This is a genomic window from Helicobacter sp. 13S00401-1 (assembly GCF_002272925.1).
Classification (GTDB): domain Bacteria; phylum Campylobacterota; class Campylobacteria; order Campylobacterales; family Helicobacteraceae; genus Helicobacter_I.
On the sequence record NZ_MLAR01000005.1, the window covers coordinates 57,672 to 115,342 of the forward strand.

46 protein-coding genes and 1 tRNA gene (2 of these 47 cut by a window edge) are annotated in these 57,671 nt (G+C 34.3%); 31 read left to right on the forward strand and 16 right to left on the reverse strand.

What is annotated here, in order from left to right; translation table 11 throughout:
- Positions 1-629: the 5' portion of a YebC/PmpR family DNA-binding transcriptional regulator gene (locus BKH43_RS04050; protein ID WP_095228838.1), read on the reverse strand. Its footprint begins 88 nt before the window's first position; the window shows 629 of its 717 coding nt (coding positions 1-629); its start codon is at positions 627-629; the stop codon falls past the left edge of the window.
- Positions 630-808: 179 nt separating this feature from the next.
- Between BKH43_RS04050 and BKH43_RS04055 the strand changes: the two genes are divergently transcribed.
- The 6 genes from BKH43_RS04055 to BKH43_RS04080 all read left to right on the forward strand — a co-directional run bounded on the left by BKH43_RS04055 (position 809) and on the right by BKH43_RS04080 (position 4,224).
- A complete protein-coding gene (locus BKH43_RS04055; protein WP_095228840.1) occupies positions 809-1,489 on the forward strand; it encodes a F0F1 ATP synthase subunit A in 681 nt (226 codons plus the stop codon).
- Positions 1,490-1,503: 14 nt separating this feature from the next.
- Positions 1,504-1,767, forward strand: a complete 264-nt coding sequence (locus BKH43_RS04060; RefSeq protein ID WP_095228842.1) for a hypothetical protein — start codon at positions 1,504-1,506, stop codon at positions 1,765-1,767.
- 7 nt (positions 1,768-1,774) lie between these two features.
- On the forward strand, positions 1,775-2,371 hold the full coding sequence (locus BKH43_RS04065; protein ID WP_172402306.1) for a thiamine phosphate synthase: 597 nt from the start codon (positions 1,775-1,777) through the stop codon (positions 2,369-2,371).
- A gap of 79 nt (positions 2,372-2,450) precedes the next feature.
- Positions 2,451-2,660: a hypothetical protein gene (locus BKH43_RS04070; RefSeq protein ID WP_095228846.1), complete on the forward strand. Its 210-nt coding sequence runs from the start codon at positions 2,451-2,453 to the stop codon at positions 2,658-2,660.
- 269 nt (positions 2,661-2,929) lie between these two features.
- A tRNA-Ala gene (locus tag BKH43_RS04075) sits at positions 2,930-3,005 on the forward strand.
- Positions 3,006-3,135: 130 nt separating this feature from the next.
- The gene (locus BKH43_RS04080) at positions 3,136-4,224 is read left to right on the forward strand and encodes a DNA methyltransferase (protein WP_253248041.1); all 1,089 of its coding nucleotides are present in this window, start codon (positions 3,136-3,138) and stop codon (positions 4,222-4,224) included.
- Positions 4,225-4,275: 51 nt separating this feature from the next.
- Here BKH43_RS04080 and BKH43_RS04085 read toward each other — a convergent pair whose 3' ends face one another.
- Positions 4,276-4,644: a RidA family protein gene (locus tag BKH43_RS04085; RefSeq protein ID WP_095228850.1), complete on the reverse strand. Its 369-nt coding sequence runs from the start codon at positions 4,642-4,644 to the stop codon at positions 4,276-4,278.
- A 225-nt stretch (positions 4,645-4,869) separates the two neighbouring features.
- Between BKH43_RS04085 and napA the strand changes: the two genes are divergently transcribed.
- Together napA and BKH43_RS04095 are read left to right on the forward strand one after the other, a co-directional pair.
- Positions 4,870-7,659 (forward strand): nitrate reductase catalytic subunit NapA, encoded by a 2,790-nt coding sequence (gene napA / locus BKH43_RS04090; RefSeq protein ID WP_095228852.1) that lies wholly within the window; start codon positions 4,870-4,872, stop codon positions 7,657-7,659.
- 10 nt (positions 7,660-7,669) lie between these two features.
- Positions 7,670-8,272: a nitrate reductase cytochrome c-type subunit gene (locus BKH43_RS04095; RefSeq protein WP_253248042.1), complete on the forward strand. Its 603-nt coding sequence runs from the start codon at positions 7,670-7,672 to the stop codon at positions 8,270-8,272.
- A 312-nt stretch (positions 8,273-8,584) separates the two neighbouring features.
- Here BKH43_RS04095 and BKH43_RS04100 read toward each other — a convergent pair whose 3' ends face one another.
- Complete coding sequence (locus BKH43_RS04100; RefSeq protein ID WP_095228854.1) at positions 8,585-9,001, reverse strand: universal stress protein; 417 nt, start codon at positions 8,999-9,001, stop codon at positions 8,585-8,587.
- Positions 9,002-9,011: 10 nt separating this feature from the next.
- Positions 9,012-10,250 (reverse strand): molybdopterin molybdotransferase MoeA, encoded by a 1,239-nt coding sequence (locus BKH43_RS04105; RefSeq protein ID WP_095228856.1) that lies wholly within the window; start codon positions 10,248-10,250, stop codon positions 9,012-9,014.
- A 134-nt stretch (positions 10,251-10,384) separates the two neighbouring features.
- Here BKH43_RS04105 and BKH43_RS04110 point away from each other — a divergent pair, with 134 nt between their 5' ends.
- Positions 10,385-11,449, forward strand: a complete 1,065-nt coding sequence (locus BKH43_RS04110; RefSeq protein WP_143429027.1) for a glycosyltransferase family 9 protein — start codon at positions 10,385-10,387, stop codon at positions 11,447-11,449.
- Positions 11,442-12,437, forward strand: a complete 996-nt coding sequence (locus BKH43_RS04115; protein ID WP_095228860.1) for a glycosyltransferase — start codon at positions 11,442-11,444, stop codon at positions 12,435-12,437. The genes BKH43_RS04110 and BKH43_RS04115 overlap by 8 nt, the downstream gene beginning before the upstream one ends.
- Here the strand turns inward: BKH43_RS04115 and BKH43_RS04120 are convergent.
- Together BKH43_RS04120 and BKH43_RS04125 are read right to left on the reverse strand one after the other, a co-directional pair.
- The gene (locus tag BKH43_RS04120; protein ID WP_095228862.1) at positions 12,434-14,098 is read right to left on the reverse strand and encodes a ShlB/FhaC/HecB family hemolysin secretion/activation protein; all 1,665 of its coding nucleotides are present in this window, start codon (positions 14,096-14,098) and stop codon (positions 12,434-12,436) included. The two genes, BKH43_RS04115 and BKH43_RS04120, sit on opposite strands and share 4 nt — an antisense overlap.
- Positions 14,099-14,114: 16 nt before the next feature.
- Positions 14,115-30,017: a hemagglutinin repeat-containing protein gene (locus tag BKH43_RS04125; protein ID WP_095228864.1), complete on the reverse strand. Its 15,903-nt coding sequence runs from the start codon at positions 30,015-30,017 to the stop codon at positions 14,115-14,117.
- Between the two features lie 519 nt (positions 30,018-30,536).
- Between BKH43_RS04125 and BKH43_RS04130 the strand changes: the two genes are divergently transcribed.
- From BKH43_RS04130 to BKH43_RS04140, 3 genes are read left to right on the forward strand one after another with little or no spacing between them, the layout of a single operon-like run.
- Entirely contained in the window at positions 30,537-30,908 is a 372-nt protein-coding gene (locus BKH43_RS04130; protein WP_095228866.1) for a rhodanese-like domain-containing protein, read from the forward strand.
- A gap of 24 nt (positions 30,909-30,932) precedes the next feature.
- Positions 30,933-33,272, forward strand: a complete 2,340-nt coding sequence (locus tag BKH43_RS04135) for a heavy metal translocating P-type ATPase (RefSeq protein WP_095228868.1) — start codon at positions 30,933-30,935, stop codon at positions 33,270-33,272.
- Between the two features lie 3 nt (positions 33,273-33,275).
- A complete protein-coding gene (locus tag BKH43_RS04140; RefSeq protein ID WP_095228870.1) occupies positions 33,276-33,479 on the forward strand; it encodes a copper ion binding protein in 204 nt (67 codons plus the stop codon).
- Between the two features lie 596 nt (positions 33,480-34,075).
- Here the strand turns inward: BKH43_RS04140 and BKH43_RS04145 are convergent.
- From BKH43_RS04145 to tig, 5 genes are all read right to left on the reverse strand, one after another.
- Positions 34,076-34,861 (reverse strand): energy transducer TonB, encoded by a 786-nt coding sequence (locus BKH43_RS04145; protein WP_095228872.1) that lies wholly within the window; start codon positions 34,859-34,861, stop codon positions 34,076-34,078.
- 3 nt (positions 34,862-34,864) lie between these two features.
- A complete protein-coding gene (gene exbD, locus BKH43_RS04150) occupies positions 34,865-35,254 on the reverse strand; it encodes a TonB system transport protein ExbD (protein WP_095228874.1) in 390 nt (129 codons plus the stop codon).
- On the reverse strand, positions 35,254-35,709 hold the full coding sequence (gene exbB, locus BKH43_RS04155) for a TonB-system energizer ExbB (protein WP_253248043.1): 456 nt from the start codon (positions 35,707-35,709) through the stop codon (positions 35,254-35,256). Before exbB ends, exbD begins: the two co-directional genes overlap by 1 nt.
- Positions 35,710-35,968: 259 nt before the next feature.
- On the reverse strand, positions 35,969-36,556 hold the full coding sequence (gene clpP / locus BKH43_RS04160; protein WP_095228876.1) for an ATP-dependent Clp endopeptidase proteolytic subunit ClpP: 588 nt from the start codon (positions 36,554-36,556) through the stop codon (positions 35,969-35,971).
- Between the two features lie 2 nt (positions 36,557-36,558).
- On the reverse strand, positions 36,559-37,845 hold the full coding sequence (tig, locus tag BKH43_RS04165) for a trigger factor (protein WP_095228878.1): 1,287 nt from the start codon (positions 37,843-37,845) through the stop codon (positions 36,559-36,561).
- Positions 37,846-37,926: 81 nt separating this feature from the next.
- On the opposite strand from tig, the gene fliI reads away from it, so the two are divergent.
- Positions 37,927-39,243 carry a flagellar protein export ATPase FliI gene (gene fliI, locus BKH43_RS04170; protein WP_095228880.1) on the forward strand — a complete coding sequence of 439 codons (1,317 nt, stop codon included), beginning with the start codon at positions 37,927-37,929 and terminating at the stop codon, positions 39,241-39,243.
- Positions 39,244-39,343: 100 nt separating this feature from the next.
- Here fliI and BKH43_RS04175 read toward each other — a convergent pair whose 3' ends face one another.
- From BKH43_RS04175 to BKH43_RS04185, 3 genes are all read right to left on the reverse strand, one after another.
- Positions 39,344-40,330 (reverse strand): hypothetical protein, encoded by a 987-nt coding sequence (locus BKH43_RS04175; protein ID WP_095228882.1) that lies wholly within the window; start codon positions 40,328-40,330, stop codon positions 39,344-39,346.
- Between the two features lie 173 nt (positions 40,331-40,503).
- Positions 40,504-40,905, reverse strand: coding sequence for a hypothetical protein (locus BKH43_RS04180; protein WP_095228884.1), 402 nt, complete (start codon positions 40,903-40,905; stop codon positions 40,504-40,506).
- 72 nt (positions 40,906-40,977) lie between these two features.
- Positions 40,978-44,403, reverse strand: coding sequence for an MFS transporter (locus tag BKH43_RS04185; protein WP_095228886.1), 3,426 nt, complete (start codon positions 44,401-44,403; stop codon positions 40,978-40,980).
- Positions 44,404-44,735: 332 nt separating this feature from the next.
- On the opposite strand from BKH43_RS04185, the gene ccoN reads away from it, so the two are divergent.
- The 11 genes from ccoN (at position 44,736) to BKH43_RS04240 (ending at position 51,908) form a co-directional block, all read left to right on the forward strand.
- The gene (gene ccoN, locus BKH43_RS04190; RefSeq protein WP_095228888.1) at positions 44,736-46,199 is read left to right on the forward strand and encodes a cytochrome-c oxidase, cbb3-type subunit I; all 1,464 of its coding nucleotides are present in this window, start codon (positions 44,736-44,738) and stop codon (positions 46,197-46,199) included.
- 12 nt (positions 46,200-46,211) lie between these two features.
- Entirely contained in the window at positions 46,212-46,895 is a 684-nt protein-coding gene (ccoO, locus tag BKH43_RS04195) for a cytochrome-c oxidase, cbb3-type subunit II (protein ID WP_095228890.1), read from the forward strand.
- A 19-nt stretch (positions 46,896-46,914) separates the two neighbouring features.
- Complete coding sequence (locus BKH43_RS04200; protein ID WP_095228962.1) at positions 46,915-47,139, forward strand: cytochrome c oxidase, cbb3-type, CcoQ subunit; 225 nt, start codon at positions 46,915-46,917, stop codon at positions 47,137-47,139.
- Positions 47,139-48,014 carry a cytochrome-c oxidase, cbb3-type subunit III gene (gene ccoP, locus BKH43_RS04205; RefSeq protein WP_095228892.1) on the forward strand — a complete coding sequence of 292 codons (876 nt, stop codon included), beginning with the start codon at positions 47,139-47,141 and terminating at the stop codon, positions 48,012-48,014. The genes BKH43_RS04200 and ccoP overlap by 1 nt, the downstream gene beginning before the upstream one ends.
- A gap of 10 nt (positions 48,015-48,024) precedes the next feature.
- Entirely contained in the window at positions 48,025-48,234 is a 210-nt protein-coding gene (locus BKH43_RS04210; RefSeq protein WP_172402307.1) for a DUF4006 family protein, read from the forward strand.
- A gap of 142 nt (positions 48,235-48,376) precedes the next feature.
- Positions 48,377-49,051 (forward strand): hypothetical protein, encoded by a 675-nt coding sequence (locus tag BKH43_RS04215; RefSeq protein WP_095228896.1) that lies wholly within the window; start codon positions 48,377-48,379, stop codon positions 49,049-49,051.
- A 15-nt stretch (positions 49,052-49,066) separates the two neighbouring features.
- On the forward strand, positions 49,067-49,681 hold the full coding sequence (locus BKH43_RS04220) for a hypothetical protein (RefSeq protein ID WP_095228898.1): 615 nt from the start codon (positions 49,067-49,069) through the stop codon (positions 49,679-49,681).
- 106 nt (positions 49,682-49,787) lie between these two features.
- Positions 49,788-50,057, forward strand: a complete 270-nt coding sequence (locus BKH43_RS04225) for a hypothetical protein (protein ID WP_143429029.1) — start codon at positions 49,788-49,790, stop codon at positions 50,055-50,057.
- A 10-nt stretch (positions 50,058-50,067) separates the two neighbouring features.
- Positions 50,068-50,622, forward strand: a complete 555-nt coding sequence (locus BKH43_RS04230) for a hypothetical protein (protein ID WP_095228902.1) — start codon at positions 50,068-50,070, stop codon at positions 50,620-50,622.
- Entirely contained in the window at positions 50,612-51,016 is a 405-nt protein-coding gene (locus BKH43_RS04235; protein WP_095228904.1) for a hypothetical protein, read from the forward strand. Before BKH43_RS04230 ends, BKH43_RS04235 begins: the two co-directional genes overlap by 11 nt.
- A complete protein-coding gene (locus tag BKH43_RS04240; protein ID WP_172402308.1) occupies positions 50,997-51,908 on the forward strand; it encodes an ATPase, T2SS/T4P/T4SS family in 912 nt (303 codons plus the stop codon). The genes BKH43_RS04235 and BKH43_RS04240 overlap by 20 nt, the downstream gene beginning before the upstream one ends.
- Positions 51,909-52,125: 217 nt before the next feature.
- Here the strand turns inward: BKH43_RS04240 and BKH43_RS08480 are convergent, their stop codons facing one another.
- Together BKH43_RS08480 and BKH43_RS04245 are read right to left on the reverse strand one after the other, a co-directional pair.
- Entirely contained in the window at positions 52,126-52,269 is a 144-nt protein-coding gene (locus BKH43_RS08480) for a hypothetical protein (RefSeq protein WP_172402309.1), read from the reverse strand.
- A 41-nt stretch (positions 52,270-52,310) separates the two neighbouring features.
- Positions 52,311-52,691: a group III truncated hemoglobin gene (locus BKH43_RS04245; RefSeq protein WP_095228908.1), complete on the reverse strand. Its 381-nt coding sequence runs from the start codon at positions 52,689-52,691 to the stop codon at positions 52,311-52,313.
- 92 nt (positions 52,692-52,783) lie between these two features.
- Between BKH43_RS04245 and BKH43_RS04250 the strand changes: the two genes are divergently transcribed.
- The 6 genes from BKH43_RS04250 to BKH43_RS04275 all read left to right on the forward strand — a co-directional run.
- On the forward strand, positions 52,784-53,287 hold the full coding sequence (locus BKH43_RS04250; RefSeq protein ID WP_095228910.1) for a methylated-DNA--[protein]-cysteine S-methyltransferase: 504 nt from the start codon (positions 52,784-52,786) through the stop codon (positions 53,285-53,287).
- Between the two features lie 273 nt (positions 53,288-53,560).
- Entirely contained in the window at positions 53,561-54,403 is an 843-nt protein-coding gene (locus BKH43_RS04255) for a hypothetical protein (RefSeq protein ID WP_095228912.1), read from the forward strand.
- A gap of 38 nt (positions 54,404-54,441) precedes the next feature.
- The gene (gene pyrC, locus BKH43_RS04260; protein WP_095228914.1) at positions 54,442-55,464 is read left to right on the forward strand and encodes a dihydroorotase; all 1,023 of its coding nucleotides are present in this window, start codon (positions 54,442-54,444) and stop codon (positions 55,462-55,464) included.
- On the forward strand, positions 55,461-56,744 hold the full coding sequence (locus BKH43_RS04265) for an exo-alpha-sialidase (RefSeq protein ID WP_095228916.1): 1,284 nt from the start codon (positions 55,461-55,463) through the stop codon (positions 56,742-56,744). The genes pyrC and BKH43_RS04265 overlap by 4 nt, the downstream gene beginning before the upstream one ends.
- Before the next feature lie 506 nt (positions 56,745-57,250).
- The gene (locus BKH43_RS04270) at positions 57,251-57,478 is read left to right on the forward strand and encodes a DNA-directed RNA polymerase subunit omega (protein ID WP_095228918.1); all 228 of its coding nucleotides are present in this window, start codon (positions 57,251-57,253) and stop codon (positions 57,476-57,478) included.
- Between the two features lie 26 nt (positions 57,479-57,504).
- On the forward strand, positions 57,505-57,671 hold the 5' end (the start) of the coding sequence (locus BKH43_RS04275) for a RelA/SpoT family protein (RefSeq protein WP_095228920.1). 1,981 nt of this gene lie beyond the right edge of the window; only the first 167 of its 2,148 coding nucleotides appear in the window; its start codon is at positions 57,505-57,507; its stop codon lies beyond the right edge, outside the window.

The window sequence follows — 57,671 nt, forward strand, 5'->3', positions numbered from 1 at the left end:
CTAACTTCTACTGGAGTTGTTGGAACGCGCACTGTTTTTGAGCTTAGAATCTCTATATTAGGAAAGCCTTCAAGACCTTGTTGCATGTGACCAAAATCTTCAAAGTTAGCATAGGCTATAAAAACATTTTCTTCATCTTCAGCCTTTTCTATCTCAGTTAATCCAAAGTCTATTAAAGCTAGTTCTATAGAATCTAAATCATCACTAGTTTTAAATTTAAACTGTGCTTTTCTTTCAAACATAAAATCAATTGATCCATTAACTAGCAAAGAGGCGTTTTTACTTTTATTAAAGTAGCTTTTTAGGTTGGCTACTGTTCTAGTTGGATTATCACTAGTGCACTCCACAAAGATTAAAACCCCTCCAGGAGCCTTGCCTTCATAAGTTAACTCTACAAAGTCTCCATCCTTACCACTAGCCCTTTTAATGGCTGCTTCTATGTTGTCTTTTGGCATGTTTTGTGCCTTAGCAGTTGCTATAGCACTTCTAAGTTTTGCATTCATTAAAGGATCGCTTCCTCCAGCTTTAGCCGCTACAGTTATAGCCTTTGCTAGTTTAGGAAAGACTTTACTCATCTTATCCCATCTTTTTTCTTTTGCCGCCCGTCTATACTCAAACGCTCTTCCCATAGTACTTTTACTCCTTAGTTAAAACTGTCTTATATAATTTTTGGTATTTTATATCTAGCTAATTTGTAATGTCAAATAAACCTAATATTTTAAGATATAGATTCTAATTTTATATACCATATCAATATATTTTAAGTTAATCCAAGCTATCCTTATGACATTATAAAAAAAGGGTGTACATGGAAGGAAGATTATTTACCTTTGCGGGATTTATAAGTAACAATCACAGCTTTGTCATAGGCTTTTATACTGTTCTTATAGCCATCATTACTATAGTCATAAGCATGCTAGCTACTAGACGTATGCAAGTTGTTCCTACAGGCCTTCAAAACTTCTATGAGTACATTATAGGTGGTATGCTTTATATAGGTAGGGATGCACTAGGTGACAAGCTAGCTAGAAAGTACTTTCCACTAGCAGGAACTATAGGAATCTATGTTTTTTACTGCAACGCTATAGGTATCATCCCAGGTTTTGAAGCACCAAGCTCTAGTACTAGTTACACGTTAGTTTTAGCTCTCATAGTCTTTTTCTACTACCACTATGAAGGCATCAAGGCTAATGGCTTTAAAAAGTATTTTGGCCACTTTGCAGGTCCTATCTTGCTTTTATCACCTTTGATGTTTCCAGTAGAAGTTATCTCACACTTCTCTAGGATAGTATCACTAGCATTTAGGCTTTTTGGGAATATAAAAGGCGATGATATGTTCTTGCTAGTTATGTTGCAACTTATCCCTTGGATAGTTCCTCTTTTACCTTTTGCTATATTAATGTTTATGGCTGTGCTTCAAGCCTTTGTGTTTATGATACTAACTTATATATATCTAGCGAGTGCTGTTATCATAGATGAAGAGCACTAAGGTAGCATTTTAAAGTGACGCCCAAAGAAAGACAGTCTGCACGCTTCCTAGTAGCCTCACTTCGCTTTTTTATAGGCCTTTTTTTTGGTTTAGCTATATTTAGCGCTGTAGTTATCCTCTTTCTTTTTAGGCCGTTTTTGCTAGCTGTATTATATGCACTAGCTGCTTTTTGCCTATGCATGTTTTTTAATCTACTTTTAAGAGTTATGCTGTACTTTGTGAATCTAAGTGAGCATGGCTTATCACAAGATAGTGTTAACAAGCACATAGAAGAGTAAGATAGCTTTGTTTGGCTATCTTATAACCTCACCACTTTATCATCCTAATAATTCTCCCTTGCTTTTTAAGAGTAATCTTTTAAAGGCTAAAGCTAAGGGTGTTAAACTAGCTTGTTTTAGACTTGAGACAAAAAGTGAAGACTTAGATTCTAAACAAAGAGCTTTGCTTGATGTGTTTTTGCAAGTGTGCAAGGAAGAAAGGATTAATCCCTTTGTAAACTTTACTTATCTTCAAACTAGTCTTGATTTGTTAGAAGAGGGTGTAAAAGTAGGTCTCCACTTAAAAGAAAAGTTTTTAACTTTTTTAGAATCTAAAACATCACATTCTTATCATTTAGATTCTAAAGTGGAGATTATCTGTTCAGTTCACGATCAAAAAGCTGCCTTTAAAGCTCTTAGCCTTGGTGCTAGTTTTGTTACCTTAAGCCCACTTTTTGCCACTCCTAATAAGGGCACGCCTAAAGGGATAGAGTACTTTAAAAGTTTGCCTTTAGAACTTAAAAGTAAGACTATAGCCTTAGGTGGGATAAATGATACTAATTTAGAGTTGGTTAAGTCTTTAGGTGTGGCAGGTTTTGGGGCTATAAGATACTTTTTAGAGTAAGCTTATATTTAATAAGCAGTTATTTTACGTAGATAAATCATTATAATTATAATTCTTTTAATCCAAAAGTATTCTCGCCTTGTTTGGTAGTGCAAAAATCATAAAAAAAGTAAGCAGTAGTGCGGAATGCGTGATTTTTCAAGGAAGCTTGCGTTTTCAAGGAAGCTTACGCTTTACTAAAAACAAAAGTAGTGAGGCCCTCCCCTTGGCTCACACTAAAAAAATGCTTTCTCAAAAAGAAGGCCCTAGTTGCTTGCAAGCAACTAGTACTAGTTTTAAGGAAGCCTAAGCTTTCACAGGCTTTGCGGGAGTGTGAGGAGGAGGATAGCCCCCTTTTTTTTAAACATACAAATAATAAACAGTGCGAAAAAAAGTGTTGGAATAAAGATTTAGTTAATAGTATAAAGAGATTGGAATTGCCTATATAAAATGATAATTTGGGTGTGTGTTTGTAAAGTAAGTTAGATTTAAGTTTTTTGTTTTATAATTCAAACCTAGGCTTTAAAAGTCCTTTAAAAACTTAAAGCTAGCATTAAAAGATATTTAAACTTCATTTATGGGGTGTTAGCTCAGCTGGGAGAGCGCAACGCTGGCAGCGTTGAGGTCAGGGGTTCGATCCCCCTACACTCCACCACCTTTTTTGCTTCGTTTAAAACTCCCTTTATTAATATACATTTAAAATATATAGCTACACAAAGTTAGCTTTTATAAAAAACATAGTTAAATGCATGCTGTTAAATCACTTCTTACATGGGGGAATCTATTTGAAGTACATCAATGAAATCTTACAAGGTGATAGTATAGAAGTCATGCAAAAGCTTCCAAGTGGGAGTTTTGATTTTTGTTTTGCTGATCCACCTTACTTTATGCAACTAGATTCTAAAAAAAAGCTTTTTAGGGTTAGTGGTGAAAGGTTTGAAGGCTGCGAGGATGACTGGGATAAGTTTGAAAACATGGAATCTTATAAGGACTTTACAAGGGGGTGGCTTTTTGAAGTTAGACGCCTTTTAAAGCGTGATGGAAGTATATGTGTGATTTCTAGTATGCAGTCTATTTATGAGATAGGCAGTATAATGCGAGAACTTGGATTTTGGGTGATAAATGACATAATCTGGCAAAAGGCTAATCCAACTCCAAACTTTGGCGGTACAAGGCTTTGTAACTCTCATGAAACCTTGATTTGGGCAGCGAAAGGAAAAACATCTAAGTTTACTTTTAATTATAAAACTGGTAAGCATTTAAATGAAGACAAGCAACTAGGGAGTATATGGAGCTTTCCAGTTTGTGCTGGTAGTGAGCGCTTAAAAGATGATAGCGGTAAAAAAGTACACAGCACTCAAAAACCTGAAAGCTTGCTATATAGAATCTTAAATCTTTTTACTACAAAAGGGGACTTAGTGCTTGATCCTTTTGGTGGGACTATGACAACTGGGGCGGTAGCAAAGTTAGTAGGTAGAAACTATACGTTAATAGAAAGAGATAAAAACTACATTAAATATGGGAAGGCTAGGCTTGAAAGTATTGTGCCAAATATTAGTGATATAGAAAATGCCACTTTTGATAAAAAACCACTAAAAGTTGCGTTTAAAGATATGGTAAAAGCAGGGTGCTTTGATATAGGAGAAGAGTTTTACTTACAAAGTGGTGCACATGCTACGTTGGTTGAAGAAAGTGGCAAGCTTAGTTGTGAGGGTAAGGCTATATCTATGCATGAAGTTGCTGGCAGGCTGCTTGGTAAAAAGACTAGAGTTAATGGCTATGATGTTTGGAAGGTCTTAAGGGAAGGAAAGTTAGTATCTATCTCTACTATTAGAGATAGATATAGAAAAGTTATGCTAGGAAGCAGTAATTAAGATAGTTTAAAGTTTCAAAATTATCCATCCAAACTTATATAAATACAATCTTTAAAGTGTCGCTATGCACTCAATCTCAACTTTAGCATCTTTTGGCAAGCTTTTAACTGCCACTGTGCTACGTCCTGGCTTGTGCGCAAAATACTCTGCATAAACTTCATTAAAGTCTGCAAAGTAGCCCATATCACTTAAAAAAACTGTAGTTTTTACTACTTTTTCTAAGCTTGATCCAGCTTCTTCTAAAACAGCTTTTAGATTCTTACATACTTGATGGGTTTGTTCTTTTACATCACCTTCTAAGAAGCTTCCATCAGGACGGAGTGGAATCTGCCCGCTAGTAAAAACTAAATCTCCAACTATCATGCCTTGTGAGTAAGGTCCTATAGCACCTGGTGCTTTAGTAGTTGCTATCTTTTTCATTTTGTTTCCTTTAAGATTAATGTAAGTAGTAATATAGCATCAAATGCATTAAGATAAAAGCATCACACTTATAAGGTTCTAGATTCTATCTCTAGTACAAAAAGTAATATATTTTTTACCATTTTTATGAAAAAATCAAAAAAACTTTGATTTTATTGATTCATGTTGCTTACATTTTGAGAAAAATACCCTATCATGTTTACATTCTATTAGGAAAGGAAGAGCATGGAAAGTGGTTTAAGTAGAAGAGACTTTATCAAACAAGCAGCACTCGCAAGTGCAGCAGTTAGTGCTGGTCTTGCTGTTAGTACAAATCTTAGCGCAAAAGCCTCTAAGGCTGAAAAAAAGTGGTCCTGGGATAAAAGTGTATGTAGATTCTGTGGTACAGGATGTGGGATAATGATAGCTACAGTAGATGATAGGATAGTAGCTGTAAAAGGAGACTTAGATGCTCCGGTTAATAAGGGGATAAACTGCATAAAGGGCTATTTTACTTCTAAGATAATGTATGCCCAAGATAGATTAAAAGAACCACTTTTAAGACTTAATGACAAAGGTGAGTTTGATAAAAAAGCTCCTTTTAAGGTAGTAAGTTGGCAGCGTGCTTTTGATGAGATGGAAAAGCAGTTTAAGAAAGTTTATAATGATATGGGGCCAACTGGTATAGCAATCTTTGGTTCAGGTCAGTACACTGTGCAAGAAGGCTATACTGCACTTAAGCTAATGAAAGCTGGGTTTAGATCTAATAATATAGATCCAAATGCACGCCATTGTATGGCATCTGCAGTTGGTGGCTTTATGCAAGTTTTTGGTATAGATGAGCCTAGTGGTTGTTATGATGACATAGAGATAACTGATACAGTTATAACTTGGGGATCTAACATGGCTGAGATGCACCCAATTTTATGGACTAGGATTACAGACGCTAAACTAAAAAGACCAGATAGATATAAACTTATCAACCTAACTACTTTTTCTAATCCAACTAGTGATATGGCAGATATCGAGATAGTCTTTAAGCCTAGCACAGACTTAGCCATATGGAACTATATAGCCCATGAGATAGTTTATAACAATCCAAACTCGATTGACTGGGATTTTGTTAAGAAAAACTGTGTGTTTACAACTGGCTTCATAGATATAGGCTATGGTATGAGAGAAGATATAGACAATCCAAAATACTCCGACTTAGAACGCCAAACTATGAAAAAACAGCACGTTAAAGTTATAAGCGAAGAAGAAGCCCCTGGTCTTAGCTATCTTGGTATAAAAGCTAATGATAAATTAGAAATGAAGCATGTTAAAAAAGCAGGTGCTAACTGGGAGATAAGTTTTGAAGAGTTTAAAACTGCCTTGAAACCTTATACACTAGACTACGTTGCAAAAATAGCTAAGGGTGATGATAGTGAAAGCATAGAATCTTTTAAGAAAAAACTTCAAGCTCTAGCATCTTACTACATGGAAAAAGGTAGAAAGATTATGAGTTTTTGGACTATGGGCTTTAATCAACATCAAAGAGGTGTTTGGGTTAATGAGCAATCCTACATGGTTCACTTCCTAGTTGGTAAGCAAGGCACTCCAGGAGATTGTGCTTTTTCTTTAACTGGTCAACCTAGTGCTTGTGGAACTGCAAGAGAAGTCGGTACTTTTGCAAATAGACTTCCAGCAGATATGGTAGTAACTAATCCAGCACATGTAAAGATAGCTGAAAAGATATGGCATCTGCCAACTGGTGTTATAAATACTAAGCCAGGTTCTCACTTCGTAAAGATTATGCGTGATATGGAAGATGCTAAGATTAAGTTTGCATGGGTACAAGTTAATAACCCTTGGCAAAACACTGCTAATGCCAACCACTGGATAAAAGCAGCAAGAGAGATGGATAACTTTATAGTAGTAAGTGATTGCTACCCAGGAGTTTCTGCAAGAGTAGCTGACTTAATCTTGCCTAGTTCTATGATATATGAAAAATGGGGTGCTTATGGAAACGCTGAAAGAAGAACTCAGCACTGGAGACAAAGCGTAACACCTACAGGAAACTCTATGCCTGATATTTGGCAGATGTATGAGTTTTCTAAGCGCTTTAAACTAAAAGAAGTTTGGAGTAAAGAGTTCCCAGAATTAGGACTTAAAAATGCTTTAGCTGAGGCTAAGTCTATGGGTTATAGTGAAGATAACACACTTTTTGATGTGCTTTTTAACAACAAAGAAGCAAAACAATATAAGGGTAATGACCCAGTAACTAAGTACCATTTAAACACAGAATTAAGAGGTGATAAAAGAAATGTCATAGGTAGTGATGGCAAGCCTTTTAAGGGCTATGGTACCTTTGTTCAAAAGTATCTTTGGGAAGAGTATAGAAAGTTTGGTATAGGACATGGACATGATTTAGCGCCATTTGATTTGTATCACAAAGTAAGAGGCTTAAGATGGCCTGTTGTAGATGGTGTGGAAACAAAGTGGAGATTTAACGCTAAGTATGATCCTTATGCTAGAAAGTTTGGTGATGGTGGTGAGTTTGCTTTTTATGGAAATAAAAATGCCTCTATATTAAAAGGAGACTTACACAAACCAGGAACTGAAAAAGTATCCATACACAATAAAGCAAAAATCTTCTTTAGACCTTATATGGAACCTTGCGAGATACCAGATTCTAAGTATCCTTTCTGGTTTGCTACTGGACGTGTGTTAGAGCACTGGCATAGTGGAACTATGACTATGAGAGTGCCTGAGCTTTTTAAAGCAGTACCTGAAGCACTTTGTTATATGCACCCAAATGATGCTAAAAAGTTAGGCGTAGCCCAAGATGATATAGTGTGGATAGAAAGCAGACGCGGTAAGGTAAAAGTTAGAGTTGATGTAAGCGGCACTAGGAATAGACCTCCAAGCGGACTTGTGTTTGTGCCATGGTTTGATGAGAGAGTACTTGTAAATAAAGTTTGTTTAGATGCAACTGACCCTATCTCGTTCCAAACTGATTATAAAAAATGCGCTGTAAACATATATAAAGCTTAAGGAGGAGATGATGAAAAATATACTAAAAATTACCGCCCTTTGTGTCTTTGCTGCATCTATGCTAGCAGCCTATGGCAATAGTAACTCTAAAAGTGCTAATAAAGAAGATCCACTTTATCACTCAAATGATCCACATGTGGTAACTCAAGATAAGATGTCTTTAAGAAAAGAGCCACTTATAGCTACAGATGTAGTATTGCCTGAGTACACTTGGACTAAAAAAGGGCCAGGTGAGGCTACAAGGATAAAAAGAGCGTATGAAAACGCTCCACCTCAAATACCTCACAGTTTAGATGGCTTGCTTCCTATAACTAAGGATAACAACTCTTGTATGGGTTGTCACATGCCTGATGTTGCTAAAAGTGTAGGGGCAACTCCTATGCCAAAGTCTCACTTTTTTGACTTTAGAAACAACAAAGATGATCATGGCAAACTAGATGGTTCAAGATTTGTATGTACTACTTGTCACGTGCCTCAAGCACAAACTAAACCACTAGTTAAAAACAACTTTCATCCTATCTTTAGGAATCCTAAACTTATAAACTCAAGTGATTTAATAAAAGTTATAAGTGAGGGTGTTAACTTAAAAGATACTGGTGATAAGGTCAAGTAAAACTTAGCTTCAACTTGCCTTAACTTTAAGTAAAGGGGATATGTTCTCTTTACTTAAAGGCTTTTAAACTAGCTTTATAATTTTAGAATTTAAAGTTTTAAATAGGTTATCTCTTGTAACGATTTAGATTCTAGCTTTTAAGATTTTTATACTTACTTTTCCCCTATAACTAATATTTTTTAAGCAGATTAGATTTAGTAAGAATCTTATTATGCAAAGATTTAAAGATTTTATAAAACACTTAAAAGTCTTTCCATAAAACGCTAAGTCTTATGAAAAGCTATCTATTTTGGTAAGTAGATATAAGGCTTGTTATTTGGCTATTAAAACTGGGATTGGAGAGTTGTGTATAAAGCTACTTCCATGTGAGCTAAAAACTTTATGAAGGAAAGAGTGTTCAGAGTCACCTATAACTAGTAGGTCGTGCATGTGAGATTCTTCTAAGATGATATCTATTGGGTCGCCATGTCTTAGGTATCTTTTGCAGCGCACACCTTCTTTAGTAAGGGTGTCTGCAAAGTAGTTTAAAACTTCATTGCTTTCTTCTTCTTGAGGTTCTTCTATGGCTGAATAGTCAACTATACCACTTTCTGCAAAAACTACAGTGTTGGCTACGACGTGCATTAGATGCACTACTACATCTTCTCTATGACCAAATATTTTCATGATGGCAGGTATGGCTTTTTTACACTCTTCTGTATCACTCACTCCAAATAAAACTTTTAACATGTGAAACCTCCTATATTTTGTAGAGTATGACTTCTATTTTATCATTTTTATTGACAGCTTCTTTGTAAGCTAAGGAAGCTATAGCGTTATTTTCACTCCAGGCATAGATATCACTTGAGTTTATCTCACCACCTTTATAGATACTAAAGTTGCCATCTTCATACACGCCTAAAACGTTGATAGTGAGTTTAGGATTAGCCTTAAAATCTATTTTATTAGTGGCAGTTACTTTTGTAAAGTTAGGGTTGGTGTTATTTATATGCTTTAAGATAGGGATGATTAAAAGCATGGTATTCATGATAGCTGCGTTTGGATTCCCAGGTAAAGAGAGGATAAACTTAAGTTTTCCCTCTATATTTAGCGTTGAAAGTAAGAAAGGCTTTCCAGGTTTTACTAAAAGCTTAGTAGAAAGCACTTTTGCACCTAAACGCTCTAAGGCTAGTTTAGTGTAGTCCTTACTTCCTACGCTAGCCCCAGCACTTGTTATAACTACATCAACTTCTTTTAAGGTCTTGCTTAAACTATTAACATACTCTTCTAAGCTATCTTTTAGATGACCTGCTACTTTTGCCCTGTAACCATAGGTTTTTAGGGCTAAAAAGATTGAGTGAGAGTTTATATCATAAACCTTTGCTTCTTCTAGTGATGAAGGAGTGTTATTAGATTCTAAGACTTCATCACCACTACTAAAGATAGCTATGCTTGGTGAAACATAAACTTTTATATCTTTATAGCCAAAACTTGCTAGTAAAGCTAGCTCGCTAAAACCTAGCCTTGTGCCAGCTTTTAAGACTAAGTCTTTTTCTTTTACATTTTCACCTTTAAATCTAACGTGCATTTTATATCTTAGGCTGTGTTCTAAGGCATGAGGATCAAAAGTGACTTTATCTCCTTCTAATTTAGAATCTTCTTTCATGATGATGCTTGGTTTTTTTATAGATTCTGGAATCTTAGCGCCTGTAGTTATAAGAAAACATTCATTTTCCTTTAAGCCCTCTTTTACATCCATGCCAGTAAAGATTTCACCTTTAATCTTAAAAGTATCGCCATCATGCCACAAACTAGCATCTATGCAGTAGCCATCCATTGCTGAGTTTGTAAAGCTTGGGAGGGCAAAAGGGGCATAGATATCTTCACTTAAAACTTGGTTAAGCGCGCTATTTAACTCTTCATGTTTTGTATCTGTAAGCTTTGGGAGAGAGGTTACTAGAGTAAAAAACTCTTCTAAACTTAAGGCTTTAGTGTCCATGTCATATCCTTGAGAATAGGTATTATAAAGCCTTCATTCTACCTAATAGTTTTACAAACAAAGTTAAGTTGTTTTATAATTGCTTAAGTGATGAGTGCATAAAAAGCACTTTAGCTAAGGAGAGTAAAACTTTGATGAAGCTAGATATTAATAAAAGCTATAACTTTTTGATAGTTAGGCCTGATCATATAGGAGATGTAGTCTTATCTTTACCAGTAGCTGAAAGCTTAAAGACTAGATTTAAAAACTCTAAAGTTTACTATCTTGCTAAAGACTACACAGCCCCACTTTTTGAAAACTCTCCTTTTGTAGATGGTGTTATAAACCTTAACACTAACGGCAAGTTTGATAAAGTTTCCTTAGTTAGGAGATTAAAAGCAGCTAAGATTGATGTCTCTATATCTCTTGTGGCTGATAAAGAAACTACTCCTGCTCTTTTTAAAGCGCGCATCCCTATAAGGATAGGAAGTTTTATGAAGCTTTATTCTCTTTTGCTAACTAAGAGAGTAAGACAAAAGCGCTCACTTTGTTTAAAAAATGAAGCAGAGTATAACTTAGACATCATAAAAACACTTGGTTGTGATACTAACTTTTTCCCTAAACTATATGTAAGTGATGAAGAGAGTAAGAAAGCTAAAGCTTTTATAGAATCTAACTTTAAAGAAAAAAAGCCTTTAGTTATCATACATCCTGGTAGCAATGGTAATAGTGTTGAGTGGGGTAAAGAAAACTTTTTAACTCTAGCTAGCAAGCTAAGAACTAACTATAATGTTTTGATTACTGGTTCTAGTAATGAGATGAAAGATATACTTAATACCAAAGAAGCAAAAAACTTAGATGAAGAAAACTTTTTAAAGCCAGTTAGCTTACGTGAGTTTATGGCCCTTATCAATGAAGCTTCCTTGCTTATGACTAATAGTACAGGTCCCTTACATGTAGCAGGTGCACTAGGTGTGCAAACTATAGGCTTTTATCCAGATAAGCTAACGATGAACTGCTTTAGGTGGGGTAGTTTTACTAAGGATGATAAGGGGATATATATAACTCCAAGTGGGGTATATCATGGCATGAAAACTTATAAGGAACCAGATCTAGCTAAAGATGATTTAAAAAGGATTGATATGGATTCTATAAAAGTAAGTGAGGTTTTAGAACTTGTACAAAAAAGCTTAAAAACTTCAAGGATAAATCATGCTTAACCCTTTTAAAACTAACACTATAGCCATTCTTTATATAGCCTTAGGGCGCTATGACATCTTTTTTAATGACTTTTATGAAAACATGGAAAAAAACTTCGTGCCTAATACTAAAAAGACTTACTTTGTTTTTACAGATTCTAAAAACATAACTTCACATGAGAATATAGTAAGGATAGAGCAAGCAAAACTTGGCTGGCCTTATGATACTTTAAAGCGTTTTGCTATGTTTGAAGGTATAAAAGAAGAACTTGCAAGTTTTGATTATATATTTTTCTTTAATGCTAATGCCCTAGTTTTAGAAAAGATCACAGCCCCCATGATACTTCCTTCCAAGGATGAAGGTCTAGTTTTTGCAAGACATCCTGCTTTTTCTTGCATCTTGCCAGATATGAACTGGGAAAGCAGGGAGAGCTTTAGGCAAAGCTACTGCAAAGACCCTAACTCGCTTGCTTGCATAAAAGATGATGAAGGTTTTTGTTATGTTATGGGGGCGTTAAATGGTGGTAGGGCTAAAGAGTACTTAGAGTTAATAGAGACTTTAGCAGCAAGAGTAGAAGCTGACTTGCAAAAAGATGTTGTAGCAGTATGGCATGATGAGAGCCACTTAAATAGATATCTTATAGATGTAGTTAAAAACGGCAAAAAACCAAAGATTATAGGAGCTAACTTTTTAGTGCCTGAGGAACATTTAGAAGCGCTAGGATTTCACTTTTATAAAGATGTGCCTTTTTTAAAGCTAGCTAAACTAAGGGCTAATATAACCTTGCTTAATAAGTCTCATCCTAGATTTGGTGGGCATGAGTACTTAAGGGGATTAAGCGATGTTAAAGTAGAGCTACAAAAAGGTGATGAAGTAAACCTATATAAAAGATATGGGGGGGGGGGGGAGCTTGGCGCATTTTCTCCAAAATTATTTTTAAAATGCTTTTATCTTAACCTTAAGCATAATCTAAGTGCAAAAAAAGGATTAAAAGATAAAAATGCTTAGATATTAAGAGAAGCTCTAATGTAGATAGGATTAGTTTCATTTGGCATATCAAAAGATTTTTTTAGAGGTATAGAGTAAGTTAGGCTAAGTGAGAAGTACTTTATGTTGTAGTAGATTCCAGCTGCTCCTCCTATGATAAAGTCGCTATGACTTAACTCATAATCCCTCCCATAACCCATATCAAATCCTATAAAAGGCTCAAGACCAGCTAGAAATCTTGAAAGGCCAAAGGGTTTAAAAGATATGGTGTTATTAAGATAGATTCCATAATCTAGGGCTAGAGAGCTTTCTTTAAAGCCTCTTACACTATACTCATCTCCTATAAAAAACTTATCATTAAAAAGAAGTGGATTTTTAGAGTAGCTTCCTACAAGATTCCCTCTATATAAGATTCCAGCTATTTTGTTTGTGTAAAGATAGCGTTGGTAGGCTGAGCTTAGGTAGAATTTTTGATAGTTTATATCATAGATCCCACCATCATTTTTCTTAGTTCCAGGTAGAGGGAGGCCTTTTTGATACTCAGTGCTTATATAAAAGTTTCCTCCAAATAGTCTAGTTGAAAACTCTATACCTAGGTTTATGGCTGTGTAAATTCCACTAGATTCATTAAGTCTTACATTTGCTATAGTATTTAGACTATCTCTTAGATTTAGTGAAGTATAAAGTGAGAGTTTGGAGAACTGATCTCTAAAAATCACTCTTTTTATCATAAGCGAGTGTCTTGATATGACATTTTTGTTTATAAAACTTCCAGCATTACCACTTAGTGTAGCACTAGTCCCACTATACTGAAATGAATACAAAAAAGACCACTTAGATATAGGAAAGCCATAGTTTACAAAGAAGGTGTTTTCTTTGTACTTGTTGCTATCAGTGATTATCCTATAGATGTAGTAGGCAGTAAGTTTGTCATTTATATGCAAGAAGTTATTTTGTGAGTAGCTAAGTCCAAGTCTGTTTTGACCGTGATTTTTTAGGGCGTTGTTGTTGTAGTCAAGTGAGGCATTAAAATACTTTGGTTTACCTGTAAAGATGATATCTGAGTAGTTTTCTTTGTTGCTTGCAACTATGCTAGAAGTGATGTTAGGAAAGGCTATGCTTAAGTTTTCTATACTTTGGTCTAAGTCATAGAGATTAAAAATTTTACCTTTTTTTAAAGGGGAGCCTAGAATGGTTTCTAAGTCATTTCTAACGCCATTTAATACCACTTTATCTACATAGCCATACTTTACTTCTAGAGTTAGGATTCCATCTTTTTCATCTATGCTTTTAATAGTGACTAAAGTAGTGCTATAGCCTTTAGCTAAGTAGGCGTTATTTAAAGTGATGATTATTTGATAGATGTCATTTAAAGTTAGGTTTTTGTTAGTGTAGTCTTTATTTATCTCTTTAAGTTTGTAGTTTTTGTGCTTACTATCTAATAGTTTTATAGTTTTAAAAACATAGAGTTTTTGAGGTGTTATGCCTCCTTTGCTAGATTCTAACTTTGGAGGGGAGGCTTTTTTTTCTACATTATCTAACTCAGTATTTACATAGTTATTTCTTTCTTGCTTTTGAAGTAAGTCTAGATTTCTTACACTGTTATTAGCCCCCTCTAAAGCACTAGCATAAGCACTTAAAGTTAGGAGCAAAACTAAGGTTTGTTTTAAAAACTTACTCATATCTAGCTTTTAAAAACTACTTAGAGCTATCTTCATCTAAAGAGAAAGATTTATCATCTGATGAGGTAGTGCTTAAAGAAAAGCTAGATTGTTTACTTAAAGCACTTTTAAAACTATCATTACTACTTATGTGACTTTTAGCTGTGATAAAGCTAGGAGTTTTAGTGCTTAAGGCCACATTTTTGAAAGGCTTTTTATAGCTTTCTAACTCTTTTAGATAAGGGCTTTCATAGTTAAAGTCTTCAAGTATAGATAGGTTTGAAGGAAGTGGTTTAAGATTACCTTTTTGTTTGATTAGCTCACTTTGGAAAGCAGAGTGATTAACACTTAAGTTTACAAAGTTGCCTATCTTAGCACTTAGTCTTTCTCCAGCTTCATAGGCTTCAGCTTCTAGTGGCTGAGTTTTATATAGCACTCTATCTTGGGCAAATTTTGCTGGGTCTGCAAAGTAGAGGTAAAAGTTAGATTGAAGTACATCAGCCCAAGCCTTAGAATCTCCACTTAAGTTGTTTTTATTAGCAACTATATCGTTTTGTAGTTTGTGAGTCATCTCGTGGAATCCTATATCCACTGCTTTTTCACTCATGTTGCTAGTAGTAAATCTATAGCCTTGTATAAAGTTATTATTAGGTACATTTAGTATGCCTTTTGTAAATTTAAAACTAGTAGGCTTAGTTTGTGCGCCATAAAAAGCCATCATAGCATGTCCTGTATTACCAACTTCTGGATACTGTGAGTTTTCCATACCTTTTATCCCAGAAGTCTTTATAGCATCAGTATAAGCTATGCTTATATCACTCATAACTTGCTTGAAGTTATCTACATTCATCAAGTCTTTGTTTAAGTTGGCCATATAAGTGCTATTACTAGTGTAGCTATTAAAGGCTTTATCTTGTATGTCTCTTATAGTCTTTGTGTGATTAGGAATGCTTGTTTCTCTAGAAGTGCCTAAGTCTTTATGTATTAAACCAACCATTTCTTTTGCAAAGTTGTTATCGTTTCTTTGATAAAGCGTAGAGTATGAGTTGTTAACACCACTAAAAAGCATATCGCCAACTTGATCTAGATTTATCTCTCCTTTAGTAAAACCTTCTTTTACACCACCTAGCCAGTCTCTAATATCTTGTTTATCAGAATCTGAAAACTTACCATTGCGTATATTATTAAAAGGTACTCTTGGTTTCAAACTAGGAAGGTTAGTAAGACTAGGCTTAGTGCTTCTATCTATACTAGGAGGGTTTAGTGGTCTTAGCCACTGTTTTATTAACACCATTTCTTTTAGCATCTTAGAGTTATTGACTGATAAATTATTTGTAGTCTTTGGATCATTAGGCGCAAAGTTTGGTTTTTGTGGTTCTTCGCTATAGCTTATATGAAGAGTTTGTTTTAAAGGACCTTCATCTTCACTCTCGCTTTCACTACTTGAAGAGCCATCACTTAAAGTATTGCCTCTTAAGTCATCCATACTAGCTACACCTAGGTTAGTATCCATCACATCTTTATAGTAGTCTAATACTTTAGAGGCGTTAGTGTAGGCTTCTTTTTCTAGAGCTTGAGATTCATATCTTTTGATATTTTCATCTCTATCTCCTGCTTCATGCCCACCATCAAAGTAGTACTCAGCGTTTGCTTTTAGAATCTTTCCTACATTTGCCACGTTAGGACTTAAAGAATCTATATTTTCTATAACACCTGCTTGAAACTTGTGAATAAGCTCATGGAAGCCAGATTCTAAAGCGTTATCTTTTGCTTTTTGTGCGTTTGGTTCAAAAGTGAACTCAGAAGTATAAGTCTTTGGAACTGTTAGTTCATTAGTCTTATGGTTAAAAGAGATAGTATCTGCGCTTATGCTATTTTTAACATTAGGAGTTGTAGTTTTTATGCCATTAGCATTCATAGCATCACTAAAAGCCCCTGCCATCTCTCCTAATAAAGGCTTATAGTTGTCTAATAATCTATAGTCTTTTTCACTTAAAGCATCTATATTAGGACTTAAAGCAAGGTTTTCAACCGCATCAGCTGAGACGTTATGAAGTAAGGATTTATACTCGCTAACTTGAGGGTCATTAGTAGCTAGCATAGTCCCAAAAGGGGTAAATATATGCTTATTAGCCTCTAGTTTTATAACATCACCAAGTAGGGATTTTTTAGAGTTTAAACTAGCTTTAGAGTTTAGTAAACCACCTTCTATTAAGTTAGACTTTTCTTCAAGACTTAAAGTATCAAAGCCTTTTCCAACTTGCTTTATGAAATTAAGCGTATCTAGGGCATCTCCTATACTTGTAGTCTTGTAGGTATTAGGAAGGGCTGCTTTTAAAGGGAGGGAAGGAGCTAGGTTTTGCACGCTTGGCTTAGTGCTTCTATCTACACTAGGTTTAAAATCTTCTTTTTTAGAATCTTGTGGGTTTTTAAGATCATTAGGCGCAAAGTTTGGCTTTTGTGGTTCTTCGCTATATTTTAGTACTAAAGTTTCTTTAAGCTTTGTATCTCTAGTTGCATCTTTGGAGCTTGAAGCACTAGGGTTTTTTAAAGCATCCATAACCATAGTTGAAAGCTTACCTCCAACTTTATAGGCTTCATCTTCAACAGGTTGTCTTTTATAAAGTCTATCATCATATGTATACATGCTAAGGTTAGAATAAAGAACATTTATCCATCCTCTAGCTTCTCCATTAAACTTATCTTGGTTTTCACCTAAGTCATGTTGAAGTTTATGTGTCATCTCATGAAAGGCACTATCTAGTATGGTTTTTTTCTCACCATGAAGCTTGTTTTCTAGGGCATATCTTGTATGAAAGTCATCTGGCATATTAATATACTCATCATCATCTTTTTTCAAAAACGCAAAGTCTTCATCACCATCATTAGTAATGCTTGGTACTTTAGAATCTTTTATACCATGATCTCTAATAGACTTAGTGTAGGCCTGGGCTACGTCATTTACTACAGCTTTGGCGTTAGCATATTTTGAAAGATCTTTGTTTAGATTAGCTAGATTATCCTTGCTTGCTAGGTAGTTTTTATAAGCACCATAATGTATATCATTAGTTAGGGCTTCATAGTCTTTTGCGTTTTTGCTTTTATCCTTCCATAGGTTTAAATAGACTTGTTTTACTGCGTGATTGATTAAGTTTTCATCATCTATTTGTATCTCTCCAGACTTAGTATTAACTATACCTGTCATGATATCGCCAATTTGCTCTACGTTTAAATCCTTGCTTTTTATAGCTCCTTCAACTCGGCTAAATAAGTCTTTGATATCAGCCTTATCGCTATTAGATTGAAGTTCTTTGCTATCTTGCTTGATATTTTTAGGAGGTAAGGAAGGAGGGTTGCTTATATCAACTACAGGCTTTAGTGTTCTATCTACACTAGGTTTAAAATCTTCTTTTTTAGAATCTTGTGAGCTTTTAGGATCATTAGGTGCAAAGTTTAAAGCTTGTGGCTCTTCAGAGTAGTGTAAGTGAAGTGTTTCTTGTAAGTCATTACTTACTCCGCTAGCTAGATCTAGTTTTGTGGCTTCATTATTAGTACCTAAAAATTCTTTTTTTAATTTATTAGAGATGTAGTTCTCTCTACCATAGGCATCATTTTCCATCAAGTTAGTAGGATAAAAATACTCTTCTTTAAAGTTGTATAAATCTTTAGCATTTTTAAACATCTTTCTATCTTTGTTTATGTTTAAGTTCTTTGCTATGTCTTTGTTGTCTATTAATTTAGTTTGTTCTTGATGGGTTAGTTCATGATAAAGGACACTTACTTTATCTAAGAAAGGGCTTCCAGTTTTTATAAACTCACTTTCTTGTGGCAAAGCATTTAGAGCTATTACATCACTATGTGCATCTATCTTATTGCTTGAGCTATCTAGCTCTCCATATTCTTCTAATAGCTTTTTAGAATCTTTAGCAGGCTTATATACTCCATAATGTCCTTCATCCATTATCTCTTGTATAACTTTTGTAGGATTTGGATTTATACCAGTTAGAGTTTTAAAGTGTTCTTGCCTAAGGCTTGCTATAGTGTTTAATACATCAGTTTCTTTTGATAAGTCTCTTTTGCCTTCTTTTTCCATTGCCAGTATGGAAGATATATCATCTTTAAGCTTTGGGTTTTCTCTTATGCTTTTTACAAAGCTTTTATCAACCAAACGCTCTAAGTTTCTATAATCATCACTATGATTTAGTAGGGTGGATAGTTTGCTAACTACCGCAAAGTCTGATTTTCCTAGATTTTTACCTTCGCTTTCTCTTGCTTTTTTTTCATCTCTAAAGTTTTTTAGTCCATAAAGTAAGTCATCTTGAGAGAAAGTTGAAACATCCATACCTCCAAGTTTTTTGTTTGTATAGTAGTTCATCTCTTGGTTATCTACTTCATCAATATTTGCCTTAAGTGGATTTGCATATTTTTCTTCTAAGCTTCTTTTAGCACTTTCTTTTTTAGAATCTTTTGAGCTTTTAGGATCATTAGGTGCAAAGTTTAAAGCTTGTGGCTCTTCAGAGTAGTGTAAGTGAAGTGTTTCTACTAGGGGAGAGTTTGTACTAGTGCTTTCTAAAGGACTATCTTCTTTAAGACCTCTTTCATCATAAAACTTAGCTAGGTTTTTATCATCTACTTTTTTAGTGTTAAACACCTTGCTTAGTTTTTGTAAGGCGCTTTGTTTTTGTGGACTAGTAGCAAGATCATCTTTTAGGCCTTTGCTTAGGTTTGGATACTTATCTTTTAAGATTCTTTCAAAGTTATCACCAGTTGTAAAAGATTCTTTTTCAACAGGTTGGTTTGTGTATATCTCTCTTCCATAGTTTGAAGAAAAGTAGTTGTTGTTATCAGAGTTTAGTGCATATATGCTATGTGCAGCAAGTACATTTGTAGGCAGCTTATCCTTATCTTTATTAAATACATCTTGCCTTCCATGAGTTAGTTCATGTAGTGCAACATTTGCTAGTCTTATAGGGTGTACATCAGCTTTGTTAGTTATAGCTAAGACATTAGTCTCTCCACTTGATGAGTAAGCACCAAGTTGCTTCATATCATCCCTTATGACCACTTGAGCTTTGATACCACTTAGCCCTTTATCTTGTAAGACTTTTGAGTACTCACTCTCTATAACTTTTACTAGGCCTCTTTTGTTATCTTTGCTAGAAAGATCAGCTTTTAGATAGCTTTCAAAGTTAGGATTATTTAGGATTTTATCAGTCACTTCTTTTGTTATATCATCTGTAAAGTTTTTATAACCTTCATAACCATTATATTTTTCTAAGTTTTTGCCTACGTTTGCTACTACCTTACCAAACTCTTTTTTAGTTTGACCTTCATTAGCCCTAAGGTTTTGATAGATTTTATTGTTAGCTATACCTTGTAAAAGATCACTTACATCACTTATATCTTTTATATTTTCTACGCCAGCATTAGCCCTTTTAAGTAAGTCATCAATATCTTTTTTATCCCCTTGGCTTGGTAGCTTTTTGCTAGTATCAAGGCTATCTTTTGAAGGAAGTCTTGGAGGGTTACTTACATCAACTACAGGTTTTAGTGTCCTATCTATATCTGGTTTAGTAGTATCTAGTGAAGGGCTTTGTAAGTTAGTTAGGTCTTGTTTGGTTGCTTCTTTATAGGTATCAGCTTTTAAAGTTAGTCTATCAGCCATATCTTGGGCTAGAGTATGAGGCTGTTTAAATAAGTCTTGATACTTAGTATCTAGTAGGCGGCTAAGTTTTGCTTCTTCTATAAAGGCTTCTGCTTCTATAGGTTGGTTAGCATAAAGTGAGTATCCAACCTCTTTAGGGTCTGCATAGTTGTTTTGGTTTACATTTAGTATGCTTACAAAATCTTTTGTGTCTTTATCATACTTTTGCATATTAGTATGAAGCTTCATATTATCTTGTCTTGCATGAGTTGTCTCATGAAAGATAGTGCCAGTTAGCGCCTTAGCATCTCTAATGTGAGCATCTTTGATAAAAATCTTATTTAGATGTGGTACGTACTGATTAGAACTACCACCTACTTCTATTTTTGGTTGATAAAAGGCAATGTTATGTTGTTTACAAGTATCTGCATAGCTACATATGATGGCATTTCCTAAGGCTTCTACGTTTTTATTATCACTTAGATCAGATTTTGCATACTTTGCATAGTCTTTGTTGTTTACAAGATTATTTGTTGCGTCATTAAAAAACTTATCTGAAAACTCATTATATTTCTTAATGCCTTTTAAGTCTTCCCTACTAGTAAAAAGTTTAGGTGTTAATCTATCATATAAAGAGCCTATAGCCACTCCAGTTTGTAAGTAGTCTTCCTTAAAGGCTTTTTTATAAGTTGGGGTAGAAGTTACTGCTTGAAGCAAGGTGTTTGCATCACTAAGTTTTGTTAAATCCCCTAAGTTATCACTTATATGTTGGATGGAATCCATAACATCTTCTATATCACCTTGAGTTATCTTAGTTTCAGGCTGTGTTATAGGCTTTCTTTCTAGTGGTGCTGGGACATAGTTTATGCTTGCTGTATCTGTTGTGGTATAGCTTTCTTTAGTAGTATCTAGGTTGTTATTAGTTGTGTCATAAGAGTGTTTTGTGACTTTAGCTTTTAGCTTTTTAAAAGCAGACTTGAAGGGATTAGTCTTTTTTATGCCCCCTTTAGTTAGACTTGCTTGAATTAAGCCTGCTTGATCTTGGCTTATTTCATTTAGATTAGCTTTGCTTGAAGTTGCTAGTGTGTCTATTTTAGTGGAGATTTCTTTTTTAGATTCTAAGTCTTTTGGTTTTTTAGGAGCAAAAAGAAGACTTTCATTCTTAGGACTTATTTCCTTATAACTATCAGCCTTTGCTACTAGGTTATTAGCAAGCACACTTGCTAGGGCTATAGAATCTGTTTTATCTGTAGAGTTTGGTGTTGCTAGGTTAGAGTTTGGCTTTTTGTTACTAAAGTGATTTTTTAAGCCTTTTAGCATATCAGTGCTTAGGCTTGCATTCATACTACCACCAGCCCATGAGCTATCTTTTAATGTAGTTGTATCTGTAACATCATGGTTTATATCTGCATCTTTGCCATTTAGTTTGATATTAGCCGCGCTTAAGACTTTGCCATCTATTGCTACATGATCATTTATATTTATATCTGCACCAAAGTTATGTTCATTACCACTGCCTGCTGTGCCACCAGATATATTAACTAAAGCGCCATCACTATGATTGTAGATATCTAAGTCTTTATGTTTTAAGTTTCCACCTAGTTTTAAATTCCCATTTTTAGCGCTTAAAGTAGCCCCACTTAAAGCTATATCATTACTAACCTTACCACTAATGCCTTCACTTGCAAAAAGTCCACTTTGCTTTCCTACTAGAGAAGAGTCTTTGGTGTTATACCCAAAACCAAGATTGCCTGAAGCAGCGCCTATAACTATAGTATTAGTAGAAAGCCCAACAGATACATCACCTCCAGCGTTTAAACTAAAGCCTGTGCTATTAGTTTTATCTAGCAAGGAGCTAACATTTAAATCTTTGCCTATGTTTAAGTTTATGTTTTTAGCAGTTGCATTTACACCTTGTAAGTTTGTGTCTTTGCCAGATTCTAAGCTTAAAGTGTTTTTTGCATCAAGTTTGGCATTAGTATAGTTTGTGCTATCTTCTTTGTTATAAGAACCATTAATGCTGCCACCAACTCCAACATTAGTATGCCCTCCTTCAAGGGCGTTATATCCAGCAGTTTCACTTAGTCTTGCTTCAGCACCAAAGGAGTAGCCAAGATTAGTGTTTTGAGACTTTAAAGCATTTATATTGATATTATCTTTTGCTTTTAGGGCTATGTTATTAGCTTCAAGATTTATACCATTTAGATTAAGATCGCCTTTATTAGCGCTTAAGCTAAGATTATTACCTGCTTTTAAAAGGCCACCTACTTCTTTTTTAGAGCTACTTTGTGCTTTGTTATATGTAAAACCTAGGCTTTGTATGCTATCTTGACTAGCTAAGTCGCCTAAGATCATATTTGCAGCATTACTTGCAACTTGACCTGCAACTATGCCAGCGTTTAGATTTTTACCACTAGAGACATTGTTTGCATCACTTGCTATTTGATTAGTAAGACTTGCTAGGTTGCTAGTAGTATTAAAGCTTTGCTTAGCATAGATTGAAAAGCCTTCAGTACTAGTTTTACTTAAGTCTACTGCCTTTGTGGAATCTAGTTTGCCAGCATTTATAGCAAGGTTATTTTTAGATTCTATATTAACCCCACCTATATCAGCCCTATCTTTTGCATTTATATTTACATTATCACCTTTTATGTTTGAGAGGGTATGTTTAGTTTCTTGTGCGCTAGTTTTTTGGTTAGCAAACTCTAGGCCGATGCTTGCACTAGCTAGGGCATCAGAGTTCATAGTGCCATTTATATTGCTAGTATTAGGATTAGGATTAAAGGTATTTGTACTAGCAGTATTAGCATTAGTGGCTGTGTTAAATGAAGCACTTGCAGAGTTACCAGCTAGGCCAGCAGCTACTTCTCCAACTAGTCCAAAGCTATCACTAGTTGTAGTTTTTTTACTTTTATTAACTCCAGCTTTAAAGTTTATATCTTTTGCTTCTAGATTAGTTTGCTTTCCTTCTAGATTACTTCCAGTTATGTTTATATCTTTACTAGCATTTATAGCTAGGTTATTAGCTTTTAAATTTGAAGCACTGCTTAAGTCTTCATCTAACTTAGTAGCTACTTTGCTATAACCTAGGATTTGTGCATTTTCATTAGTAGCGTTTTGGGTGAGAGTAGAGCTACTATCTCTTATATCTACTTTTTTACTTGCTAGGGCTAGGGTGTTTTTAGCTTCAACATCACTTCCTTTTATATCTAGTGAGTTTTTGGCTTTAAGCACTACATCTCCAAGGCCTGCTACGTTGCTACCTTGAGATGTAGAAGTTTTGGTATTAGTAGTGGCTACATGGTTAACTTCTAGCATATGTGTGCTTTGATTAATCCCTGCAAAGTAAGAGTTAGTAAACTCATCTACTTTCTTTTTAGCATCACTTATAGCTATCTTATCAGCCTCTAAGGACAAGGCTCCATCTTTGTTAGTGCCTATTAGGTTAGAGCCTTTTAGGTTTATAGAATCTTTTGCAAGTACTGCTAGATTCCCACCACTTATATTAGAACTTAAGATGTTGTTAGTAAGAGTGCTAGTTGTAATCTTAGTGCCATTTATATCTTTTTGTTCAAAGTTAGATTCTATAGAGTTGGCATTTTTTATATTGATATTGCCATTTTTAGAGGCTAAAAGCACACTTGAGTTAGGGCTTAAGGCTTTTATATCACTATTAGTTATATCTAAGTCTTTATCTGTGATGATGTTAATTGCCTTAGTTGCAGATAGTTTAGATTTCATTAAAGAGTTTAGATTCCCACTATCATCTATGCCTAACTTGGTAGATATAAGGGCTTTTTTTGCAGTTATATTTATAGAGTTAGCTTCTAAGTTAGAGCTTATATTATTAAAACTATCAGTGTTTAAAGCTATCTCATCTTTAGCCTTTAAGTTTCCATAGTAGTTATCTATGCCATTACTTTCTACTCTTAGGCTTTTGTTAGCAACTATGCTTGAGAGGTTACTTGGGAGGTTAGAGTTATCTGCTAGAGTTTGTTTTGTTAGATAAAGCTTAGGAGTTAGGATATCTTTCCCATCTATCTTAGTATAGACATACCATATAAGATTTTGCTTTAAGTTATCTACTTGGGTTTGAGTAAGTGGGCTGCCTACTTTTAAACCAAGCTCTTTACTGCTAGATACTCCATTATCGATTAAAGATTTTATCTCTCCTTCACTTAAGTCCATGTTGTTTTTAAGTTGAGCGTTTAAAGAAGCACTAAGTAAGGCATGTTCATAGTAGGCATCGCCTATAACAGTTATAGGTTTTTTGCTATCAAAGCCTATTTGGTTAAAAAAGTACTGTGAGCCATAAAACTTAGACATATCTATATAGTCTAGGTTAGTTTCAACATAGTAGGTGACTTTTTGATTAAACCTAGAAGTTTTTAAGGCAGCAGCTATTATGCTAGTGGCATCTTGTAAGCTAGTGTTTTTATCTTCACTTAGACTAGGCTTACTAAGATTTGAGTTAGTATCTAAAGTGGTTTTAGAATCTTTAATGCTAACATTTGTAGCAAGAGGCTTTAAAGAGATAGTTTGCACTAAGTTTTCTTGAGGGTTTTGTGAGTTTGAAACTAAGGTATTAGTAGTACTTAGATCTTTTATAGAAGTAGAGTTTGTATCTAAGATTTTAGGATCTTTAGTGCTAGAGGCACTTAGATTTTTATTAATACTAAAGATTTTAGAATCTTTTGCCAGGCTTAAAGGATCCTTGCTTATATCACTTGTTAGATCTATAGGTTTGGCACTACTTATAGCAGTTGCTATGTTGCTATTTTTAGAAGCTATATCAGTTTGGTTTGTTATGTTGTTGCCTATTAAGGTTACATCGCTATTACCTTGTACTTTTGCACTTTGGTTAGATGTAAAGACTAAATTAGCATCATTATTCCAAGTTTCAGGTTTTGGGATAAATCTATCTTTAGCGTAGTTAGGTCCTAAAAGTAGTGAAAAGTACTTATCTAGGTCTGCATTTTGAGCGGCTGCATTTTTTAGTGCGTTCCAAGAAGATTCTTTTTGGTGGTCTTTTATATTAGCAGTTGCAAAATACTTTAAGATATTTAAAAGATTTTCTCCATTTCTAAAGTAGTGAGCGCTATTAGTTTTTAAGCTTCCTAGGTGTTCAGATAGATCAAAACCCCCATCACTCCTAGCAGTGCTTAAGATAGTATCTATGTTTAGCTTAGTTACTGGAGTTTCATTATTTAAGTTGCCAACTGAGGTTAGATTCCCCTTAGCTATTATTAGCGATAAGATGTTATCTATAGTTGCGCTTTTATCTTGACTAGTTGTGTTTATGTTTAAGTTGCCATCAGACTTTATGACTGATTGCTTGATGTTTGTTTCATAAGAGTAGTTAGGAAGTTGTAATATAACCCCACTATCCCAAGTCTTTCCTAGTGTATCTCCATAGTTTGCATACCCTATCCCTGTTATAGAAGTGTTTACTGGTGAGATTACTATCTTGCCATTAAGGTCTGAGATGTTTTGTAGCTTTTTAGATTCTATAGATAGATTATTATGCGCATAGATTTGGTTTTTGTTAATTAAGCTAGCACTACTTAGGCTCATATCTTTAAGACTTTCTAAGTTTCCAGTGTTAGTTAAAGAAGTAAGTGCTTTTATATTTAAGTTATCTCCACTCCAAAGATAACCACTATTTGTGATATTTTGCGCACTTAAATTAATAGACTTCCCACTTGCTAAAAGTGAGTTTTGATTTTGCAAATCTCCAGTTGTATTTATATCTATACTTCCAGCATTTTGATAATCACTAGTTATTAAAACATTGCCTTTAGCATTAAAAGCTAGTTTATTTCCAGCATAAAGCTTGCCAAGCTTATCATTTAAGACTACTTGCGTGTCTTTGCTAGTAGTAGATATATTTAGTGCATCTTGTGCGACTATGCTTCCATAGTAGTTACCAAGTATGTCAAAAGATGCTGAAGCGCCTTTTAGCGTTAAGTCTATGTCATTAGCTAGTATGCTGCCTTTGTTAGTTAAGTTATTAGCTATTAGGTTTGCTAAGTTTTTAGATTTTATAGTGCCAGTGTTGTTTATGTAGGTGTTAGAAGTTAAAAGGGCATTAGTTGCATTTATAGTTTTAGTGTTGTTAATGGAGTTTGCTTTAATGCCTAAAGTAGTAGCTAAGATCTGACCGCTATTATTAATGTCGTTTCCTTGCAGTTCTAACTTACTGCTAGCTAGGATATCTTTAGTATTAGTTATATTGCCACTAGATTTTATGGTTATAGTATCTGCTTGCAAAGTCCCATCTTGACTAAGACTACTTGCTTGTACATTTAAAGTCCTACTAGAAAGAATCTTCCCAGCATTACTAGCATCTCCACCTTGCAAGCTTAAAGTAGTTTGCGCGCTCAAGTTGCCAGTGTTTGTAAGTGAAGTATAGGTTGCATCTAGATTATCTTTAGCAAACATACTACCTTGGTTTTGCAAGCTAGCAGCACTTAAATTTAAAGTTGTAGCATCTATGTTTCCTAAGTTATTTAAAGCATTAGCTGCAGTTATGCTTATAGCCTCTCCACTTAGGTAGGCACTTATAGGACTTGTAGTATCTTTAAGACCTAGTTTTAGGGCTGTGGCAGGATCAAAACTAGCCTCATTGCTAAAGTTTTTACTATTTAGACTTAGTGTGTCTCCTTTTATAAGACCGCTATTAGTTATATCTCCTTTTGCATTTAAGCTTACAGACTTTCCAGATATGTATTTAGTTTGCAAACTAGCAGCGTCTACTTTTATAGACTGTGCGGCTTGCAGGGCATTAAGCTTTAAGTTGTTGTCTGTGCTTATAGATACATTTCCAGCTTTGCTAACTATAGTGTCTGTGTTTAGCGTGCTTGCTTTTAAGTTTATATCCTTACTTGCTTGTAAGTAGTTGGTATTTAGGCTATTAGCATTTATGGTTATAAAATCACTACTTATATCACTAGCGTTTATATCTTGTGTATTTAAAGTAGTATCTTTAGCAGCCTTAGTGCTTGCTAGTTTTAGATTACTAGCTTTTATATTTAGACTTCCTTCTTGGCTTAAAAGGTTGTTTGCGTTTATATCTTTAGTTGAGCTTAGTGTTATATCTTTGCTAGCTTGTATATCTTTAGTGCTTAACTTCCCACCTGCACTAAGTGCTATGCTTCCTTTAGTGCTTAGTAAACTATTAGCTTCTAAGCTATTAGTAGTGTTTATGGTTAGGTCATCTTGCGAGCTAAGTAGGTTTGAGTTAGTTAGGCTGCTTGCATTTATACTTAGCAAATTTTTGCTTAGTATATCTTGACTTGTGATGCTACCTTTAGCATTTAAAGATGCAGCAAGACTTGCTTGAAGTGTTTTTAAGTCTAGGTTTTGTTGTGAGTTAAGAGTGATACTTCCTTCTTTGCTTAATATACTATTAGCTAGTAAGTCATCTTGTGAGTTTAATGTTATATCTTTGCTAGCTTGAAAGTTTTCACCCTTTAAACTTCCTTGCCCAGTTATAGTGATAGCACCTTTTGTGCTTAGCAAGTTGTTAGTGCTTATATCACTAGTTGCATTTAAATTGATATCTTTAGAAGCTTCTATAAAGTTAGTGTTATCTAGCTTGTTAGCTTTTATATTTATAGCACCTTCTTTGCTTAGCAAGCTTTGGGAGTTTAAATCTCTTTTAGCGTTTAAAGTAAGTGCGTTTTTGGCTTGTGCGTTTGCTAGAGTTAGGTTACTAGCATCAAGGTTGATGTCTTCTGTATCGCTTAAGATATTATTAAGCTTTGCATCACCTGTTAGATTTAAAGTTATATTTTTGCTAGCTTCTATTAAGTCTTTATTACTTAAACTTCCCTTTGTAGTAGCCTTAATGTTTCCTTTAGTGCTTAGTAAGTTGTTAGTCTCTACATTATTAGCTTTTAGATTTATATCGTTAAAAGCCTTTATTAGATCACTATTTAAGTCATTAGATTCTATATTTATAGAATCTTGCTTACTAAGTAGACTTTTAGCGTTTATGTTGCCTTCAGCGTTTAAAATAAGTGCGTTTTTGGCTTGTGCGTTTGCTAGGGTTGTATCTTTAGATGAAGCAAGTTTTATATCCCCAGTTTGACTAAGTATATTATTAAGCCCTAAGTTGGAGTTAGAATCTAAAGTTATATCTTTAGAGGCTTGGATGATATCTTTGTTGTTTAGATCTTTATCTGCACTAAGTAGCACACTGCCAGTAGTACTTAAGATGGTATTAGTATCTATCCTATCTTCTGAGCTAAGGCTTATATCATTCTTTGCTTGCAGTGCGTTTGTATTAGCCAAAAGGCCCTTAGCTTTTAGATTTATAGCACCTTCAGTGCTTAATATATTAGTAGTGTTTATATTAGCTTTTGAAGTTATATCTATGTTGTTATTAGCCTCTATTAAATTACTACTTAGATTATTAGAAGTTATATTTATAGAATCCTTACTAAGCAAACTATTTGCTGTTATATCTTTTATAGCATTGAAAGTAAGTGCGTTTTTAGCTTGTGCATTTGCTAAGCTTAGGCTAGCTTGTGAGTTAAGATTAAGGCTTCCTTCTTGACTTAGGACATTATTTAAAGTTGTATCTTTGGTTGAAGTTAGGTTTATATTTTGTGCAGCTTGGATAAGGTCTTTGTTAGTAAGTATGTTACCACTTAAAGAGATAGCACCTTCAGTGCTTAATATATTAGTAGTGTTTATATTAGCTTTTGAAGTTATATCTATGTTGTTATTAGCCTCTATTAAATTACTACTTAGATTATTAGAAGTTATATTTATAGAATCTTTACTAAGCAAACTATTTGCTGTTATATCGCTTGTGGCGTTTAAAGTAAGTGCGTTTTTAGATTCTAAATCTCCTAAGTTTAGATTTTTTGCTTGTAAGGATATGCCAGCATCTTGACTTAAGATACTAGTAGCTTTTAAGCTCTCTGTGGTTTTTAAAGATACATCTTTTAAAGCTTGCACCTTATCTAAAGAAGCAGTTGTTGCATCTACTTTTATAGCACCACCTTGAGAGTAAAGGCTAGAGTTAAGCAAGCTATCAGCCTTGATATTTACATCTTGACTTGAGGCTATATCTTTAGCATCTACTTTAATCCCAGCTAGAGTTATACTTCCGCTATCAGCTTTTATGGAATCTAAATCTAAATCTTTACTTGAGTTTATATCTACACTGCCACCACTTACTGCTACTTTATCTGCTTTAAAGCCTTTAGTTGTTGCTTTTAAGCTTCCACTAGCTACTAGGGTGTCATCTATGCTAGTTTGGTTGCTATTTAGATTAAGATCTTTACTTACTACTATGGCTTTTTTTATGGTGGTGTCTTTTGAAGTGATATCAAGACCATCATTAGCATATACTAGATTAGATTCTAAGTTTTTAGTTTTTAAGGTGACTTTGCTAGCTTCTGAGGCTACTAGGTTTAGCTTAGCATCTCCTTTAGATTCTAGATTAACATTGCCTTTTTCACTTACTGCGTTGTTTAACTCTAGACTTCCTTGTGCTAAGACTTCTAAGTCATGTAAACTTTTTATGCTTCCTTTATGCCTTACTCCAACGCCATCTTCTGTGCTTATAAACTTTATCCTATCTGCATACATTGAGCCTAGCGCGCTTCCATCTATGCCATAAAGTGGCTTGTCTTGATTTGTGTTTTTAGATTCTATAATTTGAGGATTGGCAAGATCTTTAGTTGAGACTGTATTAAGCCCGGCTATTAGGTTGATATTTGGTCGTTTGTCTGGGTTTAAAGGCACTATATTCCCAGCCAAACTCATACCTCTAGCTATGATGTTAAAGTAGTTGCCACTTACACCTATACCTTTTTCTAAGATCTTTATTTGACCGCTGCCTCTTATGGCTATGTTATTAGCTTCTATCTGGCCTGTTGTAAGCGTTATGCCATTAGCGTTTATAAAACTAGCTCCATTTACTACTATGCCATTTTCATTAGCAAAGATTAGATCTGCGCTTTTACCAAAGACTTCAACTGAACCATTAATATTTGAAGGATTAGGGCCATTAACTTCTGTGATGATTAGCCTAGCGTTTTGTGTAAGGTTTGGATTTTTAGTTACAAAGCCTCCAGTTTGTGAGACGCCATTACTCTTACTGTTATTTAAGATAACTGCACTATTAACATCAAAAGAAGAGTAGTTGTTGTGAGAGATTCCATCTTTTGGATTAGCTATATTTACTACATCAGTTCCATTAGCTGAAGTGCTCATAGAGGCATTTCTTGGGGCGATATTGTTTCTAACTCTTAAGTCAGCAGCCTGGCTTCCTGGTATCATAGATGAGACAGAGACTAGGACTGATAAGATTTGTTTTATTTTTTCGATTTTCAGCTTAGTTCCTTAAAAAAGGGCAAACACTTAACCTTAAAAGTTTAGATATACCCTTTTATGCGCACCCATTCTAGCACTAATGACTTAGTTAATGTTTGTCCAAGAAGTATCTTTATCCCTTCAAGAAGCCTATATATAGGCACTTAAGGCATGCTTTTTAACTTATAGAGGAGTTGATGCATTTTTTAGTTTATTAAAGGATTTATTCAAAATCTTGCCTTATAGATAAGTTTTAATTTACATTAGGTTATATTTTTATGCTGTTAGTTGTACTAGGTGGAGTTAAGTTTTTATATTATACGTTTAGGCCTATATTATTGTTAGTTTGATGTTTGTTTGAGTTTAGTAAGTGATATTTCTACTTCAAAAAAATGCTAGTTTAACTTTTAAGAGGTTGTAATAACTAAGTGTTAGGAAACTTTTAACATAATGTATGCCCAACTTTAAACATAAAAAGGAATATCAATGAGCGAGCAAACACTAAATGGCAAGCATGCAAAAAGCCTAGCTAAGCCAGTTTATATAGATAATCTTGACCCAAAAGACTATGTGATAATAGATGTCAGAGGCAAGGATGAATATGATGATGTGCATATAAAAGGGGCTATAAACTTAGATGAGATGGATGATATAGAATCTAAAGTAAAAAGCACTAAAGACAAAAAGGTTTTAATCCAGTGTAGACGTGGTGGCAGGGCTGCAAAAGTTGGCACTCACCTAGTTGAAAAAGGCTATGATGTTTACTACTTTGATGATCTTTTTAGTAAGTTTTATGATAGGGATAACATCACTTTAGAGGGAAAGAATATTGATTCTTTAAGGAATCTAAGTTATTAAAAATTAGGGGTAGTTGGTTAAAAAATGCAAGAAAATGAAAAAAGTAGCGATGAGGTTTTAGAGTATCGCATAAATGTAGAAGGCATGACCTGTGCGGCATGCCAAGCCTCAATAGAGAAGTCTTTAAAGCGTAAGAAGTACGTAAAAGATGCGGAAGTATTTTTATTAACTAACTCTGCGGCTTTAAAGCTTGATGTAACAGAAAACGCAAATGCACTAGAAGATACGTTAAAAACGATAGAAAAGCTTGGATATAAAGCATCTTTAAAAGAAGACAAAAAAGAAGAAGTAAGCAAAACGCAAGCTTTAAAAACAGATTCCAAAACAAAGTCACAAGCCTTAGATGCTAGTAATTATGAAAATCTTCCTTTTTGGTTTAAGTTTAATAACCTTTTTAACACCAAACAAAAGTTGATCCTAAGTGTGATACTTACTATAGTTATAGTTTATATCTCCATGCTTCATGAGATGTTTAACTTTTATATACCGCATTTCTTAGAGCAGTATACAGTTAATGTAGTTACGCAGTTAATCATAGTGCTAATAGTCATGCATCTAGGAAGAAACTTTTTTATAAGGGGGATTCAAGCCCTAATTAGACTAGCGCCTAATATGGATTCTTTAGTTGCCATAGGAGCATTAGCAAGCTTTTTTTATAGTATATATCTAGGCTTTTTTACAGATGGAAGCCATGGGCTTTACTTTGAAAGTGTGTGTGTTATCCTAACTTTTGTTATGTTTGGAAAGTACATAGAGACTAATATTAAAAACTCAGCCATGTCAGGCACTGACGCGCTTCTTTCTAATATGAGCACTACTGCTATAAAGCTTGAAGGTTTTAGTGGTATAGGATCACACTATACTGAAAGGGAGATACCTAGCGAAGAAGTTCATATAGGCGATTACATAAAAGTTATGCCTTTTGGGTATGTTCCAGTTGATGGGGACTTAATCTCAGAAAATGCAAGTATAGATGAAAGCATGCTTAGTGGTGAAAGTATGCCAGTGGTAAAAGAGAAAAATGACCTTTTATACTCAGGTACACTAAACCTAGAATCTGCCATCATCTTAAAAGCTACTCAAGAAGCTAAAGATTCCACACTTAATAAGATAAAAGAGTTAGTAGAAAAAGCTAGAGAAAGTAAGGCTCAAATTGCCCGTATAGCTGATAGAGTGTCTTTGTACTTTGTGCCAGCAGTTATGCTTATCGCCTTAATTGGTGGGATTGCTTGGTGGATAGCTGATATGAGTTTTGCTAAGGGGCTTGATGTCTTTACTACAACCCTTCTTATCTCTTGTCCTTGTGCTTTAGGTCTTGCTACTCCTATGGCGCTTCTTTTTGCTAACTTTAAATCTAGTGCTAATGGAATCTTTTTTACAAAAGCAAGTGTTATAGAAACACTTTCAAGAGTAGATACTGCAGTTTTTGATAAAACTGGAACGCTAAGCACAGGTAATATCCTAGTTAAAAAAGTAAACATCCTTGATACTAAGCTAAGTGAGTTTGATATCATGCAAATAATTGCAAGTATCGAAGCTGAAAGCTCTCACATCATAGCTAAAGCCCTAGTTAAGCACGCTAAAGAATCTAATATCCCTCTTTTAAAAGTTGCTAGTTCTAAAAGTGTTTTAGGTAAGGGTATGGAAGCAGTTATAGATGGAGTGGACTATAAGCTAGGTAATGCTGGTATGTTTAAACATATACCAGAAGAGCTAACTAGTGAAGCTAGTATGATGGTGTTTTTAAGTAGAGTTGAAAACCCAGGCTTGCCAGATTCTAAAGAAGAGTTACTTGGTGCTGTTATCTTAGAAGATGAGTTAAAAGCTACTTCAAAAGATGCTATAGCTAGACTTAAAAAGATGAAAGTTAGTGTGCATATGTTAAGTGGAGATAACATCAAAAATGTTGCAATTAGCGCTGAAAACTTAGGCATAACAGAGTATAAGGGTGATTGTACACCAGAGACTAAGATAGAAAATATCGAAGAGCTTAAAAAGCAAAACCATATAGTAATGATGGTTGGCGATGGTATGAATGACGCTGCAGCGTTAGCAAGATCAGATGTAAGCATGGTTATGGCTGAAGGAAGTGAAGTTAGCCTAAAACAAGCTGATGTTATAGTTTTTAACAACGAGCCTAAAGCAGTTGCAAGTGCCATAGCCTTAAGTCGCGCTACTTTAAGAAATATAAAGCAAAACTTAGGCTTTGCATTTGTCTATAATATCATTTGTATCCCTATATCTTTAGGTGCGCTAGCTGCTTTAGGTATATGGTTAAACCCTATGATAGCAAGTATCGCTATGAGTCTAAGTTCAGTCTCAGTGGTGCTTAGTTCATCTAGACTATATTATTTTAAAGGATAAATTATGAAAAGTGTTTTAAAAGTAGAAGGTATGAGTTGTTCTCATTGTGTTGATAAAGTAGAAAAGTTTATAGGTGAGTTAGATGGAGTAAGCTCTATTGATGTAAGTTTAGAAAACAAAACTGTTACAGTAGAGCATGATGATAAAGTTAAAGTAGATTCTATAAAAGAAGCCATAGAAGATGCTGGCTATGATGTAGTAGGCTAGGCTTTAGTATTTATTAAAGACTTATGCAGGCACTACTTTAAGTGCTTGCTTAGAACTTTTTTCTTTTTTCTTCCTTAAAATAAACCAATATATTTAATAACTACTACGAAGTAAAACATACTAGACTGATATTTATAAATCTATAAGATATAACTTTTTATTTGTGCAATCTTATGTTTTGTGGTTAAAGGCAAGCTTTTAGATCAACATGGTAGTTTTATATCGTTGTATTTAATAGTCAGCCATCACTCTTCTTTTGATGTTAACTGGATATTTATTCCAACAGTTTCTTTTTCATATTGTTTATTATTTGTGTGTTTTTTCTAACAAAAAAAAGGGGTTTAACCTCTCCTCACTTTCGCAAAGTCTGTAAAAGTGTAAGCTTCCTTGAAAACGAAGTTTCCTCAAAAAAAAACAGCGTAAGCACTACTGCTTATTTTTCTTGTGATTTTTGTCACCACGAAATAAAGCGATAATACCTTTGGCTTAAAAATTATAATTATTAGAGATTTAATTGTATATAGCTAACCACTCATTAACAACAATTCTAAAAGCAATTAGATGCAGTATGTTAGGTCATATTAATGGAAGGATTTTTATATCAAGCTATAAGTTATAGGTATCTCTATATAAGCTTTCTCTTTTGGTGTTGGAAAGCTCTTAGCAGCTTTTTTGATAGTTTTTATAGCTGCATTATCAAGTACATCATGACCGGAGCTTGATACTATGGTGATATCACTTACCTTAGGTCCCATATCTATTAAAAACTTCACAATAACAGTACCAGTATAGCCCCTACGCTCTGCCATGGCGGGGTATTTATGCTTTTTAGCTATAGCATCTCTTATAGCTTGGAAGAATGCATCTTGTACTCCATCACTTGCTTTTAGCACTTTGATAGTTTGTGCATCATTACTTTGGCTTAGAGCCTTATCGCTTTGCTTGTTGATATTATCTTTTTCTGGCGTTACTTTTGGTGCATCTTCAGCTTTTTCTTCAGGCTGTACTTGTGGTTTTTCTGGCTCTTTTTCTTCTATCTTTTTAACTGACTTTTCTATCTCCTCAGGTTTTTTGGCAACTATAGGACTAGGGTCTTTTTTTATAGCTATATCTTTTCTAGGTTTAGGTTTATGTTTGTGTGTGTGCAATGGCTTTGGTTTTTTGGGTCTAGGTTTTTTTACAGCCTTAGAAGCATGTACTGGCTTATCTATACTCTGGGCTAGTTGGGCTAGGTTTATAGTTATAGTGTTTGGGCTATCTGCTTTTATCTCTTTTGCGGTACTAAAGTGTAGCACCATGACAAGAAAGATAATAATACTTAGTACTAAAGCGACAATATATCCTGCATAGTCTAGTAGTCTGGCCTTTAAAGTACTTTTCATGACTTATCTTTTTTCTGTGATAATTTCAAACTTATCTTTGTCATGCCCTTTTTTAGCAAGTATGTTTAAGACTAAGACAAAGTTATCATAGCTTGAGTTTTTATCACCCTTAAACTGTACCATCTCATCTTTTGGGATACTAGTTAGCTTATCTTCAAGCTCTTTAGTTGAAACTTTTTTATCATCGATATAGATTTGATTATCTTTGTTTATGACTATTAAAAGCTTTTTGTCATGCTCTTTTACTACTTTAGAATCTGAAGCATTTGGTACATCAACTTTTATCTTACCTTGGGCTATAAAAGTAGATACTGATAAGACTATGGCTAAAAGTACAAGCATGATATCTATGAAAGGGACTATGTTAAGCCCATCTCCTCTTTTTATCTTCATCACTGCTCTTCTTTACTCGAAAGCTTATTTAGAATCTTAAACTGATTGATATTTCGCTCAGCTATCCTTAAAAAGATGTTATAGAGGATAAGAGTAGGGATAGCAACTACTAGTCCTAAAGCAGTGGCTTTTAAAGCTAAAGAAAGGCCTACCATGATAGTTTTTACATCTATATTCCCACTTCCACCCATGTCATAAAACACAACCATGATGCCTATAACTGTTCCAAGTAGACCAACATAAGGTGCATTAGAGTAGACTATGTGGAGCACTGTTAGGTTTTTAGTGACTTGATTTTCTACATCTGATATGTCTTTATAGGCTTGAAGTTTAAACTTGCTAAAGAATATGATTCTTTCTATACTAAACCATATCACTAGTAATCCCATAAAACCTAAGACGCTAAAGACCATAGGATCAAGATACTCTTTTAAAAACTCCATAAGATCACTCATTAATACCTCCAACTATATAAAAGAATCATTGCAAAACTAAACTTATCAATAATCTAAGTCATCCAAAAGCAATTTATTATCAATTTGGATTAATTCTAAGAAGTACTTTTAACAATTGTTATCATTGTTAATAATAATATAAAAAATGCTATTTTTAGCTATACCCAGTGGATAAAATGCAAACAGCGACCACTTAATCAAAGTGAAATATTTTAAAAGGAGGAGTGATCTTTATATTAAGATCACAAAAAGGCTAGTTTTACTTTAAGCTTTTAGATATTACTTTATCTATAAGGCCATATTTTGTGGCTTCTTCTGCGTCCATGAAAAAGTCTCTATCGCAGTCTTGGATTATCTTTTTGATATTTTGCCCTGTATTTTTAGCAAGGATTTCATTTATCAAAGTTTTTATGCGGCTCATCTCTTTAGCTTGTATCTCTATATCACTTGCTTGACCTCTAGCTCCACCTAAGGGTTGATGTATCATGATGCGTGAAGTTGGAAGGGAGTATCTTTTCCCTTTAGCCCCACAACTTAAAAGAAAAGCACCCATAGATGCAGCCTGACCTACACAGATAGTGCAAATATCTGGCTTTATGTAATTCATAGTGTCATATATACTAAAACCACTAGTTACGCTTCCACCAGGAGAGTTGATATATAAAAATATATCTTTAGTAGCATCTTCACTTTCTAGAAATAAAAGCTGGGCTACTATGCTACTTGCCATGCCATCTTCTATCTCACCACTTAACATCACTACGCGGTCTCGCAAAAGGCGAGAGTAGATATCATAGCTTCGCTCACCTCGTCCTGTTTTTTCTATAACATAAGGTATATAGTTCATATTTACTTCTTATCTAGTTTGGAATCTAAAAGATTAGTTATTATCTTATCTTCTATCATGGCCATTTTTACTGCTGGGAAGAGATTATTTTCTTTGTAGTAGTTTAGTACTTCTTGTGGGTTTTGTTGGGAAACAAGTGCTTCATAATAAACTGCTTGCATAACCTCATCATCTTTTACTACGACTTTTTTCTCTCTTGCTATCTTATCTATGATGAAAGTCACTTTTACACTTAAAGTAGCTGCTTCCCTAAAAGATTCAAATTTCTCTTTTACTTTTTCTTGATCATTGCTTAAAGCGTCTACTTCTTCTTTGCTTAGACTTCTTACATCACTATTGAAAAGTACGTTCATTTCTTGTTCTATGATGTTTTCTGGTAAGTCAAAGCTAAACTTTTCGGACATATTTTTTAGTACTTCTTGCTTTAAGTCATCATTATAAAGCTTTTGCTTAGCTTCTCTAAAAAGCTCTTCTTTAGTTTTTTCTTTTAATTCTGCTAAGTTAGATTCTTCACCCAAGATCTTTTTGGCTAGGGCATCATCTATAGCAACTTGCTCTCTTTCTTTTATAGCATTTAGCGTTACTTTAAAGGTAACAGGCTTGTTAGCTAAGTGCTCTGCTGCATAGTCACTAGGGAAGGTGATATTTACATCTTTAGTTTTACCTACTTTCATGCCAACTAGTGCTTCTTCAAAGCCTGGTATAAACTGCTTAGAATCTATTTCTAAAGCGAAGTTTTCAGCACTCCCACCTTCAAACTCTTTACCATCTATAAAGCCTTTAAAGCTTATATCTGCTATAAGACCATTTTCTAAAGTGTCTTTTTTAGATTCCACAAGATTTGCTTGAGCTTTTGCAAGATTGCTAAGTCTTTCTTCTACTGCTTCATCACTTATAACTGGTGCTTCAAAGCTAGGTACGCACTCATCTAATTTATCTAGATTAAACGTAGGGTAAAGTCCTATCTTTAAAGAAACATCTATGCCTTCTGGTTTTTCTTCAAACTTAGTTACAGCAGGCTGTCCAAGTGCATCTTTGACATCAACTTTTAGCTCTTTTAATGCTTCATCATAAAACTTATTTAAAAGTTCTTGTTTAGCCTCAGATTCTAACTTGTCTTTATACTCTTTTTTCACTAAGCTAATAGGCACCTTACCCGGTCTAAAGCCGTGCATTTTTATAGTTTTTGCATATTTTGTAGCTAGAGAATTAATCTTTTCATCCAACGCAAGCTTTGGTATTTGCCCCTCTGCAGTTGCATTAGCTTCATTCACTCTATTTGTAGTCATAGCCATCCCTTAAGAAGTTGTTAAGTAATCTTGCATTATAACCAAAAAAACATATCCTAAAAGTTAAGTTAAGAGTACATAATGTCATTACACAATCTTAAAATGAAGCTTTCTCAAAATATCAACCTATCTCCACAGTATGGGGTGATAGAAGCCGTTGAAACAAACATCATCAAAGCTAGCGGTCTAAGCCCTTCAGTAGGCGATGTAGTAAAACTTATAAAAAGTGATGGAAGCAGTAGTGAAGGTATAGTTATATCCACTCAAAGAGAAACTTTCATCATCTCTCCTTTTGGTTTTACTGAAGGCTTTAAAAGTGGCGATAAGATACTTATACATAAAGAAGGCCTTAATATGCCAGTGGGGAATAATCTCTTAGGGCGTGTTATAAACCCCCTAGGTAAGCCCCTTGATAATCTAGGCCCTATCAAAATAGATGCTTTAGTGCCCATCATCAGCCAGCCAATCTCTGCTTTAAAAAGAGGTCTTATAGATGAAGTTTTTAGTGTAGGTGTTAGAAGCATAGATGCCTTACTTACTTGTGGCAAGGGACAAAAGATGGGGATTTTTGCTGGGAGTGGGGTAGGGAAGTCAACTTTAATGGGCATGATAGTAAAAGGGAGTAATGCACCTATAAAAGTTATAGCCTTAATAGGTGAGAGGGGGCGTGAGGTCCCTGAGTTCATAGAAAAAAATCTTAATGGGAATCTAGAAAATACAGTTCTTATAGTAGCTACTAGTGATGATAGTCCTTTGATGAGAAAGTATGGAGCTTTTTCTGCTATGGCAGTGGCTGAGTTTTTTAAGTCTCAAAACAAGGATGTGCTTTTTATAATGGATTCTGTAACGCGTTTTGCTATGGCTCAGCGTGAGATAGGTCTAGCACTTGGAGAGCCTCCAACTTCAAAAGGCTATCCACCAAGCACTTTAAGTTTATTGCCTCAGCTTATGGAGCGTGCTGGTAAGGAAGAAGGTAAAGGTAGTATCACTGCTTTTTTTACAGTGCTAGTTGAAGGAGATGACTTAAATGATCCTATAGCTGATCAAAGTCGTAGCATACTAGATGGCCATATAATGCTAGATAGAAACCTTACAGACTTTGGAATCTACCCTCCAATTAACATCTTAAGTAGTGCTTCAAGGCTTATGAATGACATCATAACTCCTGAGCATAAAAAGGCTGCTTCTAAGTTTAGAAAGATGCAAGCCTTACTAAAAGAAAATGAAGTTTTAATAAGAATAGGAAGCTATCAAAAAGGCAATGATAAAGACCTTGATGAAGCTATAGATAAAAAGCAAGATATAGAAGATTTTTTAAAGCAAGATGAAAATGAAAAGTCTAACTATGAAGAGTGCGTAAAAGCACTTATAGCACTTTGTAATGACACTAAGGCTTAGGATAAAACTACTAGAATCTAAAACATAAAAGTATTTTCTCTAAGATAAAGGCACTATAGGTGATAACTTAGATTCTAAGCCATCACCTTAAGGGGAGTATTTAGTTTTTGCTTAAAACTGTTATCTTGCCCTTAGCATCTATCTTGGCATAGATATTACTAGTTATAGTTGCATTTAGCACATTTACTTGCTTATAAGCCATTTTTATAAAGACACCTTTTTCATTACTGTTGTTTTCTATCTGGTAACTAGTATTTAGATGAGTAAAGCTTTTTGGTGCGTTCATATGGGCTTTGACGTAATTTATAAGTGCGATATTGCTTCCATCAAGCTTGTTAAAGTTAGCCATAGCATAGGTTGGATTAAGATACTTTATCTTACTCATGATGCCATTACTATAATCACTTACACATGTTTTAAGAGGCTCTGCAAACTTATCATTTTCAGGTTTAAGCCATATCTCATAGTTTATACAGCTAGTAAAGTTTTGTGCCATAGAATCTGGAATGTTGTTTTGCTTTAAGATTCTAGCTATAGACTTATTTAGGCTTTTATCAAACTTGTTATCTTTAGTGTAGGGCTTGTTATAAAAGGCATTTACTGCATCTTTTCTTATATCTTTTAATAAAGTCTCATTATCATACTTGCCAGCATAAGGATTAGCGCTATCTTCTAAAGATACAGTTGGCATGCTAGTAGCGTAGTTATCAGGTAGGCTTTTTATTAGCCCAGCTATCATCACTGCTATAGAGATTATAAATAATATAGCAAAGGCATTAAACCAATCACCCCTTTTATAAGGGCACTTTTTAACTCGTCTTTGCAAAGACGAAGCTATCCAAAATATGGCAAATACTATAAAATAAGCAAGACCTAGTAGCCCTACAGCAGTCATCTTGCTAGGAGTTTCATAAATAAACCAGGCAACAAAGATTATTATCCCCACTATAAAAAGAAAGAAAAAGAATCTAAACCCTTTTTTTCTTGGCATAGTTCTTTCTCTATCCACTCTTATATAAGCAGTACCACCCCAGTATAAAAGAAATAAGATGACATATAAAAGTGCGATTCCAGCGACTGCTTCCATGAGGACTACCTTTTAGAATTTATATGATTGAGTATGCCTTTAATATTACTATAGATATAAAAAAGAAAGTGCAATTTAAAGCCTTTATCACTACTAGATAAATGACTACTTGATGTGTTTATTAAAAAACAAGCTAGGTAGTTATGAAATCTTAGATCTCATAACTACTATATTTAACTATAAAAAGCGTTAGTAGTAAGGGCTATTATTGAAAAGATTAAAAGTATGATGGCCCATAAAAAGATCGCACCTAAAAGGCCAAAAGACTTAGCTCTTTTATCAGTTATCTTTTTAACTTTTCTTTCTATAGTAGAACCTATCCAGTATATGATATAAGCTACCATATAAACTACAGATATATCTAAAAATGCCCATGCAGCCCTTGAAGTCGCAAAGAATACAAAGATGATAAAGACCACTATGGCAAGATAAAAAATCCAAAGAAACACTTTAAAGCTTTTGGGCCTTGGAGTAAATATATCCTTACTTCGTCTTACTAAGTAAGATATGCCCCAGTATAAAAGAAATATGATGATGTATAAAAGCGCGATTAGGGTGATTATTGTCATAGTCATAGTTTCAGCCTTTGTGATTTTTGTTTTATTATTTTACATAACTTGCACGCTAATTGCATGAATAAAAAAGTTTTACTTTTTGTTTTGTGCTTTTTCATCTAACTCTAAAGCTAACTTTTTAGCCAAACTAATATTTACCTTACCACTTCCTAGTATAGGTATGCTTTCAACTACAAAATACTTACTAGGCTTGTAGATATTAGTTAAATTAGATGTTTTTATAAGCTCTATAAGCTCTTTATACCTCCCTTCACTATCTTGTATAAGCAAAGCTATAACTTCACCTTTTTTAGAATCTTCTAAAGCACAAGCGTGGATTTTTAACTCTAAGTTTTCTGGCATAAGTTTTATTATCTCTTCTTCTATAAGACTTAGGCTTATCATCTCGCCACCAGTTTTTACAAAGCGAGAATATCTATCTACTATATACAAGAATCCACACTCATCAAGGTAGCCTTTATCGCCGCTTTTATACCATTTGATTCCATCTTGAGTGATTATTACTTCATTAGTCTTTTCTTGGTCGTTTAGATAGCCTAACATAACTTGATGACCACCTATTAAGATAAGACCACTTTCTCTAGTAGCTAACTCTTTTAGCGTATCAGGGTCTACTATCCTTATAGCAGTTCCAGGCAGTGGCATGCCAACTGAACCTTCTTTACTCCCTATGTGGCAAACCCACTTAGTAGTATCAAACCTATCAGGGAGATTTACACTTGCTACAGGAGTGGTTTCAGTTGCCCCATATCCTTCTTGTATAGGCTTATTAAACTTTTTTAAGAATCTTGTTCTTACTTCAGGACTAAGTTTTTCAGCCCCTGCTACTACAAGGCGTAAAGATTCAAACATCATGGCATTTAGTGAAGGTGACTTAGAGTAGATATTAAAAAGCGTTGAAGTTCCACACATTATTGTTATCTTGTTTTTAGCTACGCATTTAGCTATCTCAAGTGCGTTTAGGGGATCAGGGTAGGTTACAAGTTTTATGCCATCTAATATAGGTAGTAAGGTAGTTACAGTTAGTCCAAAGGCGTGAAATGGTGGTAAAGATCCAAGCATAACATCGCTTTTGCTAGCATGTATAACATCTGAGGTTTGAGAGATATTACTCATTATATTAAAGTGGCTTAGCATGATACCTTTAGGTAGGTTTTCACTCCCACTACTAAAGAGTATGCAAGCACAGCTTTTAGTATCTTTTACTTTATTAAAAACTAGATTTAATATAAAAGTAGGCATAAGCTTAGCTAGGAGTATAAAGCTTAAAGCCTTAGCTTTTTGCTCTTTTATCTTTGCAAAAACTTCTTCCATATAAAAGTTTGTAGTAGTGTTTAAGTTAAGCTCTATACCTTTAAAGCTAAGTTTTTCTAAAAAGACTTTTGAAGTATAGATGTAGCTAATCTCAGCTAGCTTTATAGAATCACTTACATTCTTGTCTCCACCAGTAAAGTTTAGATTAACACTAGTTTTACCAGCTAGAAATATGGCCATATTACAAAGTATGCTTGCTATACCTGAAGGTAAAAGTACACCGATGTTTTGAGTGTCTTTTGGTATTTGCTTGCTTAAAAGTAGAGCTAGGGCTAAGATCTTTGTGTAGCTAAACTCACCAACCATGGAATCTATTATGGCTACTTCGCTGCCTCCTTTTTTAGAAGAGTATATAAAGGCCTTGGCTATATTAGGGAGATTATCACAGCGTGTACGCCAGGCCTTAAAAGATACTTCAAAAACTTTCTTTTTTATAAGTGAAGGAGGTGAGCTTAGGCTCATAGGATTTCCAAAAGCTATGCTTACAAGACGTTTCTTGTAGTGCTTGCGTCTTTGTTTAAATTCAGCATGTGACTTTGAAAAGCTACTTCCCCAAAGCCCACAGATATAAAAGGGGACTATAACTGGTTTAGATTCTATATCTCCTAGTTTTAAATACTCATCATCAAAGTCAGTTATATGGCCATTTAAAGACATCTCTTCACCTGAAAACATGCATACTATATGACCTTTTTCTAAAGTGGTTTTAACTTTTTGCAAGTAGTTAGTTTTAGTTTTATCTATAACGTTTGAACATCTTAAAAAAAGCTTTAAAAGCGTGTTTATATCTCTTGTGTCAAGTGCAAAAACTACCTTCCTAGGAACTGCCATTTGTACTATAGCCCAATCTATTAGCGAGAACTGATTCCCAAGTAAAAGCACACTTCCAGCCTTAGGGACTTTAAAAAAGTCTTTTACTATTAGCTTGTAGCGCTGGCCAAAGGTTAGATTTATAAGCAGTCTTGAAAGTGAAAAAGGCATCTTTACTATAACGCCAAAGGAGATTATGATACTACAAATAGTCATTATATTAAAAAGGATTCTAAGATCTAGCCTAGCTAGTGCAAAGATAAAAAATACAACTAATACTACTAGTGATACTAAGGCTTGTAAGAAATTAGAAGTAAGAAGGATTCTTCCTGCATTTTGCTTAGTTGAGTAAAACTGTAAAAGTGTATGCAAAGGAACTATTAAAAATGCCACCCCTAGCCCACAGATAAAAAAGCCTATATAAGGAGTGATATAAGTTTTCATTATAAGTAGTATTAAAGAAAGGCAAACTAGTATAAGACCAAGTGGTATAAGGCCTGTTTCTATATGGCTTTTAGAAAAACGTCCAGATATGATAGAGCCTAGCGTCATGCCTATGATACCTATTAAAAAGTATCTATCTAGTGCGCTATTACTTATGCTCAAAAGTCCAAAGTAAGAAAAAAGCGTGGCTATGATACCAGCAAATATACACATCCCAAGGGCAGGATAAAAAAGATGTTTATCTTTTAGCACTAAGTTAAGGTTTTCTTTTAAAAGCCTTCCTTTAAAGTATAAAGTCTTATCAAATTTAATCTTAGCAGTAGACCTTTTCATGCGCAGTTTATAAGTAAAAAACACTAGTAGGCAAGAGATAAAAAGTAGCAAGAGGGCTAAAGGCCAGATGGCATGAAGTAGTATGGAAATAGATTCTACTCCTAGAGGATAGATACCATTAAACAAAAAGCTAAAGATTAAGATGGCAAAAAATATAGAGGCTACAAAGCTAGCCCTAAAGATGCCATTACCCCAAGCTAGATATCTATCACCAACTAACTCTTTTAAGTGAACTTGTAAGGTTGGTAGTAAAATAGCACTTTGAAAACTAAGTACTAGTGAAAGAAAAAAACTTAGGTAAAAAAAACCTAACCATAAACTAAAAGTGATAACTACTAGTATAAAAACACTTATTACAGAAAGCACTCTGAGAAGCTTTGTTTTTGATACTGCATCTACTATAAAGCCTATAGGACTTAAAACTAGTAAAAAAGGAAGTATGATAAAAAGTGCTAGTAAGAAAAAAAGATAGAGAGCTCCATCAGTTTTTAGCAAAGCACTAAAAAGTAGTATCTTATAACTAGAGTCAATAAACATGCCTATAAAGGCAACTAAAATGATGGTGCTAAAGCCTTTTATCTTCCATATGTCTTTCAAGCATTTTTCCTATTATTAAAGCTGGTTTATGTTTTTATTTTACAGAATCTATTTTTAGAATCTAATCCCTAGCTATCTAGCTTGTGTAGGCTTTTTACAAGGGCTTGCAAAACTTCGCATCTTAAGTGTGAATTTTTGCACTATTTGCATGAAAACAAGATATTATATTCAAACGCTTAGTCATTTAGCATTAAGCTTAATCACTTTTCATTCATTTAAATGTTAATACTTAGTAAATATAGTTGCTACTTTTATGATTTTTTAAGTTACAGCTAATATTATTCGTATTACAATTGTTATTACGCTTATTGATTTTCACGAAGGAGATATAAATGCAAGAGGGTTCAAAACTAGAGTACGATTACTCCATTGCCAAATGGTTTTTGTACATAGCGTTGGTTACTGGCTTCATAGGTATGCTAATAGGTCTAGTTCTAGCGTTTGAGCTAGCCTATCCGGACCTAAACTATATAGCAGGTCAGTATTCGCTATTTGGAAGGCTTAGACCGCTTCACACAAACGTCATCATTTATGGGTTTACGTTAAGTGGTATTTGGGCTGCATGGTATTACATAGGGCAAAGAACTTTAAAGATTACTTATAATCAACATCCGTTCTTAAAGTTCATAGGTTACTTACACATAGTTCTTTATATCATTTTACTTATAGTTGCTATTGTTACTCTTTTTGATGGTTTAACACAGTCTAAAGAGTATGCAGAGCTAGACTGGCCAGTAGATATATTAGTTGTTATAGTGTGGATAGTATGGGGTATAAGTCTTTTTGGTTCTATGACTGTTAGACGCGAAAAGACGATTTATATATCACTTTGGTATTTTATAGCTACTTTTACAGCCATATCTATACTTTATATTTTTAACAACCTTGCTGTGCCTACTTACTTTGTAGCAGGTGTTGGAAGCTTCTGGCAGAGTATATCAATGTATGCAGGAACTAATGACGCTTTAATACAATGGTGGTGGGGACACAACGCTGTTGCGTTCGTATTTACTAGTGGTATCATTGCTTTAATTTATTACTTCTTACCTAAGGAATCTGGAAACCCAGTGTTCTCTTACAAACTTACACTTTTCTCTTTCTGGAGTTTGATGTTTGTTTATATTTGGGCTGGTGGTCACCACTTGATTTATTCAACTGTTCCAGATTGGGTACAAACTTTAGGTTCAGTCTTCTCTGTAATATTAATTCTTCCTTCATGGGGTACGGCTATAAACATGCTTCTTACTATGAGAGGTCAGTGGCATCAGTTGAAAGAATCTCCTTTGATTAAGTTCTTAGTTCTTGCATCAACTTTCTATATGCTTGCAACTTTGGAAGGTCCAATTCAGTCTATAAGATCTGTTAATGCACTTGCTCACTTTACAAACTGGATTATAGGTCACGTTCATGATGGTACATTAGGTTGGGTTGGCTTTACTATTATTGCTGGTCTTTATCACATGCTACCTAGAATGTTTAAAAGAGAGATTTACTCAAAAAATATTATTGAAATCCACTTCTGGATTATGACTATAGGTATAGTTTTCTACTTTGCAAGTATGTGGGTAGCTGGTATCGTTCAAGGTATGATGTGGAGAGATTTAACTCCTTATGGTGAGCTTAAATATTCCTTCATAGATACAGTGGTAGCAATACATCCTTACTATGTAATAAGGGCTATTGGTGGTACTTTATATCTAATTGGTTTCATAATGTTTATTTACAACGTAATAATGACTATAGTAGCGGCTAAAGAGCTTACAAAAGAGCCTCAATACGCTTCACCTATGGGTTGATAAGGAGAAAATATGTTTGCATGGTTAGAAAGAAATCCATTCTTTTTTACATTGGCTTTTGTGGTTGTTTTTTCCATAGCCGGGTTGGTGCAGATCTTGCCAGACTTTGCTAAGTCTTCAAGACCACTAGAGGGCCTTAGGCCCCTAACAGTACTTGAAACAGCAGGTCGTCAAGTGTATATAAAAGAGGGCTGCGTAAGTTGTCACTCTCAACTTATAAGAGACTTTAGAAGTGAGACTATGCGTTATGGTATGTATAGCTTAAGTGGTGAGTACGCTTATGATAGACCTTTCCTTTGGGGTTCTGAAAGAACTGGTCCTGATTTGCATAGGATAGGTGATAGTAGAAGTAGTGACTGGCATGCTAACCATATGTGGAATCCTAGATCTGTTGTCCCAGGTTCTATTATGCCTTCATACAAACACCTATATAGGATAAATACAGACTTTAATACTGCTTATGCAGAAGCTTATACTCAGAAAAAAGTCTTTAAAGTTCCTTATGATAAGCCAGGTGAAACAAAACTTGGAACATTGGATGAAGCCAAAAAAGAGTACATGAAAGATGCAGCAGAAGTCGTAGAAGAGATGAAAAATCCTATGATAGCAGCAAGCTTTAAAAAAGGTGAAGTGAAAGAGGTAGTTGCACTAATTGCCTATCTAAATAGCTTAGGGCAAAAAAGATTAGGCAAGTAAAGGATAGTTCATGACGTTGATGGTGGATGGATTTAACCTACTTGGTAGAGAGAGTATTTATATAGCTGTTACAGTTTTATTGGTGATTTTCTTATATGCCTATATAGTCTACTTATATAGAGCACAAAGAAAGGGTCTTGTTGATTATGAAAAGTATTCTAACCTCGTATTAAATGATGATATAAATGATGAGTTGCTAGAAAGCAGAACTAACAGGAAAGACAAAAAGAGAGGAGAAAAATAATGGGCTGGTTAAGTGATCATATAAATTTAATGAGCTTTATAGCAGCAATAGTTATTTTGGTGCTAACTATTGTCATTTCTGGTTTTTATATTAATCAGATGAAAACTAGCAAAGCAGAGGGTGTATTAGGAGATCATGAGTGGGATGGCATCAAAGAGTTTAACAACAACATCCCAACTGGATGGCTTTTATCTATATTTGTTTTAATTTTATGGGCTATATGGTATATGTTTTTTGGATATCCACTTAATAGCTACTCTGAAATTGGTGAGTACAACAAAGAAGTAAGAGATTACAACGCTAGATTTGCCGAGCTTCATAAAAACATGACTACTGCTCAGTATCAAGAGATGGGACAAGAAATATTTTTAGTTCAGTGTGCTTCATGCCACGGTTTAACTGCAGAAGGTATAGATGGTAAAGCGCAAAACCTAACTAGATGGGGTAAAGTAGAAGGCATCATGGATACTATAACTCATGGTAGTAAAGGTTTAGGTTTCATGGCGGGAGAGATGCCAGCTGGTCTTTTAACTAAAGAAAGTGATAAAAGAGCAGTTGCTGAGTATGTTATGAGTGATCTTGTAAAAGATACAAGCACAAAATACGATCTAGCTGTAGTTGCACAAGGAAAACAAATCTTTGCTAATACATGTGCTGCATGCCATGGTGTTGATGGTAAAGGTGATGGCGGCGGTGTTGCAGGTTTTGCGGCTGATTTAACTCAGTATGCTAAGTTTTCATTCTTGCAACATGTCTTAACACATGGAAAGCATGGAGAGATAGGAAAGATGCCAAGCTTCCAGTATCTTAACTTCTCAGATGTTCAGATAAAAGCTTTGGATGCATTTATAGCTTCTAAAAAACCACTTGAGTAAGGAGATAACTGTGTTAGATGGAAAATTTGGATTAAACGGATATGTCGGATTCATAATAGCAGTGCTAATTGTTGTAATCGGTGCGATAATTGTCGGATGGGGTGCAATTTATGTTCAAAGAAAAAATGCAACTGATTATTACACTATCAACACTTCATCATTGCAAATGAAAAGCGTAGATAACAAAAATGCAATTACTTACCATAAAGTAAAGGAGTAACAAAATGAAACCAAAATCTAAACTCAAATTAACTGGATTAGAAAAATTAGTTGCCTTCTCATTATTCGCCATAGCGATAATAAGCATAATTGTGGCTTTAGTGCCTGATTATCTATTACATGCGGTATAAGCGATATAAGTTTTGAAAAGATACATTACGTGCATACTTTTTTTAGTATGCACCTTCTTTTACAATCCTTTTTTGCAGGCACAAGACTCAAACCAAGATAAACCGTATAAGGACTTCGTTATAGGTGATCAAGCACTTATAAAAGGTGGACTAAAAGGTATAGATACTATCTCTGGTGAGCTAAGAGATAAGACTGGTTTTTCTGTGTATCTATCTTTGGTTGACAAAACTCCTTCTTATGTAAAAACTGGAGCTACTTTAAGTGACCAAAGTTTAAAGCAAGCCTTTGAAAATAGGCGAATCTATGAGGATAAGGTCATTAGAAGACTAAACTCTCCTTATGCGATTATATTTTTCTATAAGCAAGACTATAAAATATCTGTAAGAAGCGATGGTGGTTTTTTAGATCCTAATGAGCTACTAGAAGACTACGCTTATCCTTATTTGCCTTTAAATAATGAAAAACCTATACCAAAAGAAGAGAAAATTGACTATTCTTTGTTTAACTTATACTCTGCGATTGTGCAAAGAAGCGCAAAGCACTATGGAGTAAAAGTGGAATCTGCTTTTAACCCCTCAGATAAACCTGAGGGTATTGTAAAGTGGTTACTGTATTTGATGCTTATCGTCTTGGTTGGCCTATTTTTATATGGAACTTATAAAAGCAAACAAAGAAAGAAGGCATAGTTTAAAAGGATATAGATGAACAAGAAGACTTACTGGCCTATTGGCATTATAGGTATTATCATTGTGGGCATAATTTTTATCGTGCTTATTATTTATGCTTCAACAAAGCAGCCAATAGAGACTAATAGTAACTATGGTCTATCTAAAGACTATGTAGATCATAACATCAATAAAATGCTTAAGATGCAGTATGCGTTTGAAAAGAGCTATCATGTATATGGTGGAAGCTTAGATGGAAGTGAAGTTGGCTATGATAGACTAAAAACTCCATACTTCAGTGTTGATCAAAGAAGCTTTGAACACATAGGTAGGAAGTTTGATGAAAAACTTCATCACAGTATCCTTACTAGTAGTGATGATGTGATATATCTAAAACTAGAGCCACAAACTAAAACTCCAGCAGTAAAGATAGAATCTATTTACTTAAAGCTTTCTAGAATAGATACTAACATAGACCTAGATTATGATATGTTACAAGATAAGACTAATCCAAACATCTACACTATCGCAGTTAAAGATCTTACAAAGCTTGGTAGATATGATGGAGTTTTTACTATTAAGTATAAATTAGATGGTAAAGAGCACTATATAACTTATCAAAAAACTTTTTATCATAATGAAGAGTTTTAGGTCTTTTATCACAAAGGCATTAAATCTTTTTAAAATCATTTCTTTAACTAGTTTTGATTTTAAAAAAACTCCTCCCTTCTCTAGAGGCTTTAAGCAAGCTTTTATCATGCCAGATCTAATTTATGCACTAATAATTACTGCTCTAAGTTATTACACTATCTTTTTGTTACAGTCTCATATCACTAACGCACTAAGCCTACCTCTTTTTACTAATAATATGCAAGCAAAAGAAGCACTCTTAAAAGAAGTAGCATCAAATAGCGCTTTAAGCACTAAGCAAACCACGGCTAATGCCCTAAGTTTTGAAGTAAAAAACTATAGTGTTTTAGTTGGGAATGAAAGTTTAAACTACATCAAGTTTGAAAGCATAGATTAAAGGTTAAGATATGCTAAAAGTGATACTTGCTAAAGTCTATAGTTACAAAAGAAGATCTAAGATACAGAGCTTTAGTCCAGCTTTTTCCATGCTAGAAGCACTTTTAGCCATTATAGTTATAGCTGTAATTGGCGTAGGAGTGACTAAAAGCACTATAGCCTTAAAGCTTCAAAATGCCGCTATTAGTCTTCATACCACAGAGCAAGGAAGGCTAGCACAAACCCATATGCTTTTAAGCAACTATCTAGTAGATGCCCTTCCAACCTCATTAAAGCAAGACTTAAATAGACTTGAGTGGGAAGGCTATGAAGACTTGTATTTAAAACCACAGGCTAATAAGCCCTTTTTAGATTCTAAGCCTATATTAGTTCCTCACCTACTAGAGTTTAAAAAAGGTAGCCTTTTTTTAGATGATGCCCTCTTGCTTAGTAATGTTGCAAAGTTTGAAACACACTTAGAATCTACTCCACTATCAAATGACACCAAGGCTCTTTACATTGAGGTTTGCAATAAGTTTTGCCTAAGTGATAGAGTGGTTTTACATGGAGTTTACATTGAGCTTTAAAAGCACTTTTGGATTTAAAAAAGGCTTTGCTAGTATTTATGCCCTAGTTATAGCTTTAAGTATAAGCCTAGTTGTTATATCCTCACTTCATATTAGCTATCAAAGAAAAGAAGACGCCCTAGCCTTGCACATACACTCTCAGTCAAAACTTTATATATCTAGTCTTAAAGATATGGCATTACTTTGTTTAAGAAAGTATGACTTAAATACTTGTGCGACCAACACGCTTAGTCTTAGCCCCCACTTTACAGGAAGCTACTTTGTTAATAGACTAGATTCTAAAAGCTTACTACTAGATATAGTTATAGAATCTAAAAGCCCGCTTAGCACGCATAACCTCCGTACAATTAAACGTTTTATACTAAAGGATGAAGATGGAAAACTTACTACTTAAGGCCTTGCAAAAAGGTGCTAGTGACTTACATATCAGTAAAGATGGGATTTACTTTAGGGTTAATAAGGAGCTTTTAAAACAAGATATTTCCATAGATCTAGAAAGTTTTATTTTCACTTTAAAACAAAACTATGCTTTAGAACTTCATAAAAGTAAGACTATAAGGCTAAAAGAAGTGCAGCTAAGGGCTAGTCTTTATAAGTCACAAGATAGTCTTTCTCTTGCTTTAAGAATCTTATCACCTAAGATACCAAGCTTTGAAACTCTAGGTTTGCCAGTTGTTATGAGCAGCATTTGTAGTAAGTTAGAAGGACTAGTCCTAGTTTGCGGGGCAACAGGTAGTGGTAAAAGTAGCACTGTAGCCTCTATGATAGATTATATAAACACCAACTTTAACAAGCACATATTAACTATAGAAGACCCAGTAGAGTATGTGCACGCTAATAAAAACTCACTTATTAGTCAGAGGGAGGTTGGAGTTGATGTAAGCAGCTTTGAAGAGGGCTTAAGTACATCTTTGCGTCAAGATCCTGATGTGATAGTTATAGGTGAGATACTAAGCCCTAGCATATTGAAAGAAGCCATTATGCTTTCTTTAAGTGGGCATCTTGTGATAAGTACCTTTCATGCAAGCGATGCAGTAAGTGCCATACTTAGAATCCTAGGAAGCTTTAAAAATGATATGCGTGTTAATCTAGCCGATAGTCTTAATGCCTTAATATGCCAAAGACTACTTTTAAAAGATGATGCTATGAGGCTAGAGTGTGAGATCTTAGTTAATACTACTGCTATTAAGTCACTCATTAAAGATGATAAAGTTTCTCAAATACACTCTCAGATAGCTATGGGTAGGGAGTTTGGCATGCAGAGCTTTAAAGATTCTAAGTCTTAAAAATATGGATTTTTAAAAACTTAGATACATGAAGTAAGCTTTTTCAAAGAAGTTTCACTTTCAAGAAAACTTCACTTTCAAGGAAGCTGACGCTTTGTTTAAAAGAAAACATATAGGCAAGAAAAAATAAAAAAAAGAGACTATTAGAATAAAGATTTAGTCAATCTTGCAAAAAGAGTAATCTTACCTATGATATAGATGCTATTTTCTAGGCAGCTTATTTAAAGATTCTATATATTTTATAGAATATAACTAGCACTATAACCACAAAGCAAAGTATGGTAACAGTTTGGTTGATATTACTAAAGACGCCTATTAAGGCTAGGATTCCTATAACTGCAAGTATGATATTTTGCTTCATGTTGTGCCTCTAAGTGCTTTGTTATTTAGTTCTATTTTAACCTAGTGAGGGAACTCATACATCATCTTTTGGAATCTACTAGCTATCATGTTTGCTCTATCTAGGATTTTTTTCTTAGGAGCTTCTTCATAGATCTCATCTAAAGACTTTTCAAAAAGACCTAGCCACTCAGCAAATCTCTCTCTTGGAAAAGGTTTTAGCTCTAAGTGTACTTTTAAAGGAAGGCCATTATAAGTATCTTCCCCTAAAAGCATGTGACGCCAAAAGTTTGCTATCTTTATCTTGTGTGCTTCCCAGCTAGCTTCATCAGTACCTACAACCTCATTAAATATAGCGCCTAAGTGCTCATCTTTTCTAATGCGCGCATAAAAGTTATCCATAAGTGTTTTTATATTTTCTGGTGTTATTTCTGTTTGTTTCATATGTGTGCTCCTTTTAAATATCTTTAAGCTTATATAAAATTTTAAACTTTATATACTACATAAATCAATTTATACCAACTAAAGGCAAAAAAATGGCTTGTTTAATATGTGAAAGTCCTATAGGCAAGATAGTTTTAGTAGGCAAGGAAAGATTAGAATCTTTATCTGTGTTTAAAGAAAAAGATGAACTAGATAGCCTTGAGCTAGAAAGATATAAACTAGAAGAAGATAAGACTAATCCTCTTTTATTAGAAACCAAAAAAGAACTAGATGCTTACTTTAAAGGAAGACTTAAAAGCTTTAGCGTGCCTTTAGATCTTAAAGGTAGCCCTTTTACACTTTCAGTTTATAAGGCTCTTTTAAATGTAAAATATGGTGAAGTAGTAAGCTATAAAGATATAGCTTGTGCTATAAATAATCCTAGGGCATGCCGTGCTGTTGGGAATGCAAACTCTAAAAACCCAATTTCTATAATAGTTCCTTGTCATAGGATAGTTGCTTTTAATATGGGCTTAGGAGGCTATGCCTATGGACTTGATATGAAACGCTTTTTACTTAAGCTTGAAGGAGCAAACTTTAAAGGGCTAATAGGTTAATAAATACTATAAAAATAAGTCTTAGAATCTAAAAATGATGCAATTTTAAACATAAAAGTACTTGTGAGTGGTCATTTAACATTACATCTATATACTTGTAATGTGAAACTTTATATAATGTGACCTTGCATAAAATATCTTTAAGGTATAAAACTTAAATTTGCTTCTTAAAAAATGGCAAAGTCTTAATAAAGTGCATATTAGAATCTAAAAAGATTTTGCAAAGCTAGTACTTATCTCAAGGCAAATCATAAAACACACTCTAGGCAGGCTATGAAGCATAATATAATAATTAGCTCTTATACATTTTTTGTGCTATCACTTTTTACCATCCTAGCGCTTTTAGCCTCAGAGTTCACCACAACTTTTTCTCAGCTTTTTGCCCTTCTTAGTAAAAATGGCAGGATATATGATGTATTTTCCATGATTATTTGTATATTTGGCATAGTTGGTATTTTTAATACAGCCTTTTTTATCTACAAACGCAAAGACTTAGAATCTAAAAAGGCAGTTACTATCCTAACTATAGCTAGTGTGCTTTCTTTTATCCTTTTAGTCTTTTTGTTTTTTCATCTTTTAGAGCATGCAAAAAGCGTAGTTGTTAATGAGATAAGTGTAGAAGATGATATAAGATTTTATAAGTTTACAAGCTATGCTGTTTCATTAAATGGAATCTTATTTTTCCTAGGCTTTATCTTTTTTGTACTTTTACCAGTGCTTTATCGCCTAGTCTCACTTGATCTTAATCTAAGTTCGCGCACCGGGAGACTTTTAAGCATACTAGAACCTAATAAAACTACTATCATCATCTTTTTGTGTGCTGCTATCTTAGAGCCAAGCTTTGCTTTTTCAGATAGATTTTTTTATATAGATTCTGTTTTGTTTTTGATTGGAGCTATCATGTTTTTAGTGATGGCTTTTATGAAAAGGGCTAATTTTCGCTTCTATGACTATGTAAATATAGTCATGCTTTCTTTAACTATCTTAGTCATATTAGTAAGTGTTAATGCCATGTCAAATAGTGATTTTTATAATGCAAGATTTTGCTTTCTTATACTTGGCTTTGTTAGCTGGACTTCTAGTTGGATAAACTTTTTACTAAAAGAGGAAAGCTAAAAGATATAATCTTAAATCAACTTTAAGGATTAAACCACATGGAAAGTATAACTTTAAAAAACCCCCTTGATATGCACCTTCATCTAAGAGAAGGAGAGATGCTAAGAGCTGTGCTTCCTTATACTGCAAAGCCTTTTACTCTAGCCTTAGTTATGCCTAATTTAAAAACACCACTTATACATACTAATCTAGTTAAAGATTACGAAAAAGGGATCTTAAATCTAAGTAAGGATGATAATTTTACTCCTTTAATGTCTTTGTATATAAGCAGCAAGCTTAGTAAAGTTGACTTAGATGAGGCAAAACATAAGGGTGTTAAGATCTTAAAGCTTTACCCAAAAGGAGCTACTACTAACTCTGCTCTTGGAGTTGGTGATGTGTTAGATTCTAAACTTTTAGAGCTTTTAGGCTATGCTGAAGGTCTAGGCTTTATACTTAGTATACATGGTGAAAGTGGTGGTTTTAGTATGGAGAGGGAGGCTGAGTTTCACCCAGTTTTTAAAGAGCTAGCCACTAGCTTTCCAAAACTAAAAATTATCATAGAACATATGAGTGATAGACGATCAATCAAGCTTATAGAAACTCATCCAAACATCTATGCAACTTTAACGCCTCACCATATAAGCATGACACTAGATGATGTTATAGGAGGGAGTCTTAATCCTCACCATTTTTGTAAACCTGTGTTAAAAACTAGGGCTGATAGAGAAGCGCTTTTAGAACTAGCTTTAAGTGCTAACCCTAAAATTAGTTTTGGGTCAGATTCTGCACCTCATACTATAGAAGCTAAATTAAATGGTGCTGCAGGCATTTTCAATGCACCTTCTATACTTCCTTTTTTATGTACTCTTTTTGGTAAGCATGATAAGTTAGAAAACCTACAAAGCTTTATAAGTGATAATGCAGTTAGGATTTATAACCTAAGCTTCAAAAAAGATAAGTTTGTGACTTTAGAAAAAGATGAGTTTTTAGTACCAGATTCTATCCACTCTTCACTAGGGGATGTAAAAGTACTTTTTGGTGGCACTAAGTTAGAGTATAAGATAAAAGCGATCGTATGAGGCATATAGTTTTTTATGTTCTTTTGGCTATTGTCGCATTTGGAGGGATGCTTTATTACACAGTTACTAAGGACTTGCACTTTGAAGATGTTAGTGCTAGTGGCACTAAGGTAGTTACTAAGCTAGAAAAGTCAAAAAGTTATATTAATGTCTCTTATATCAAAGGCACAACCCATGTAGTACATAGTCCTAGTATATCTAGACTTGATAATAGCTCTTATCTAGTAGGCTTTTTTGGTGGGAGTAGGGAAGGAGGAAAAGACGTAAAGATCTATGCTTCTATCTTTTATCCAAAGCAGTATTCTTATCATATAGATAAAAGCCTTTACTCCTCAGATGCTAACTCTGATAGACACTCTAAAGTCTTGCCCATCTTAGATAGGATGACTTTAAGACTAGAATCTAAACACTACATAGCCAAACTTGGTAATCCTGTACTTTTTACCAAAGGAGATATGGTTTATCTAAGTGTAGTAGCCCCTAGCTTTGGAGGCTGGGGCACGGCTAGAATCTATCTTTTATCTGCATCTATATCTGATATAAAAGACTACTTTGAAGGCAAGATACATAAAAGTCCTTTTAGGCTAGTAAACCACTTTTTGCTTTCAAGCTTTTTTAATCTTAGTCATTTAGTAAGGACTAGCCCAGTAGAACTAGATTCTAATAGGACGCTTTTTCCCCTTTACTTTGAGATGGGTAGAAAGCTACCACTTTTAGCAGTACTAGATTTTAAGCTTAATATTTCTGAGCTTTTAAGGCCAACTATGATTCCTTATTTGCTTCAGCCTTCAGTAGTGCCATTTGATAAGTACAGCTGCATAGTTGCTTATAGAAATGGCTCTCACGTGGCTAATCCTAAGCTCTATCTTCAAACTTGCCAAACTCATAATGGAACACTTAGCTTTGGAGTGCCTTATGAAAGTGCTATTAATAACTTTGATTCTTCTATAGCACTTTTTAATCTTAATCATATAGTTGCTATGGTTTATAACGAAGTAGATAACGCAGATGCTAGTAAGCTTAGTACAAGTGCTGAAAAAAATATGAGGGCTACTTTATCTTTAGCGCTATTTGATGGTAAAGACTTTGTAAAAGTTGACACACTTGCTTATAGACCAAAGGGTCATGCTAGCTATCCTAGCACTATAACTAATGGTGATTATGTTTATATAGTTTTTAATGATAGCGATAAAAGCATAGGAGTGATAAGTATGAACACTAAATACTTACAAGATAAAGAAAAGCTAGTAAGTCCTGCTCCTGCTCCTCCTAGCCCCTAATCTCCCATCTTGCACTTAAAGCACTAGCTATCAAGCTAGTCTTAAAAGTGCCTTAAATAAGGCTTAAAAATGCCTTTCATTTAGCCCATTTAATGGGCAGTTATTTTGCGTGGATAAATAACCATAATTTTTTAAGCCAAAGGCATTCTTTTTTTTGTTTCGTGGTGCAAAGATCACAAAAAAAAGTAAGCAGTAGTGTGAATGTGTGATTTTTCAAAGAAGCTTCATTTTTAAGGAAACTTGCGCTTTCAAGGAAGCTTCGTTTTCAAGGAAGCTTCGCTTTGGTTAGAGAAAAACACACAAATAATAAATAATGCAAAAAAAGAAAGTGTTGAAATAAAGATTTAGTTAATAGTGTAAAGAGATTGGAGCTATCTATAAAAAACTTAGAATCTTCTTTTTAAGTATAGATTTAGCTTTTTTGTGCATCTTGTCTTTGTCCCTTAAGCTTTAAAGTAATAAACTTTTGATAGAATATCAGCTTTACTTTATATAAAGGTTTGCACATGGATCACATTTCAAGAAGTGAAGAAATCACAGCTAGGGCCTTAGAGCAAGTAGACAACGATAGATACAAGCTCGCAAACTTAATCTTTGCTAGAGTAAAAGAGATAAAAAAAGGTGCGCTTCCTTTAATACCTGCTGACTTAAGCATAGATAAACTGCCAGATATCGCCTTACAAGAGATAGCAGATGGGCTTATAGGCATAGAGAGAATAGATAACAACATCTAAAACATCATACTAGTTGAAGGAAAAAAGTGCTTGAGTTTTTTAAAACCCTACAAGAGATAAAAAGCATAGAGGGCTCTTTACTTCAACTTCAGTCTTTACATGAGTTCACGCCTAAGATCACACTTGCTATAGAAACAGCTACTAAATTTCATGAACATCAACTTAGAAAGTCTGGTATCCCCTACGTCATACA

Coding starts and splice junctions, on each gene's coding strand:
- BKH43_RS04100 (WP_095228854.1), bottom strand. CDS start 9,001: ATGTTAAAAGTTTTATTTGGAGTGAGTGATACAGAAGAGTGTAAAAAA.
- BKH43_RS04245 (WP_095228908.1), bottom strand. CDS start 52,691: ATGAAACAAACAGAAATAACACCAGAAAATATAAAAACACTTATGGAT.
- BKH43_RS04270 (WP_095228918.1), top strand. CDS start 57,251: ATGGATCACATTTCAAGAAGTGAAGAAATCACAGCTAGGGCCTTAGAG.
- napA (WP_095228852.1), top strand. CDS start 4,870: ATGGAAAGTGGTTTAAGTAGAAGAGACTTTATCAAACAAGCAGCACTC.
- BKH43_RS04085 (WP_095228850.1), bottom strand. CDS start 4,644: ATGAAAAAGATAGCAACTACTAAAGCACCAGGTGCTATAGGACCTTAC.
- BKH43_RS04105 (WP_095228856.1), bottom strand. CDS start 10,250: ATGGACACTAAAGCCTTAAGTTTAGAAGAGTTTTTTACTCTAGTAACC.
- BKH43_RS04125 (WP_095228864.1), bottom strand. CDS start 30,017: ATGATACCAGGAAGCCAGGCTGCTGACTTAAGAGTTAGAAACAATATC.
- BKH43_RS04240 (WP_172402308.1), top strand. CDS start 50,997: ATGGAAAACTTACTACTTAAGGCCTTGCAAAAAGGTGCTAGTGACTTA.
- ccoN (WP_095228888.1), top strand. CDS start 44,736: ATGCAAGAGGGTTCAAAACTAGAGTACGATTACTCCATTGCCAAATGG.
- fliI (WP_095228880.1), top strand. CDS start 37,927: ATGTCATTACACAATCTTAAAATGAAGCTTTCTCAAAATATCAACCTA.
- ccoO (WP_095228890.1), top strand. CDS start 46,212: ATGTTTGCATGGTTAGAAAGAAATCCATTCTTTTTTACATTGGCTTTT.
- BKH43_RS08480 (WP_172402309.1), bottom strand. CDS start 52,269: ATGAAGCAAAATATCATACTTGCAGTTATAGGAATCCTAGCCTTAATA.
- BKH43_RS04200 (WP_095228962.1), top strand. CDS start 46,915: ATGGTGGATGGATTTAACCTACTTGGTAGAGAGAGTATTTATATAGCT.
- BKH43_RS04225 (WP_143429029.1), top strand. CDS start 49,788: ATGCCAGATCTAATTTATGCACTAATAATTACTGCTCTAAGTTATTAC.
- BKH43_RS04265 (WP_095228916.1), top strand. CDS start 55,461: ATGAGGCATATAGTTTTTTATGTTCTTTTGGCTATTGTCGCATTTGGA.
- BKH43_RS04115 (WP_095228860.1), top strand. CDS start 11,442: ATGCTTAACCCTTTTAAAACTAACACTATAGCCATTCTTTATATAGCC.
- BKH43_RS04175 (WP_095228882.1), bottom strand. CDS start 40,330: ATGGAAGCAGTCGCTGGAATCGCACTTTTATATGTCATCTTATTTCTT.
- BKH43_RS04130 (WP_095228866.1), top strand. CDS start 30,537: ATGAGCGAGCAAACACTAAATGGCAAGCATGCAAAAAGCCTAGCTAAG.
- BKH43_RS04095 (WP_253248042.1), top strand. CDS start 7,670: ATGAAAAATATACTAAAAATTACCGCCCTTTGTGTCTTTGCTGCATCT.
- BKH43_RS04055 (WP_095228840.1), top strand. CDS start 809: ATGGAAGGAAGATTATTTACCTTTGCGGGATTTATAAGTAACAATCAC.
- pyrC (WP_095228914.1), top strand. CDS start 54,442: ATGGAAAGTATAACTTTAAAAAACCCCCTTGATATGCACCTTCATCTA.
- exbD (WP_095228874.1), bottom strand. CDS start 35,254: ATGAAGATAAAAAGAGGAGATGGGCTTAACATAGTCCCTTTCATAGAT.
- BKH43_RS04110 (WP_143429027.1), top strand. CDS start 10,385: ATGAAGCTAGATATTAATAAAAGCTATAACTTTTTGATAGTTAGGCCT.
- BKH43_RS04180 (WP_095228884.1), bottom strand. CDS start 40,905: ATGACTATGACAATAATCACCCTAATCGCGCTTTTATACATCATCATA.
- BKH43_RS04120 (WP_095228862.1), bottom strand. CDS start 14,098: ATGAGTAAGTTTTTAAAACAAACCTTAGTTTTGCTCCTAACTTTAAGT.
- exbB (WP_253248043.1), bottom strand. CDS start 35,709: ATGAGTGATCTTATGGAGTTTTTAAAAGAGTATCTTGATCCTATGGTC.
- BKH43_RS04135 (WP_095228868.1), top strand. CDS start 30,933: ATGCAAGAAAATGAAAAAAGTAGCGATGAGGTTTTAGAGTATCGCATA.
- BKH43_RS04145 (WP_095228872.1), bottom strand. CDS start 34,861: ATGAAAAGTACTTTAAAGGCCAGACTACTAGACTATGCAGGATATATT.
- BKH43_RS04230 (WP_095228902.1), top strand. CDS start 50,068: ATGCTAAAAGTGATACTTGCTAAAGTCTATAGTTACAAAAGAAGATCT.
- tig (WP_095228878.1), bottom strand. CDS start 37,845: ATGACTACAAATAGAGTGAATGAAGCTAATGCAACTGCAGAGGGGCAA.
- BKH43_RS04220 (WP_095228898.1), top strand. CDS start 49,067: ATGAACAAGAAGACTTACTGGCCTATTGGCATTATAGGTATTATCATT.
- clpP (WP_095228876.1), bottom strand. CDS start 36,556: ATGAACTATATACCTTATGTTATAGAAAAAACAGGACGAGGTGAGCGA.
- BKH43_RS04140 (WP_095228870.1), top strand. CDS start 33,276: ATGAAAAGTGTTTTAAAAGTAGAAGGTATGAGTTGTTCTCATTGTGTT.
- ccoP (WP_095228892.1), top strand. CDS start 47,139: ATGGGCTGGTTAAGTGATCATATAAATTTAATGAGCTTTATAGCAGCA.
- BKH43_RS04250 (WP_095228910.1), top strand. CDS start 52,784: ATGGCTTGTTTAATATGTGAAAGTCCTATAGGCAAGATAGTTTTAGTA.
- BKH43_RS04255 (WP_095228912.1), top strand. CDS start 53,561: ATGAAGCATAATATAATAATTAGCTCTTATACATTTTTTGTGCTATCA.